Origin of the sequence: Gordonia alkanivorans NBRC 16433 (assembly GCF_000225505.1) — a bacterium.
GTDB classification, from domain to species: Bacteria; Actinomycetota; Actinomycetes; order Mycobacteriales; family Mycobacteriaceae; genus Gordonia; species Gordonia alkanivorans.
Genome location: NZ_BACI01000067.1, coordinates 1 through 56,801, shown reverse-complemented (window position 1 = coordinate 56,801; position 56,801 = coordinate 1). Strand labels below are relative to the sequence as shown.

The window sequence follows — 56,801 nt, the reverse complement described above, 5'->3', positions numbered from 1 at the left end:
CCCGCACTGCCGCCGAGGGCCGCGGCAGCCTCGTAGGCCGCCTCCCGCAGGGCCGTTCGCGGAGCCTCGGCCGTCGTCGACACCGACATGGCGGCGAGGACACAGTCGAGAGCCCGGGCCCGCCGGAAGCTGTCCAGCTGGGCGTCGACGTCGCCGCGCCGCTGGTGCGCGAACGAGTCGAAATCCTGTTGCGCGGCGACCACTCTCAACGCGCCCACACCCGCCGGGTCGGCACTTCCCTGCTGCCGCCATTGCCGGATCACGTCGCGGATCTCGGGCGTCGACGCGCCCGTGACGTCCATCACCGTGGCGACGAGGAGGTGCAGGCACCGGACGATGTCCTCGTCGGGTACGGCGGAGGCCAGCCGGGCGACACCCCCGGGCAGCCGGTCGACCCGGCTCAGCATGTCCGGCCCCGCGTGTTCGGCGACGATTCGTCGCCGTCGGTGCGCGTGTCGGAGGTGCCCGGCGAACGATCCGACGGGGTGAGCACCTCCCCCGGCGTCGGCCGGAAAGCCGGGGTCTCGGACAGGGGCGAGGCCGGGCGGGGAATCCAGTCGCCGATGACCGGCGGCCCGACGAGCGGCAGATCGCCGACGATCTCCGCGCCGTGCTCACGATTGTGCAGATAGGGTGCGGCTTTGTGCTGGTCGTCGTTCTCGGCCCCGGGTCGGCGGCCTGTCGGCGGCGCGCCGGCGGGACCCACCGGTGGTGTGATCCCGGCACGCGGTGCGGCAGCGCTCGCGGCGGGCGGCGTCGACGCCGTGGGCGTCGCAACACCCGGCGCCGACGTCGACAGCGGGAGTGGTCCGACGACCGGGCTCGGCACTGGGCCTAATCCCGACCCGGAACCTGCTCCCCCGGAACGGGATTCGTTCCCGGTTCCCGATCGTCCGGAGTCGGCGAGACCGTGCGTGCCGCTTCCCGGGGTGCCCCGGCCGCCGCGGAGAAGACCGTCGGGGTCGTCGGCACCCCCGCGGCCGGACGATCCCGACGACGACGAGGACGAGGACACCGGAGTCACCGGGGTGGGTCCGCCGCCCGCCGGTCCCGGAGCCGCCCCGGTGGTCGCGACTGGGATCGCACCGCCACCGGAACGGCCGAAGTCCCCGGCGTCGACGGTGTTCGCGGCCTGCCCCCGGGGTGCCTCGGAACCCGAACCCGAGCCGACTCCGGCTGCCGACATGCCACCCACTCCGCGAACCATGTCGTCCGGCCCGGTGGGCTCGGGAAGCGAATGCTGGACCCGTTGCATCGGGGACGAGTACGTGCCCGACATGGTCCGGTCGACCTCGAACCGCACCGTCGGCGCGTCCTCGGGATTCTCGCGGAGATGCTGCTGCAGCTCACGCAGCCGACCTTCTTGATCCCGTGTCGCACCGACGATCCCGACTGCGCTGCGCAGGGCCTCACCGACGACGGTCGCCGTCTCCACACTCCGCTGCATGGCGTCGGACAACGATTTCCCCGCCTCGAGGGCGGTGTCGGAGGCGAGGCCGCGCAGGTCGTCGCCGAACATCGCCGCCATCCGCTCCGACGCACGGCGCACCGCGTCGATCGCCTTGAGGATCGTCTCGACGTCACCGGCCGCCTGGCCGGGCTTCATGGTGCGGAGGGTGTCGATGATCTCGTCGATGCCCATGCCGGCCCAGTCGGTGCGTCCGCCGCCGAAGGACGGGGCGTTCGACACGCCCCGGTTGTTCTGGGCGAACGGTCCTGTCACGACATCTCCCCCCACGTCGCGGTGTGCCCGGTCCCGGGCGGATTCTCGACGACCCTACCGTGATCGAGGGGGCCCGCCGGTTGTCAGTCCAGATCGTCGTGACGGACGAGCTGACGCGCCGCCTCGGTGATCGACCCGGACAGCGACGGGTACACCGAGAAGGTCTGTGCGAGATCGCCGACCGTCAGTTTGTTCTGCACCGCGAGGGCGAGCGGGAGGATGAGCTCGGAGGCGTTGGGGGCAACCGCGACACCACCGATGACCACGCCGGTGGCGGGGCGGCAGAAGATCTTCACGAAACCGCGTCGCAGACCGCTCATCTTGGCGCGCGGGTTGGTCGCCAGCGGCAGCATCACGGTGCGGGCGGGGTACTCGCCGGCGTCGATGGCCTTCTGCGACACCCCGACGGTGGCGATCTCGGGACGCGTGAAGATCGCCGACGCAACGGTTTTCAGCTTGATGGGGCTGACGCCCTCACCCAGTGCGTGGTACACCGCGATGCGGCCCTGCATGGCGGCCACCGAGGCCAGCGGCAGCAGGCCGGTGCAGTCGCCGGCGGCGTAGATGCCCGGCACCGAGGTCCGCGACACCCGGTCCACCTGGATGTAGCCGCCCTTGTCGACCTCGACACCGGCCCGCTCGAGTTCGAGGTTCGCGGTGTTGGGGATCGAACCGACGGTCATCAGCACGTGGCTACCGGTGACCGCGGACCCGTCGGCGAGATGGGCGGTGACGGTGTCGCCGTCGCGGACGACCTTGTCGGCGCGGGCGTGCTTGACGAGTTCGACGCCGCGTTCGGCGAGCGCGTCCTCGAGCACCAGGGCCGCGTCCTCGTCCTCGTGCGGGAGGACGCGGTCGCGGCTCGACACCAGAGTCACCTTCACACCGAGTTCGGTGTAGGCGTGGACGAACTCGGCGCCGGTGACACCCGAACCGATGACCACGAGATGCTCGGGCAGTTCCTCGAGGTCGTAGAGCTGGCGCCAGGTGAGGATGCGTTCGCCGTCGGGCTGGGCGTCGGGCAGGATGCGCGGCGACGCGCCGGTCGCGATGAGCACGACGTCGCCGTCGAAGCGCTGGGTGCTGCCGTCGGCCAGGGTCGCGAGAACACTGTGGGTCGAGAGGCCGACCTGGGTCTCGTCGAGGACGGCGGTACCGGAGACCAGCTTGACGCCCTCGCTCACGAGTCGCGACTTGATGTCGGCGGACTGGGCGAAGGCGAGGTCGCGCACGCGCTGGTGGATCTGCGGGAGGGTGACCAGGGTGTCGTCGGTCTTGAGGTTGATGCCGAGGTCCACGGCACGACGAACCTCGGTACGGATGCCGGTGGAGGCGATGAACGTCTTCGACGGGACACAGTCCCACAGCACGCAGGCCCCACCGATGCCGTCCGAATCGATCACCGTGATGTCGGCGCCGTAGGCGGCCGCGGCGAGTGCCGCCTCATAGCCCGCTGGTCCACCGCCGATGATGACGATCCTGGTCACTGTGCACTCCTGTCCTTCACCGGTTTCGTCGCGGCTGCCTTCGTGGGGCACCGCGCGCCCGGGTGGTGTTGTCGAATGGGCGAACTGGCTGGCGCCGGACCGGCGGGCGTCCGACCGAATGGTGTCCGGCGGCAGATCCGACTGGGTCGAGCCCCGCGGGGTGGTGCGTCGCTCTGGTGTGGCGGACCGTCGCATGGTGTCGCGCCATGTACCAACCTAGTCCGGATCGTTCCGCAACACTCAGGTGGTGGCCCCGCATGCGTCGTACGCCACTCCTTCACCCCTGCCTGTCGCCTTCCGGAGTCGCCCCCGACCCACTAGGCTCCATCCGTGCCGATTTACGCAGCCTACGGAAGCAACATGCATCCCGAGCAGATGGCGGAACGTGCGCCACACTCGCCGATGTCGGGTACCGGATGGCTTCGCGGGTGGCGTCTGACCTTCGGTGGCGGCGACATCGGCTGGGAGGGATCCCTGGCGACGGTCACCGAGGATCGTGACGACCCCGACGCCCGTGTCTTCGTCGTCCTGTACGACGTGACCACCGAGGACGAGGAGCTGCTCGACCGCTGGGAGGGCTCCGAACTCGGCATCCACCGCAAGATCCGCGCCCGCGTCGACACCGCCGACGGCCCCGTGCTGGCCTGGCTCTACGTGCTCGACGCCTACGAGGGCGGTCTCCCCTCGGCCCGCTACCTCGGTGTCATGGCCGAGGCGGCGGAGATCGCCGGTGCCCCCGCCGACTACGTGCAGGACCTGCGGTTGCGCGAGTCGCGCAACGTCGGCCCCGGGCCAGGGCCCGTCGAATCCTGAGGCCAGGGCCCGTCGAATCCTGAGGCCGGGGCCCGTCGAACCCTGAGGCCTAGGGCGCGAACGGCGGCGTGAGCTCCGGCGGTTCGCCGGCGGCGCTGCGCGCGTTGAGGACGACGCCCGCGAGGGTGCGGACACCGATCGCCAGGGCACGTTCGTCGAGGTCGAAGTTCGGTGCGTGCAGATCGACCTGCGGGCCGAAACCGTCCCACACGCCGAGCCGGGCCATCGCGCCCGGCACCTGCTCGAGGTACCAGGAGAAGTCCTCGCCGCCGGGTGACTGCGGGGTGGCGGCGACGGCGTCGGGGCCGATCGCGGCGACCGCGCGTTCCAGCATGCCCACGGCGATCTCGTCGTTGACCACGGGCGGCACACCCCGGAAGTAGGAGAGGTCGTAGCGCACGCCGAGCGGCGCCAGGAGTTCGCCGACGACGCTGCGGACCAGCGGTTCGAGCGCGGCCCAGGTGTCGTGGTCGCCGGTGCGTACCGTGCCGCGCATCCTGCCTTCCTGCGGGATGGCGTTGGCGGCGCTGCCGGCGTTGGCCGCACCCCACACCATCACGGTTCCCGAGCGCGGGTCGACGCGCCGCGACAGAACCCCGGGCAGCCCGGTGATCACGGTGCCCATCGCGTAGATCAGGTCGCCGGTCAGGTGCGGGCGGGACGTGTGGCCGCCCGCGGAGTGGAGTTGCAGGTCGATGTGGTCGGCCGCCGAGGTCAGCGGACCCGACCGCAGGCCGACGGTGCCGACGGGCAGACGCGGATCGCAGTGCAGCGCGAAGATGCGTCCGAGCCCGCTGGTCACTCCGGCCTCGATGGCGTCGAGCGCACCGCCCGGCATGACCTCCTCGGCCGCCTGGAAGATCAGCCGGACCCCCACCGGGAGCGGTCCGGCCGAGGCCAGGAGCTTGGCCACGCCGATCAGGATCGCGGTATGGGCGTCGTGTCCGCAGGAGTGGGACGCGCCCTCGACCGTCGAGGTGAACGGGAGGCCGGTGTGTTCGGTGACCGGCAGCGCGTCCATGTCGGCGCGCAGGCCGATCCGCGGTTCACCGGCCGGGCCGAGGTCGCAGACGACGCCGGTGCCCAGTGGGAGCCGACGCGGGGCGAGTCCCACCGCCAACAGCTCGGCCATCACCAGTTCGGTGGTGCGCACCTCTTGCCGGGACAGTTCGGGGTGGGCGTGGAGGTCGCGCCGCCAGGCGATCAACCGAGGACCGTGCGCGGCCAGCCATGCGTCGATGATCTTCGACGCGTCGGGCAGGCTGCCCGCCTGCGCACCGGTCACGACAGGACCCCGGCGGGAGTCGGGACGGCGAGGTCGGCGAGCAGCGGTCCGCGGAGTCCCCGCTTGATCAGCGCGAGATTGGGACCCACCGTCGCGGCACGGGCGGTGGCGATCTCGGCGGCGCGGGCGGTCAGTCGATCCGCCTCCACCGCCTCGTCGACGATGCCGGCGGCGACCGCATCGGCGGCACCGTAGCGGCGGCTGGTGTACATCGCCTCGGTCGCGGTCCGGTCGGTGAGTCGCGTGCGCAGAAGCGTCGACATGCCGCGGGTGAACGGCATGTTCAGGGCCGCCTCGGGCAGCGACCAGAATCCGCGCTCGGTACGCATCACCAGGTGGTCGGCGCAGAGGGCGAGCATGGCGCCGGCGCCGAAGGCGTGCCCGTTGACGGCCGCGACCGTCGGCACCGGGAGGGTGAGGATCGTGGCGTACAGCGCGTGCACCCGGTCGAGGTATGCGGGCAGCTGATCCGGCGCGGCGAAGATGTGGTCGGTGTCGAGCCCGTTGGTGAAGAACTTGCCGGTCGCGGTCAGCACCATTGGACGCTTCGGGTCGGCGCTCACCTCAGCGAGCAACCGTTCCACCTCGTCGAGCCATTCCAGACGGAAGCGGTTCTCGGGGTTCGACTCGTCGAGCTCGGCGCCCTTGGCCCCGAGATGGAGTTCGACGACCTCCCCGACCTCGTTGAGATATGGCATGAACTGACCTTATCGCTCCGCGGAGTCCACTCCGCGCACGGCGCTCGCACGACGCCGCGGTGCCGCACCGGCGTCGGGATCACCGTTTAGGGTTGGCGCATGGATCCCACTGCCGACGCCGACGCCGCGGCCATCGTCGCGGCCGCCACCATCGCCGCCGAGACCGACGCCGCCGCACACGATGTGGCCGTGATCCTCGGTTCCGGGTGGGCCCCGGCGGCCGACGCGTTCGGTGCACCGATCCGTTCGCTGCCGATGTCCTCGATCCCCGGCTTCACCCCGCCCAAGGCTGCCGGCCACGGTGGCGTGATCCATTCCGTGCGGGTCGGTGACCGCCGAGTCCTGTTGATGCTCGGCCGGATTCACGCCTACGAGGGTCACGACCTCGCGCGGGTCGTGCATCCGGTGCGTACCGCGGCGGCCGCCGGCGTCCACACGGTCGTGCTCACCAACGCCGCCGGTGGTCTGCGCGAGGACATGTCGGTGGGTCAGCCGGTGCTCCTCTCCGACCATCTCAACCTGACCGCGCGTTCCCCGCTGGTCGGCGCGCAGTTCGTCGACCTCGTGGACGCCTACTCCCCGCGGCTGCGCGGGATCGCCCGCCGCGTGGACCCGGCGCTCGCCGAGGGTGTTTACGCCGGCCTGCCCGGACCGCATTACGAGACCCCCGCCGAGATCCGCATGCTGCGCACGCTGGGCGCCGACCTGGTCGGCATGTCCACGGTGCACGAGACCATCGCCGCCCGGGCCGCGGGACTCGAGGTCCTCGGGGTCTCGCTGGTGACCAACCTGGCCGCCGGGATGACCGGTGAACACCTCAGTCACGCCGAGGTACTCGAGGTCGGGCGTACATCGGCGACGCGTATGGGCGAACTGCTCGCCCAGATCATCGGCGAGCTGTAGAACCGATCCCGGCGGCGATTCCTCCCCCGACGAGTCCCGACAGAACTCGAGGAGCACCATGACCTACCCACCCGACGGTTCCGGCGGTTACCCGCCCGGCGGGTACCCGCCCGGCGGGTACCCGGGCGCCTACGGGCCGGGTGGCCATCCGCAGGGTCCGCCGCCCCCACCGCCGCGTTCGCCGTGGACATCACCCGCGGTCCTCGTGGCCATCGGCGCCGGCATCCTGCTGGTGGTCGCGGGCGTGCTGGCCGCATTCCTGCTGATACCTGCCGACGAGGAATCGTCCGACGAGGTCGCCGCGAGTTCCACGACCTCGGAGCTCCCGACGGTCACGAGCACGGTCACCCAGTCCCCGCCGACGACCCAGACCACCATCACAACCACGCCGTCGCCGCCGACGAACCGTCCCGCCCCGCCCGTGGCGGGCGCCGATTGGCAGGGATTCGTGACCGGCCCGCGCTGCAACGCCGCCGACGACCCGGCGGTCGCGATCGGTCAGACTTCCCGGTCGCGCGTGGTCATCTGCCAGGTCGGCAACCAGACGGGTCGCTGGTACTACAAGGGGCAGGCACCCGAGGGTGGCATCGAGCTGCAGTTCCCGACCCGTGTCGGCAACACCTTCGAGGCACGCAACGGAGCCGTCCGCTACCTGGTGTCCCCGTCGAGTCTCACCATCGTGGAGGGCGGTTCGGTTCTGGCGAACGAACCGATGCTCGCCTACTGGTCGTCACCCGGCTGACCGATCACGACCGGCCGGCCCGGATCTCCGTCAGCGCGGGCCGAACTGACGGTCGCCGGCGTCGCCGAGTCCCGGCACGATGTAGTTGACGTCGTCGAGGCCCTCGTCGATCGCGGCCACGACGAGACGGCACGGATGGCCCGACTTCTCGAGCAACTCCACACCCTGGGGTGCCGCGACGACGCAGACCGCGGTGATGTCGGTGGCGTTGCGCGCGACGAGCAGTTCGATCGTGTGCAGCATCGACCCGCCGGTCGCGAGCATCGGGTCGAGGACGAAGACGGGCAGCCCGGAGAGGTCCTCGGGCAGGGACTCGAGATACGGCACCGGCTGGGCGGTCTCCTCGTCGCGGGCGATGCCCACGAAACCGACCCGGGACTCGGGCACCATCGCATGCGCCTGCTCGACCATCCCGAGGCCCGCACGCAGGACCGGGACCAGCAGCGGCGGCTTCGCCAGCCGTGATCCGGTGTGCGGGACCAGTGGCGTCTTGATCTCGAGGTCGGCACGGGGCGCGGCCGCCAGAGCCTCGTAGATCAGCATCTGGGTGAGATCCGAGAGTGCCGCACGGAATCCGGCGTTGTCGGTGGTCTCGTCTCGCATCGTCGTCAGACGAGCGGCGGCGAGAGGATGGTCGACGATCAGGCGTTCCATGCCGACCAGACTATTTCCTGTGCCTCACCCACGTGCGCATTGAGGTATCGCGCAACGCCGCCGACGAGGTTCGATCGCACCCGATGGAACCGAACCGACGCCCGCCGCGTCAGAAACCCATGAGCCCGCGATCCACGGCCCCATCCGCCATCCTCCCCCCTCCCGGGAATGCCCGGGAAACCGTCCTGATGACGAAATCACCGGCGCTGCAGGAATTCTCGTCGACGCACCGCGCCGGGAGCGTGCTGGTCGGCGATCAGGCCCGCACCGACGAGGCGGCTCTGGTCGACCTCGCGATCACGTTCGGGATCATCGGCGCGGAGTTCCTCGCCGCGGTGGTCGAGTTCCTTCGGGTCCACCGGAGCAACCTCGAGACGACGGCGGCGCGGCAGGAACAGGTCGCGTCGGCCACCCGCCGCGCCGACGAGACCTACCTCGCCTGCGACTGCGCGGCCGCCGACCGGGGGTTCACCCTCTGATGCTCGACGCCGCGATGTTCGCCGAACCCCTACGACAGCTCGTCGCCGCGCTGGGCACCGGCGTCCTCGCGCCGGGCAATCCGGCGGAGACGATCCGTGCCGCAGCGGATGCTGTCGACGCCGCACGCCGTGGATCGACAGCCGCGACCGAAGCGGTGCGCACGCACTGGGAGGGCTCCGGCGCCGCGGCGGCCGTCGACGCCACGGGACGAGTTCAGCAGAGCATGGGCATGCTGACCGACGACGCCGACGACTTCGCCCGCCTCGTCGAGAGCGCCGGCGGAAAAGTGCAGTCGGCGTCGACCCGACTCCTCGGCCTGGTGGACTCCCTCGAACGTCGGGCTCGCGCCTTCGGGAGCGAGCTGTTCACCCCGGCCGGGCTGCTGACGATGCTGCCGGTGGCGGCCGGGCATCTCGGCCGTGGTCTCGAGATCGTCGCTCGCACACGTGCCGACCTCCGCTCCGACACCGATGCGATGGCGGCCCTCGGCCGGCGGATCGCACCCGCATCGGTCACGACCACCAGCGACCCGGCCACCGCTGAGCGACTGTCGGTGTCGCCGGTGTCCGGAGGCGTGCCGATCACGCTCCCCGACGGTTCGGTGGCGTACGCGCCGAACGAGCGGGCGGCGAAGGCAGTGCGCGCGGCACTGAGCCAGCGGGGTGTTCCTTATCTCTGGGGCGGGACGACGCCCGCCGGTTTCGACTGCAGCGGTTTCACCAGATGGGCATATCGGCAGGCCGGTCTCGATCTCCCCCGCCTGGCCCAGGATCAGGACACCGCCGGAATCCGCGTGTCACAGGCCCAACTACAGCCCGGCGATCTCGCCGTGTGGTCCGGGCACGTGGCCATGTACATCGGCAACGATCAGATGATCGAGGCCGGCGATCCGGTCGGCGTCTCACCGGTTCGGACCACGAATCTCGACCAGACCTTCGAAGGATTCTTCCGGCCCCGATGACGACTCGGCACGAAAACCGTTCGGCCTCTGTGGGGGCACTACTGGATCCACGGCGATCAATCGCTAGGCTGTGTCCCCATGGCCGGAGACATCGTCCCGATTGAGCTCGGACTCACCGACGGAAACAGCTTCACCCTGTGGGCACCCCGCTGGCGAGAGGGTGACGACGAGTGGGAGGCGTTCCTCGGTCTCGACGAGGATCTCTACGTCCTGCCCGGCGTCGCCGAGCTCGCGGCCTTCGTCCGCACCAATGACGACAACGACCTCGTCGAGCATCCGGCGTGGCCGACCATCGTCGGCGTGCAGGCCGAGGAGTTGATCCCGGACGAGCGCCACACCTACGACCTGGTGGGCGTGCCCGAGCTGGCCGCCGAGGATCCGACCCCCGAGGTCATCGCCGAACTCGAGGACGCGCTCGAGATCGTGCGCATCCTGGGTGAGGTCTGCGAACTGACCGCGATCACGAAGTTCTTCAACGGCAACCCGATCCTGGGTGCGGTCACCACCGGTACCCGCAACTTCGAGGGCCGCGAGGGCACCGACCTCTGGGTCCGCATCGGCCGTCTCATCGCCAAGCACTGGGACGACGTCCTCGACGCCATCGACGAGGTCATCACCACGCCGAAGGTCGACGCCAAGGCAGTCGAGACCGCCGAGGCCGAACTCGAGGCCGCCGCCTCCGCCGAAGACGAAGACGAACCGGACGACGACGACATCGAGATCGTCGAGACCGCGGACGACACCGTCGACGAAGACGAAGACGAGGACGACGACGAAGATGACGGTGACGAGTACGACGACGACGATTTCTGGGCGTCGGTCGGCATCGACCCGATCAAGATTGTCACGAGCGGCAACGAGTACCTGACGCTGCGCTGCTACCTCGGCGACGACCCGGTGTTCCTGGGCGCCAAGGGCAAGATCTTCGTGTTCACCTCGGCGCGGTCGCTCTCACGTTTCCTCGCCGACGACAACGCCCACGATCTGGCCGAGCTGATGACGTTCGAGGACATCCGGACCGAGGCCACCAACGGCTCACTCGAATTCGACGTCATCGACGACAACGTCTACGTGCTGCCCGGCCTCGCCGAGGACATCGCCGACGGACCCCGCCGCATGGACCGCGATCAGCTCGACCTCGCCGTCGAACTGTTCACCGACGCAGCCGACTACGCCGGCGACGACACCGTCAACGAGGCACTGGGCACGTCGACTCCCCTCGGCTGGTTCGTCGACTACACCGTCAACCCCGACCCGAAGCGGATGGCCCCGAGCGGACCGTTCGACAACGAGGCCGAGGCCTGGCGCGCGCTCGAACACGACTTCGAGACCCGGCTCGTCAAGAAAGGCTAGCCCGAGCCGAGCAGTACCGCGTAACCCGGCTTGATCACGTCGTCGATCACATCGAGCCGTTCGTCGAAGTGGATGAACGCCGACTTCATGGCGTTGACCGTGAAGCGTTCGAAATCGGCCCAGCCGTAACCGAACTGGTCGGCGAGCAGGCCGAACTCCTTGCTCATCGTGGTGTCGCCCATGAGCCGGTTGTCGGTGTTGACGGTGACCCGGAACCGGAGTCGGGCCAGCACGTTGAACGGGTGCTCGGCGAGCGAGCTGACCGCCCCGGTCTGCACATTCGAACTCGGGCACAGCTCGAGCGGAATCCGCTTGTCGCGCACGATGTTCGCGATCAGACCGAGCTTCGCCCCGGTGAAGGAGTGCGCTGCGAGGTCGACGCCGTCGGGGAGTTCGACGTCGTCGAAGACGCGCACTCCGTGGCCGAGACGGTCCGTGCCGCAGAAGCCGATGGCCTCGTGGATCGACGGCAGGCCGAATGCCTCGCCCGCGTGGATGGTGAACGGCGCGGAGTTGGCGCGCATGTACTCGAAGGCGTCGAGATGACGGGTTGGCGGGTGACCGGCCTCGGCGCCGGCGATGTCGAAGCCGACGACGCCGCGATCGCGGTAGCGCACCGCGAGTTCGGCGATCTCCCGCGAGCGGGCCGCGTGCCGCATCGCGGTGACCAGACAGCGGACGATGATCGTCTTCCCGCGGTCGGCGGCGATCCGCTCACCGTCGGCGAATCCGCGCAGCACCGCCTCGACCACCTCGTCGAGGGTGAGCCCGGCCTCGAGATGCTGTTCGGGTGCGTAGCGGACCTCGGCGTAGACGACGTTGTCGTCGGCGAGGTCCTCCACGCACTCACGCGCCACCCGCTCGAGAGCGTCGACGGTCTGCATGACGGCGACGGTGTGGGTGAAGGTCTCCAGATATCGCTCGAGGGACCCGCTGTCGGCGGCCTCGCGGAACCAGCGGCCCAGCCCGACCGCGTCGTCGACCGGCAGTCCGTCGTAGCCGACGTCGTGCGCGAGTTCCAGGACGGTCGCCGGCCGCAGCCCGCCGTCGAGGTGGTCGTGCAGGAGCACCTTGGGCGCGAGGGTGAGATGCGCCGGATCCAGCGTCGTCATCTTGTGAACCTAACCGAATCGATGATCAGTGGCCGGTCGCCGACGCCGCTCGTGTCGCCATCGGTGTCCTCGATCCGCACCGCACCACCGAGACTCGAGCGCGCGCCCGCGATCCGGTCCTCATCCTGCGTGTGCAAGGTGAACAGCGGTTGGCCGGCGCGGACACGGTCGCCCGGTTTGGCGTGGATCATGACACCCGCCTCCGCCGAGACCGATTCACCGGGCTTGGACCGTCCACCGCCCAGTCGCCAGGCCGCGTCCCCCACCGCACGCGCGTCCATGCCGGTCACGACGCCGTCGCGGGCGGCGGTGAACACATCCTGATGCCGGGCAACCGGGAGCGGGGCATCCGGGTCGCCACCCTGCGCGGAGATCATCGACCGCCAGGCGTCCATCGCCCGGCCGTTGGCCAGATGCTCGGCGGGATCGGCGTCGGGAAGGCCTGCGGCGTCGAGCATCTCGCGAGCGAGTGCCAGGGTCAGCTCGACGACGTCGGCGGGTCCGCCGCCGGCGAGCACCTCGATCGATTCGGCGACCTCGACGGCGTTGCCGACGGTCAGGCCCAGCGGAACGCTCATGTCAGTGATCAGCGCCCGGGTGTCGACCCCGGCGTCGTGTCCGAGTTCGACCATCGTCGACGCCAGTTCGCGGGCATCGGACTCGTCGGGCAGGAAAGCGCCCGATCCGGTCTTAACATCGAGGACCAGCGCGCCGGTGCCCTCGGCGATCTTCTTGCTCATGATCGAGGTGGCGAGCAGCGGGATGGACTCGACCGTCCCGGTGACGTCACGCAGCGCGTAGAGCTTGCGGTCGGCGGGAGCGAGGTCGGCGCCGGCGGCGCAGATGACCGCGCCGACGCGTTCGAGCTGGGTGAACATCTCCTCGGTGCTCAACTCGGCCCGCCAGCCCGGGATCGATTCCAGCTTGTCGAGGGTGCCGCCGGTGTGGCCCAGACCCCGACCGGACAGCTGCGGCACCGCGACGCCGAACGACGCGACGAGCGGCGTCAGGGGCAACGTGATCTTGTCGCCGACGCCGCCCGTGGAGTGTTTGTCGACCGTGATCAGCCGACGGCCGTCTCGACGCAGGCCCGTCAGGTCCATTCGACGTCCGCTGTCGATCATGGCGCGGGTCCAGGTCGCGATCTCCCGGCGGTTCATCCCGCGTAGATAGACGGCCATCAACAACGACGACATCTGCTCCGGAGCGACCTCGCCGCGGGTGTAGCCGTCGACCATCCACGCAATCTGCGCGTCGCTGAGTTCGCCGCCCCCACGCTTGGTCGCGATGACCGAGACGGCGTGGATCACCTCGTCGGCGGTCTCGATCTCCGACGTCACGACACGACCTGGGCGATGTCGTCGGGCCCGAAGGCGTCAGGCAGCAGGTCGGAGAGGAGACGCGGACCGGCGGGGTGATCGACGAGGAGGTCACGGCCGCCGTGTTCGAGGAGCACCTGCCGGCACCGCCCGCACGGCATCAGGACCTTGCCGGAGGCGTCGGTGACGGTCACCGCACGCAGGGACCTGTCACCTTGTGAGATCAACTGTGCGACCAGCGAGACCTCGGCGCAGATCCCCAGACCGTATGAGACATTTTCCACATTGCAACCTGCGACGACACGCCCGTCGGAGGTGACTCCCGCGGCCCCCACGGGGTAGTGCGAGTACGGGGCGTAGGCATGGGACAGCATCTCAGTTGCTCTGTGTCGCAGGACATTCCACTGGATTTCGGTACTCACGCCCACCTCCTGGCAAATGGTGTAACCAACCGGACATGCGCAGTTCATCGGCGCAAAGGCTTGGGTAAGGCAAACCTAAGTCGTAATGTCTTGTGCCTCAAATCGGTTCGGGCAATTTATCACCGGAATGGGCATGGGTTTAGAGTCTCTTGTCATGGGTCCATGGTCGAGTCGGAGCATGCCGATTCGACGCGTCCATCGACGATGTTGGAGGCCACTTTTCCGATGAGCACCTCGACCGAAGTCGCACCTGACCCGGTGCGTCGACGTTCCCTGTATCGCGGCGACCCGGGCATGTGGTCCTGGGTTCTGCACCGCATCACGGGCGTCACCATCTTCTTCTTCTTGTTCGTACACGTGTTGGACACCGCGGTCATCCGCGTCGATCCCAACCAGTACGACCAGATCATCGAAACCTACAAGACCCCGATCATCGGTCTCATGGAGATCGCGCTGGTCGCGTGTGTCCTGTTCCACGCCTTCAACGGCGTGCGCCTGATCCTGGTGGACTTCTGGTCCAAGGGTCCCAAGTACCAGCGGCAGATGCTGTGGGTCGCCCTGACCCTGTTCGTCGTCGTGTTCGGTGCCGGCGCGATCCGCCTGCTGCAGATCCTGTTCAGCCACCTGTAGGAGACACCAGAGATGACCACCTCGGAAGCCACCGGTGTCGCCAAGACCCTCGGCAAGGAACACGACCGTCCGGCGAGCCTGGACAATCCCCGTTCGCCCCGCAAGCCCAAGGGCGGCAACTTCGAGAAGAACGCATGGATGTTCATGCGCTTCTCCGGCCTGATCCTCGTCTTCCTGACCATCGGCCACATGTTCATCATGCTGGCCTGGGACGGCGGCGTGCACCGCATCGACGCCTCGTTCGTCGCCGCTCGCTGGAGTTCACCCGGCTGGCAGATCTGGGATCTGACCATGCTGTGGCTGGCCCAGCTGCACGGCGGCAACGGTGTCCGCACCGTCATCGCCGACTACTCGCGCAAGGACTCGACCCGATTCTGGCTCAACGTGCTGCTGGCCGTGTCGATGATCCTGACCCTGGTGCTGGGCACCTACGCGATCCTCACCTTCGACGTCAACAGCGTCGGCTAAAGGAGACCAAGAACATGCAGGAACACCGCTACGACGTCGTCATCGTGGGCGCCGGCGGCGCCGGGATGCGCGCGGCGATCGAAGCCGCACCGCGTGCCCGCACCGCGGTTCTGACCAAGCTCTACCCCACCCGTAGCCACACCGGCGCGGCTCAGGGCGGCATGTGCGCCGCGCTGGCCAACGTCGAGGAGGACAACTGGGAGTGGCACACCTTCGACACCGTCAAGGGTGGTGACTACCTCGCCGATCAGGACGCCGTCGAGATCATGGCCAAGGAGGCCATCGACGCGGTGCTCGATCTGGAGAAGATGGGTCTCCCGTTCAACCGGACGCCCGAGGGCAAGATCGACCAGCGTCGCTTCGGCGGGCACACCCGCGACCACGGCAAGTCGCCCGTGCGTCGTGCCTGCTACGCCGCCGACCGCACCGGTCACATGATCCTGCAGACGCTGTACCAGAACTGCGTCAAGCACGACGTCGAGTTCTTCAACGAGTTCTATGCGCTCGACATCTGCCTCACCGAGAACGAGGACGGCGAGCAGGTCGCGACCGGTGTCGTCGCCTATGAGCTGGCCACCGGCGAGATCCACGTCTTCCACGCCAAGTCGATCGTCTTCGCGACCGGCGGCTCGGGCCGCATGTACAAGACGACGTCGAACGCGCACACGCTGACCGGCGACGGCATGGGCATCATCTTCCGCAAGGGCCTGCCGCTCGAGGACATGGAGTTCCACCAGTTCCATCCGACCGGCCTGGCCGGCCTCGGCATCCTCATCTCGGAGGCCGTCCGCGGTGAGGGCGGCATCCTGCGCAACGCCGACGGCGAGCGTTTCATGGAGCGCTACGCCCCCACCATCAAGGACCTCGCGCCCCGCGACATCGTCGCCCGCTCGATGGTTCTCGAGGTGCTCGAGGGCCGTGGCGCCGGACCGAACAAGGACTACGTCTACATCGACGTGACGCACCTCGGCGAGGACGTCCTCAACGAGAAGCTCCCGGACATCACCGAGTTCGCCCGCACCTACCTCGGCGTCGACCCGGTCACCGAGTACGTGCCGGTGTTCCCGACCTGCCACTACGTCATGGGCGGCATCCCGACCAACATCAACGGTCAGGTGTTGCGCAACAACGACGAGGTCGTCCACGGCCTGTACGCCGCCGGTGAGTGTGCCTGCGTGTCGGTGCACGGCGCCAACCGCCTCGGCACCAACTCGCTGCTCGACATCAACGTCTTCGGACGCCGCGCCGGCATCGCCGCCGCCGAGTACGCCAACAACGCCGAGTTCGCCGAGCTGCCCGAGCAGCCGACCGAGATGGTCGACAGCTGGCTCGACCTGCTCCTGTCGGATCACGGCCACGAGCGTGTCGCCGACATCCGCACCGAGCTGCAGGCGTCGATGGACAACAACGCGTCGGTGTTCCGCACCGAGGAGACCCTCAAGCAGGCACTGACCGACATCCACCGCTTCAAGGAGCGTTACGCGCACATCCGCGTCCACGACAAGGGCAAGCGTTTCAACAGCGACCTCCTCGAGGCGATCGAGCTGGGCTTCCTGCTCGAGATGGCCGAGGTCACCGTGGTGGGCGCCCTCAACCGCAAGGAGTCGCGCGGCGGACACGCCCGCGAGGACTACCCGGATCGCGACGACGTGAACTACAAGCGTCACACCATGGCGTACAAGAAGGGCACCGACCTTCTCGCGGACATCGAGTTGGACTACAAGCCAGTGGTCGAAACCCGTTACGAGCCGATGGAGCGTAAGTACTGATGACATCTGTTCTGGACAAGCCCGCACCGTCCTCCGACGAGCCGCCGCTGCCCCCGGTGCCCGAAGAGGCCACCATGGTGACGCTCAAGATCGCCCGGTTCAACCCGGAGAATCCGGATGCCCAGGGCTGGGAGAGCTTCCGCGTCCCGGCGCTCCCGACGGACCGCCTGCTCAACCTGCTGCTGTACGTGAAGGGCTACCTCGACGGCACCCTGACCTTCCGCCGCAGCTGCGCGCACGGCGTGTGCGGCTCGGACGCCATGCGCATCAACGGCGTCAACCGTCTCGCCTGCAAGCTCCTCATGAAGGACATGCTCCCCAAGGACAAGTCCAAGGAGATCACCATCACCATCGAGCCGATCCGCGGCTTGCCGGTGGAGAAGGATCTCGTGGTCGACATGGAGCCGTTCTTCGACGCCTACCGCGCCATCAAGCCGTTCCTGATGACCACGGGCAACGAGCCGACCCGCGAGCGCATCCAGAGCCAGAGCGACCGCGCCCGCTTCGACGACACCACCAAGTGCATCCTCTGTGCCTGCTGCACCACGAGCTGCCCGGTGTTCTGGACCGAGGGTTCCTACTTCGGCCCGGCCGCGATCGTCAACGCGCACCGCTTCATCTTCGACAGCCGTGACGAGGGCGCCGTCGAGCGTCTCGACATCCTCAACGACGTCGACGGCGTGTGGCGCTGCCGCACGACCTTCAACTGCACCGACGCATGCCCCCGCGGCATCCAGGTCACGCAGGCGATCTCGGAGGTCAAGCGCGCACTCATGTTCTCGCGCTAATCGATTCAGCTTTCTCTGCAGCCCGGCAACGGCCCGCACCGATCTCGGTGCGGGCCGTTGTTCGTCGACGCCTCGCCCTGGAAGATCCCCGCGATGATCGAGTCCACCAGCGCCGCTTCTTCCTCGGGAGCCGCCGGCCAGAGCAACATCGTCAGGACCGACCGGATCGCGAACCGCGCGGCGACGGCGTCGTCGGGGTCGATGCCGATGAGTTCCGCGGCGACGGCCAGCACGGTCGGTGAGGCGAGCACGGTCGGCGTCGTCGCGATCAGGCTTCCCGGCCGGAGGAACTGGCGGATCACCCGGTCTGCACGCAGGGCGCCGACCGCCGCGGTGATCGCGATCCGTGCGCGCTCATCCCCTGTCGTGCCGGCGGCCTCCTCGCGGATCGATTCCAGGACCGGGGCGGCGGTCATCGACAGCACCGCCTCGATCAGCTGGGCACGGCCGCCCGCATGGCGGTAGATCGTCGCTCGTGAGCAGTGCGCTCGGACGGCCAGTTCGTCGACGCTGAACGCGTCGAGTCCACGAGAGGCGATCAGCGCCGTGGCCTGGGAGACGAGCCTCCTCCGTGCCGCGTCGCCACGATCGCCACCCACGAGCCAGTCAGCCATCCACACCCCTTCGTCGTCGCTTCTCATCATGAGACAACAAGCAACCCCTTGCGTGTGTTTCAGCCCAGGTCAGGGTCCATCGATGAGACATCGATGCCGGACGCCACGAACCGTTCGTATCGACTTCGAAGGGAACCGTTGTCCCGGCCGCGCCCGTCGGCGACGCTGGGGACATGCTCGCACTCGACGACCCCGCCTTCCTGTCGCGCTTCCACACCGGGTTCCCGGTACAGCAGATCGGCGACTCCCCGTTCTTCGCCGTCGGCTCCTGGGATCTCATCGCCGATGTGGTGCGACGACCCGAGGACTTCTCGTCGAACCTGACCGCCACGATGGTCTGCCACGACGACGGATCGGTGTCGGAGTTCCCGGTCGCCGGACTCGGCGATGCGATTCACGTCCTGGCCACCGCCGACGGCCCGCGCCACCGACTCCATCGGTCGCTGGTCATGCCGTCGCTGACACCCGCGCGCATCCGGGCACTGGAACCCTACGTCGCCGAGGTCGTGGACACCGCCTGGTCCGAGGGCCTCGACGAGGACACGATCGATTGGACGACCGCTGTGGCACAACGCGTCCCGATAACCGTGGTCACCGAGCTCCTCGGTCTCCCCCACGAGGACATCGACGATCTCGCCCACTGGGCGGGTGCTACCAACGTGCTGATCGACGGTGTGATCACCCCCGGCCAACTCACCACCGCGACCACCGCGGTCGCCGAACTCACCGCCTATCTCGGCGACGCGCTGGACTCGGCGCTACGGAACGAACGGGAGGGCACGCCGGGACGAGGGGTCCTCGCCGACATCGCGTCGGCCGTGGCCCGGGCCGACCTCGACCGTCCGGCGGCGGTGATGATTCTCCTGCAACTCGTCGCGGCGGGGTCCGACTCCACTGTCAGCCTCCTGACCAACGCGGTCCGGATCCTGGCGCGACACCCCGAGGTCGCCGCACGGTTGCGCCACGCGCCCGACCTCATCCCGGCCTTCGTCGAGGAGGCCCTGCGCCTGGAATCCCCGTTCCGGGGCCACTTCCGGCACGTCGTCGCCGACACCACGCTGGGTGACGCCCGCCTCCCGGCCGGCTCGCACATCTATCTCATGTGGCGCGTGGGCAACCGAGATCCCGAGCACTTCGACGCCGCGCCGGCCATCGACCTCGACCGTGCGACCGCGCGGTCCGGACACGGCTCGCACCTGGCGTTCGGCAAGGGACTGCACCTGTGCGTGGGAGCCGGCCTGGCCCGCCTGCAGGGCCGCCTGGCGATCGCCCGGTTACTCGGCGCCGCAACGGATTTCCGGCAGACCGCGACCCGCGAACTGACACTCGTCCGATGACCCGGGGAACCGATCGGCACCCAGCTGCGTCCAAGAAGGACCCAGTCACCCCGCCGAACGGAGCGCCGTCGTGGTCCGAATCCTGTACCTCCGCCTACTCCTCACCCTCCTGACCGGCACCGCCCTGTGTCTGGCGGTGTTCTCACCCGCCACGGCGGCACCGGCCCCCGCCCCCGAGCCCCAACGGATCACGATCACCCTGACCTCGGACCGGCAGCACAACGGCGCCGCCGTATGGTTCGACGCAGCCGCCCGTCTCCGCACCCAGACCCACGTCCCGCTCACGCACCAGGACGGACACACGAGGTTGTGGTCGGCATCCCTGGTGTACACGAGACATTCGCCGGGCGAACCACTCGACGCGCTATTCCAGTCCGGCGGAAGATTTTCCAGATGTCAGATCTGGGTTGAGTCCGAACTCGTCGCCGAGGACTCCGCCCGCGGACACGAACCGACGAGCAGGTGCCGAGCGCGCAATTGAGCCGGGTTTCGTACTTGCAGGGAGGAATCGGGAGCAGAATCGTACTCTGTCTCTCGTCGTGAACATGTGAGCGGAGAACCAGCATGGCGGAGCGCATCGAGACCGAGGCGGTCGGAGGCGGCGGCGAGGCCGGCCTCGTGGGCGATCCCGGCAACAAGGGCCTGCGACTCGGTTCGATCGGGCTGATGGGCAACGTCATCATCGGCTTGTCCGCCGTCGCACCGGCTTACAGCCTCGCCGCCACCCTCGGCTACGTGGTCGACAGCGTCCACGACAAGGCCCCGGCGATGTTCGTCCTCGCCTTCATCCCGATGTTGCTCGTCGCCTTCGCCTATCGCGAACTGTCCCGCGACACCCCGGACTGCGGCACGACGTTCACTTGGGGCACAAAGGCTTTCGGTCCGTGGATCGGCTGGATCGGCGGGTGGGGCCTCGCCGTGTCGGCGATCATCGTGCTCGCCAACGTCTCCGAGATCGCCGCGCTGTACCTGTTCAAGTTCCTCGGCCTCCACGGCCTCGTCGACAGCCTGCTCGCGAAGATCCTGCTCGGCAGCTTCTTCATCATCGCCATGACGTGGATCAGCATCCGCGGCATCGTCATCAGCGAACGCATACAGGCCATCCTGATGTTCGTCCAGTTCGCCGTGCTCATCATCGCGAGCGTGATCGCGCTGGTGAAGGTCGGCACCGGCCGGGCCGGCGACCAGGCGATCACACCGGAGTGGTCCTGGTTGTGGCCCAGTGGTCTCGACCAGTCGCAGATCGCTGCGGCGGTCATCCTGTGCATCTTCATCTACTGGGGCTGGGATGCGTGCCTGGCGATCAGCGAGGAGACCAAGGACCCCGACAAGACCCCCGGCCGAGCCGCCCTCCTCACGTGCGTCATCCTGGTCGCCACCTACGTGCTGGTCGCCTACGCGGTCCAGTCGTTCGCCGGGTTCGGCGACACCGGGATCGGACTCGGGAACGACGCGAACGACGAGGACGTCCTGACGATCCTGGGAGACCCGGTAGCGGGCGCGGTCTTGTCGTCGGCACTTCTGTTGACGGTCTGCGTCTCCGCGCTGTCCTCGACCCAGTCCACGATCCTGCCCACCGCACGCGGCAGCCTCTCGATGGCCGTCTACAAGGCACTGCCCGAGAAGTTCGCCTCGATCCACCCGCGCTACATGACACCCGCCTTCGGTACCGGCGTCATGGGTGCCGCGGCCCTCACCTTCTACCTGGTCCTCTCACTGCTCAGCCAGGACACCCTCGCCGACTCCATCGCGTCTCTCGGGCTCGCGGTCGCCTTCTACTACGGGATCACCGCCTTCGCCTGCGTCTGGTACTTCCGCTCGAGCCTGTTCGCCTCCGCACGGAACTTCCTCCTGCGCTGCCTCTTCCCGCTCCTCGGCGGCCTCGCCATGGCCGCGGCCTTCATCCGCTCGGCGATCGACATGATCTCGCCGGACTACGGCGCCACCTCGGTCGGCGGGATCGGTGGCGTCTTCGTCCTCGGCGTGGGCATGCTGGTTCTCGGAATCCCGCTGATGCTCGCCTGTTTCGCCCACAACAGCGACTTCTTCCGGGGCAAGACACTGACCGCGACCACCGAGGTGAAGGTTCCCGATGTCTACTGAGACCGCCGCGACCCGACCCGACGAAGAGACGCCCGACGACCCGACCGCTCCCCGGCTCACGGTCGGATATCTCGCGACCCCCTCGGGCGCCGACGGTGTCGTGCTGGCCGTGGCGCTCGCGCGCGTGACCGGCGCGGCCATCGATCTCGTGTGTGTGGTCCGCCCGACGCCCTACGACGGCCAGCCCGGACTCGCCCAGTACCAGCAGCGCATCGAGGCACAGGCCGCCGACTGGCTCCGCGAGGGTGCCGCGCTGATCCCGCCGGGCTTCTCCTATCGCACCGTCGTCACGGTCAACGAGTCCTTCGCCGACGGTCTCGCCTCCCACGCGGTCGCCACCGGGGCCAGGATGATCGTCGTCGGCGGCACCGGCGACGGGCTGCTGAGTCGGCACACGCTCGGCACCATCAGCAACGAACTCGTCCACTCCTCGCCGGTTCCGGTCGCGTTGGCGCCGCGCGGATATGCGGATCGGGTCGACGCGGTCCTCGACATGGTGACCGTTGCCGTCCCGGTCAAACCCGGCACCGACAATCCCCTCCCGTTCGCCGAGAAACTCGCCGAACGCGCGAAGCTCGACCTCCGGCTGCTGTCGCTGGTCTCCCTCGAATCCCCCTTCGACGACGACTCGTCGAGAGATGTGCGAACCGCGCAGATCGCCGTCGCGCGTGAACTCCTCGAGAAGACTCGCGCCGAGGTGAACTCCGAGCTCGAGGTCGACGTCGTCGTCGCCGACGGTGCGACGCTCGACGAGGCGCTGGCCAATCTCCCCTGGGACGCCAACGACATCGTCGCCATCGGCTCCGGCCACCTCGGATCGCCGAACCGGGTCTTCCTCGGCAGCACCGCTTCTCGCATCCTCCGGTGGACGACGGCACCGGTTATCGTGGTCCCCAAGAGCGGCTGACCGGTCGCGCCCACGGGCGACGGCGTCAGCTGTCGAAACCCAGCCCGATCTTGTCCAGCAACGCGAGCCATGCTCCGCGGCGTCCGTTGCGGCGCTCGCTGCGCGCCATCTGCTGGCGGGTCAACGTGATACCCGCCCAGCGGACCGGTTCCGGCGGGAACGGTAAGGGCTTGCGGCGCACCATTTCCAGGGCGGTGCGTTCCGTCCGCAGACCGTCGACGAGGTCGAGGGCGGCCGCGGCCGCGAAATGCGAGGCGCCGACGCCGAGTCCGGTGAAGCCCACCGCCGTCACCACGCGCCCGCCGTGGGAGGTGTCCCAGAAGGCGCAGAACCGCGAGCAGGTGTCGATCACCCCGCCCCACGTGTGCGTCGCGGTGATCCCCTCGAGCTGCGGAAACACCTGCAGCAGATGCTCACCGAGCAGCGCCCATTCGCCGGGCCGCCGGGCGCGGCGGGGGTCGTCGTCGGACCCGAAGTGATATGGCGCATCCCAGCCGCCGAACAGCATCCGGTTGTCGGCGGTGAGCCGGAAGTAGTGAAACCGTGGACCGCTGTCGGCGAGTCCCTCTCGCCCGGGCCAGCCGAGGGAGGCGAGCTGTTCGTCGGACAACGGTTCGGTCATCAGCGCGTAGTCCCACACCGGGACCGTGTAGAGCCGCAGCCTACGGACCAGGGATCGGCTCGCCGACGTCGCGACCACGACCCGGTCGGCGCGTACCTGCCCGAAATCCATTCGGGCGCAAATCTCGTCACCCGCCGGCCCCGCGGCCAGAGTCAACACCTCAGTGTTCTCGAAGATCCGCACGCCGAGTCGTTCGGCTGCATCGGCGAGGCCGAACGCGAGTTTGGCGGGGTCGATGATCAGAACATTCGGGTCGTAGAGAGCGCCGCGGACCATCGGTGAGTTGACGCGTTCCCGGGCCGCGGATGTGTCGAGCAGGACGAGATCCTCGCCGAGTGCCTGCCCGGCGGTCGCGGTCTCGGTGAGGTCGTCGAACTGCCAGTCGGTGGTCGCGAGGTCGAGTTCCCCGGTGCGCTCGACGTCGGCGTCGATGCCCAGACGTGTCAACGTGTCCTGGATGGCGTCGAGTGTCTCCCTACCCATACGCAGCAGCGTGGGCATCTCGTCGGGGAACCGCTGCAACCCGTTGCCGAGTCCGTGTGTGAGGCTGGCGGCACAGAAGCCGCCGTTGCGTCCGGAAGCATGTTCGGCGATCCGGTCACGTTCGACGAGCACGATCGATCGGGACGGATTCCGTTCCGCGGCCTGCACCGCCGCCCACAGGCCGGTGAAGCCGCCGCCGATCACCAGCAGATCGGCACCGGTCTCGCCGACGAGTCGGGGCCGGTGTTCGGGACGCAGGTCGCGGTCGAGCCAGTAGGGGCGGGCCGCGGCGTGCGCGACCATCTCGACGCCCCGGTCGGTCGGCCGCGAGGCCCACGTCCGGCCGGTCACGCCGTCGGGCCGTCCAGGCTGAAGATCGTTCGGTGCCATTCCTTTTCGGCGACGCCGTGAATGTCACTCATGACGTGCTTGACGAGCAGGTACTCGTCGAGGGAGTAGGTCGACATGTCCTTGCCGAAGCCGGAGGCGCCGTATCCGCCGTGCGGCATCTCGCTGATGATCGGGATGTGGTCGTTGATCCAGACACAGCCGGCGTGGATCTCGCGCGAAGCCCGTTGTGCGCGATACACATCGCGCGTCCACGCCGACGCCGCGAGGCCGTACGGGGTGTCGTTGGCGCGACGGATCGCATCGTCGTCGTCGGTGAAGCGGCTGACCGCGAGCACCGGCCCGAACACCTCGTCGCGGTAGATCTCCGAGTCCTCGGCCACGTCGGCGACGAGGGTCGGCGGGTAGAAGGCGCCCGGCCCGTCGGGGACGGTACCGCCGATGACCACGCGCGCTCCCGCTGCCCGTGCACGGTCCACCATCCCGGCCACCTTCTCGCGGTGGCGTCGGGAGATGAGGGAGCCGAGATCGGTTGCCGGATCGGTGGGATCACCGATGACGACCCGCGACATCAGGTCGGCGACGCCGTCGACGAAGTCGTTGTAGAGCGCGGGCGCGACGATCGCGCGGGTGGCCGCGGTGCAGTCCTGACCACCGTTGATGATCGAGCCCGCGACCGCACCATGGATCGCGGCCTGCAGGTCGGCGTCGTCGAAGACGACGAACGGCGCCTTGCCGCCGAGTTCGAGCTGGATGCGGGCGCCGGTGGTGGCGGCCTGTGCCATCACCTGCCGGCCGACCGCGGTCGAACCGGTGAAGGTCACCATGTCGACGCCGGGATGCCCGGCGAGATGGGCGCCGGCTTCCGGACCGGTGCCGACGACGATGTTGAGGACACCGTCGGGAAGCCCGGCCTCGGTGGCGGTGCGGGCCATCGTGAGTGTGGTCAGCGGCGTGATCTCGGCGGGCTTCAGCACCACCGCGCAGCCGGCGGCCAGTGCCGGAATGACCTTCCAGACCGCCATCTGCAGCGGATAGTTCCAGGGCGTGATGGTGCCGACGACTCCGACCGGTTCCCGGCGGATCGACGAGGTGTGGTCCCCCGAGTACTCCGCGCTCGCCTTGCCGTCGAGATTGCGTGCGACGCCGGCGAAGAACTCGACGTTGTCGATCGATCCGGGGATGTCGAAATCGGTCGCGAGCCGGACCGGCTTACCGGTGTGGGCGACCTCTTCGGCGATCAACACGTCGGACTCCGCGTCGAGCGCCCTGGCCAACGCGAGCAGAACTCCCGCCCGTTCGGCCGGGGTCGCACGACCCCAGGACGGCTGTGCGGCGCGGGCACTGGCGACCGCGGCGTCTACATCGCCGCGACCTGCGAGTTTCACGGTCCCGACCGGCTCATCCGTGGCAGGATTGACCACGATGTGATCGGTACCGGTCGAGTGATGGGGCTTTCCGTCGATCCAGCCGGACGGAATGCTGGTTGGTGAGGACATACCCCAGATCCTACCGCCGCCGTTGCGGATTCACGTGTCGAAATCCGGTTTGATTGCGGTTTCAGTCGTGCGTGTTGCGGTTCGCTACGGAATCCGTCACGATCATGGGGTGGCCGACCCTGCATCCACACAGTTGGACGCAACCGCGAAGAAGATCATCGAACTCCTGCAGGCCGATGGTCGGAGCAGCTATGCCTCCATCGGTAAGGCGGTCGGCCTGTCCGAGGCCGCCGTCCGCAACCGGGTCCAGAAGCTCAGCGAGAGCGGACTCCTGCAGATCGTCGCGGTCACCGATCCCCTCAAGCTCGGGTTCGCCCGGCAGGCGATGATCGGAATCCGCTGTGTCGGCGACACGCAGGCCCTCGCGCAGCACCTCGCCGAACACTCCGAGATCGACTACGTCCTGCTGACCGCGGGATCGTTCGACATCCTGATCGAGGTCGTCTGCGAGAACGACGACCATCTCCTGGAGATCCTGAACAAGAAGGTGCGCGTGCACCCGGAGGTCGTCGGCACCGAGACCCTCGTCTACCTCAAACTCGTCAAACAGCAATACAACTGGGGAACCCGATGACATTGACCGCACCCTCGACACCGCCCAACTCCGCCCGGTCGCTCGGCGAGCGCAGCGCGGCGCACCTCTGGGGACACTTCGCCCGGCACGGCGACGCCATCACGCCGCCGGTGATCACCCGCGGCGAGGGTATGCGCATCTTCGACGATCAGGGACGCAGCTACCTCGATGCGCTCGCCGGACTATTCGTCGTGCAAGTGGGTCACGGTCGGGAGGAACTGGCCGAGGCCGCCGCCAGGCAGGCCAAGGATCTCGCGTTCTTCCCGTTGTGGTCGTACGCGACTCCCCCGGCGATCGAACTCGCCGAACGCCTCGCCGCCTATGCACCCGGCGACCTCAACCGAGTCTTCTTCACCACCGGTGGCGGCGAAGCCGTCGAGAGCGCTTGGAAGCTGGCCAAGCAGTACTTCAAGCTCGTCGGGAAACCCGGTAAGCACAAGGTGATCTCGCGTGCGGTCGCCTACCACGGCACACCGCAGGGCGCGCTCGCCATCACCGGTGTGCCGGCCCTCAAGGAGGCCTTCGAGCCGTTGACGCCCGGGGCCTTCCGCGTGCCGAACACCAACATCTACCGGGCGGCCGACGACATGTCCGCCGACCCGAAGAAGTTCGGCCGCTGGGCCGCCGACCGCATCGCCGAGGCGATCGAGTTCGAGGGCCCGGACACGGTGGCGGCGGTCTTCCTCGAGCCCGTCCAGAACGCCGGCGGGTGCTTCCCGCCGCCGCCCGGCTATTTCGAGCGGGTCCGCGAGATCTGCGACGAGTACGACGTTCTCTTGGTCTCCGACGAGGTGATCTGCGCGTTCGGCCGCATCGGGTCGATGTTCGCCTGCGACGACTTCGGTTATGTCCCCGACATCATCACCTGCGCCAAGGGCATGACGTCGGGCTACTCCCCGATCGGTGCGATGATCGCCAGCGACCGTCTCTTCGAACCGTTCCGCGACGGCACCACGACGTTTGCCCACGGTTACACCTTCGGCGGGCACCCGGTATCGGCTGCGGTCGCGCTGGCCAACCTCGACATCTTCGAGCGTGAAGGGCTCAACGACCACGTCAAGACCCAGGCACCCGCGTTCCGGGCGACCCTCGAGAAGCTGCACGACCTTCCCATCGTCGGCGACGTGCGCGGCGAGGGCTTCTTCTACGGGATCGAACTCGTGAAGGACAAGGCCACGAAGGAAACGTTCACGGCGTCCGAGTCCGAGCGCATCCTGCGCGGATTCCTCTCCACGGCACTGTTCGACGCCGGGCTCTACTGCCGCGCCGACGACCGCGGCGACCCCGTCGTCCAGCTCGCTCCGCCGCTGATCGCGGGTCAGGCCGAGTTCGACGAGATCGAACAGATCCTGCGGTCGGTGCTGGACCGGGCGTACTCGCTGCTGTAGATCGCGCGGCCGAACGTCGGACACGGCCGCATCGCACGTCGGCGAGCCTGCGCGGTTCCGCTGGTAACGTGCGATCGGTGACCTCGGGGTGGACTCGCCGGACCTCATCGGCGCTAGTCGCCGCCCTGCTCGGGCTGCTTCTGTGCGTGATCGCCGCAGGTCCGGCCGGTGTCGGACGGGCCGGCGCCGTTCCCGTCCCGACCGGTGCACCGCCGGCCTTCACGACGCCCGTCACCGATCACTGTCCGCACAGGATCGGCACCCCACCGGCCGTCGACGAGTCCGAGGTCGTCGCACCCGGTTCGACACCCCCGTCCTCACTGCCGGTCCCCACACCGGCGATCGGGGGCGAGGACCTCTCATATTGCGGCGTCGTCGCCGACCCCGCAGCCGGCCCGCTTCCCGCTCGGCTGACGTCGGCCGGGTGGCTGATCGCCGACCTCGACTCCGGCAACGTCATCGCGGCCAAGGATCCCCACGGGCGGTACCGGCCCGCATCGACGATCAAGGTGCTGCTCGCGCTCATCGTTCTCGACGAACTCGATCTCGACGCGACTGTCCTCCCGACCGCGGAGGACTGGAGCACCGAGGGCGACTCGTGCGGAATGGGGCCCGGCGGCCGGTACACCGTCCGCGACCTGCTGACCGGACTGCTCATGGTGTCGGGCAACGACTGCGCCAACGCGCTCGCCCGGGAGCTCGGCGGTGTGGAGACCACGCTGGAGAAGATGAACGCACGCGCCCGCGAGCTGGGCGCCTCCGACACCCGCGCGGCCAGCCCGTCGGGTCTCGACGCCGCCGGAATGTCCTCCTCGCCGTATGATCTCGCCCTGATCTACCGGGAAGCGATGGCACAGGGGACCTTCCGTGAGTTGATCGCCAAGCCCACGTTCCGGTTCCCCGGTTATCCCCGCCGACCCGACGTTCCCGGCGACAAGGACCATCCGCCGTACGACATGTACAGCAGCAACCGCCTTCTGGTGGACGGCTACCCGGGCATGCTCGGTGGCAAGACCGGGTACACCGACGATGCACGGAAGACCTTCGTCGGCGCGGCGGAGCGCGACGGAAGACGCATCCTCGTCGTCCAGATGTACGGACTGTCGGTCGAGGGCGACATGTACTGGGATCAGGCGCGGGAGATGTTCGAGTACGGATTCCGGGCCGGGCCGGAGATCACCGTCGGACGTCTCGTCGAATCGTCCGGTGAGGCGGCCGAATCCACCGCACCGCGCGCCGCATCGTCGGCGGACTCCCACCTCGCGAGCACCGGTTCCGACGCCGCCTCCCCCATCTCGGTGCGCATCCTCGTCGGGCTCGTCGCAGCACTCGCCGCCGTGGTCCTGCTGTTGTTGGGGCTCAGGCTCTTCGGACGCAGGTGACGGCCCTTCTCCGTCGACCCGGCCGCCGTGCACCTCGGGGAGCGACCCGACGACCCGAGGTTCGGTTGAGCACCGTCGACGTCACGACATGACGCCGTCGGACGCAGGTGCCAATCGGTGAAAACCACTGCGGTGGAACACCAGTGGAGAGCTGGCCGGATCCGCGTCGAGGGTGTGTACCCGCAGCAGCACGACCAGGTGATCACCCGCATCCACGTCGGCATACACCGACGTCGTCAGCCACCCGCTCGCATCCCGCAGGACGATGCTCCCCTCGTCGAGGGAGTCCCAATCGACGCCGGCGAAGCGGTCGCCGTGTTTCGTCGAGAGCTTCCGGCAGACCTCACCGTGTTGCTCGGCGAGGATCGTGACGCCCAGTCGCGCAGCCGCACGCAGGTCCGGCCACGTCTGCGACGATCGTTGAACGCACACCGACACCAACGGCGGGTCGAGCGACACTGCGGTGAACGTGCTCGCCGCCATCCCCACCGGGCGCCCGTCGCGCATCGCGCACAACGCCACGACGCCGGACGGGAAGGCACCGAACACTTCCCGGAGGCGGCTCGGGACGAGCCCCGTCGGTTCTGTCATCGTCTTCTCTCTTTCGGGCTTCTCACAGATCGAGGACCAGTCGAGCCGTGCACGCCCGGGACACACAGGTCATGATCACGTCGCCGGCGTCGCGTTCGTCGTCGGTGAGCACCGAATCGCGATGGTCGGGCACGCCGTCGAGCACGGTGGCCTCGCACGTCCCGCAGGTTCCCTCGCGGCACGAGGAGGAGACGATCACCCCGCCGGTCCGCTCGACGGCTTCGAGGATCGTCTCGTCCTCTGCGACAGTCACCGTCACCCCGGACATCTGGCACTCGACCTCGAACGGCGTATCGCCGATGCGGGGCCCCACCGGCTCGGCCGGGCTGAAGCGTTCCGTGTGCAGGGCTCCGTGCGGCCACGATCCCGTTTCCGATTCGACGGCCGTCAGGAGCCCCTCGGGTCCGCAGCAGTACACGCCGACACCCTCGCGCGGTCCACCGAGAATCCGCGTCAGGTCCAGCACGCCGACCTCGTCTTGCGGATAGAGGTGCACCTTGTCGTCGTAGCCGGCGAGCTCGGCGGCGAATGCCATCGAGTCCCGCGTTCGCCCGCCGTAGTGCAGAGACCATGGAATCCCCCGCTCCTCGGCGTCGCGGAGCATGGGCAGGATCGGCGTCACCCCGATTCCCCCGGCGATGAACAGGTACTCGTCAGCGTCCTCGAGCGGGAAGTGGTTGCGCGGTCCGCGAACCCGGACGCGGTCGCCGCAGGAGAGGCGATGAGCGCGTTCGGAGCCGCCACGGCTCTCGCGTTCCCGCAGGACTGCGATGCGCCATGTCGGCTCGTGGCGTGGTCCGCACAGCGAGTACTGCCGAACGAGATCGTTGCCGAGGTCGAGGTCGACGTGGGCGCCCGGCGAGAAGTCCGGCAGCGCGGTTCCGTCTCCTGCCTCCAACGACAAACTCACCACGCCGATGCCCTCGGAGCGGACGCCACTGACCACCGCTTCGATCCATTGCGCATCATCCGACGCGCCGGCGGCCGGGCCCTTGACTGCTGAAGGCTGTGTCATTCGACGCCACCTGGCCGAATCTGAACGCCTCCCAGGGCCTTCGGGGCGTGGCGGGCCGGGATACCGTCCACGGTCACCAGCGCACGCCGCGAGCGTCGATGACGCGGCGTGCCTTGAAGGTGGTCGGTTCCAGAGTGCCCGGGGTGAGCACCTCGAACGGAATGCGAATGCCCAACCGTTGTTTCAGTACGGACTCGGCGCGCGCGACGAGTGCAGCCTGGGCTTCGGCACGTCGGTCGTCGTCCACCGCTTGCCAGGCCTCATGGGTGCCGGCCGAGACCTCGGCGTGAACCGCGATCTCGTCCAGTGCGCCTTCGGTGTGGACGTGGATCCGGAATTCGGGTCCGAGTTCAGGGATGTCACGCAACGCGGTCTCGATGGCACTCGGGTAGATGTTGGCACCCCGGATGACGAGCATGTCGTCGAGTCGCCCGAGCACACCCTCGGGCATGCGCGGGTAAGTTCGTCCGCAGACGCACGGGGTGTCGTCGAGATACGTCTCGTCTCCGGGCGCGAATCGGATCATCGGTTGGGACTCCCGCCACAGGTGCGTGTAGATCACGGCCCCACGTTCGCCGACCGGGATCGCCACGTTGTGGTCGTTCCGATCGACGACCTCGGTGTAGACCTCATCGGTGATCAGGTGGGTGCCGGTACCTGCCTCGCACCCGACGCTGGTCTGGAACGGATACATCTCCGACGTCGATCCGGCATCGGCCACCGTTGCGCCCCAGCCCTCTTCGATGATTCGTCGCGTTCCGGGCAGGCTGCCGCCGGGCTCTCCACCGACCAGCACGTGCTGTACCGAACTGGCGCGCAGATCGACACCCATCCGCTCTGCCACGGACAGCAGGTGGATGCAGTACGACGGGGTCGCGCTGAACACCGTTGAGCCGAGCGTGCCGATCATCTCGATGTGCTTCTCGGAATCGGTGACCCCCAGCGGAAAGACCGTGGCGCCGATGCGTTCCACGCCCTGCAGGACGCCCCAGCCACCGAAGAACAGTCCGAACGGGAATCCGATCTGCACGATGTCATCGGGGCGCACACCGGCACACCACTGTGCCATGGCGTGTACGTCGGCGGCCCGGTCCCAGTCACCGCGGGACACCGCATACATCGTCGGGGTTCCCGATGTGCCCGATGACCCATGGATGCGTGCGATGCCACCGGCTCCGAAATCCCTTGTGTACGAGCCGAACGGCGGATTCTCCTGTTGGTCGGCGACGAGCATCTTCTTGGTGATGATCGGAACCTTCGCCGTGAAATCCGCCAGCGACGTCACGTGTTCGGGCCGGAACCCGTGCTTGTCGTAGTGGCGCCGGTAGAACGGCAATTCGTCGTAGACATAGCGCAGCTGCAGCTGTATCCGCTCGAGAATCCGACGATCCCGTTCCTCGGGGTCGCGGGTTTCGCGGGCTTCGTCCCAATATCGGCGAGTCGCCGACAAGGAAGCGGCGTCACCGTCGGCGGCAGTGGCGGCAAGCGCGTGTGAAGGGGTCATCGATGTCTGTCCTTGGCTCGCGGAGGTGGATTCAGGTGGGTCGGCTGCCTAATCAGACCCCCAAGGCGACGCGTGCGAGCTTGTTGCGGCGAGCCATGTTCTCGCGCGGGGTGAATTGCGGTGTGACGTAGCGCGCGAAGAGCTCGAGAGAGCGATTCCACTTGTCGGTGGTCACCCAGTCACGGCTGTTGATCAGGAACGTCCCGAATCCGCCGGTGGCTTCTTCCAATTCGCGGATCTGACGGGTGCAGTCCTCGGGGCTGCCGATGATCCACGGGATCTCCTCGACCATCCACTCGAAGGTGAGCTCGGCGTCGTCCATGCCCTCTCCCTTCTTCATCAGCGCACCCAGACCGAGGCCCAGGAGGTACTCGTAGGACCGGTGCACGCCGGCCCGGATCTCCTTCATCGCCTGGTCCTTGCTGTCGGACACGTAGACCTCACGGGTGATCCGCCAGTTCTGACGCGCGACGTCGGGGTCGAGACCGTTCTCCTCGGCCGCCGAGGTCAGTGCCGCAGCGTGCGCCGCGAGGTCGGGGGCATGCGGGTAGCCTTCGTTGTCGGTCGGAGAGAAGTACACACTGAGAGCCTTCCACCCCTTGGCGCCACACCGTGCGTAGTTGTGCGTTCCGGTCAGGCCGGCGATCGCGAACGGCGGAACCTCCTGGTACGGACCGACCTGCAGCTGACGATTCTCGTACTTCCAGTACACGCCTTCATAATTGACCGGCTCGTCGGAGGTGAGGAGTTCCCAGATGATCTCGAGCGCCTCGGACGTACGGGGCGCGGCTTCGGAACGTTCGAGCTGGAACAGCGCCTGGTCCGTGGGCAGCCCGCCGCCACCGAAACCGTATTCCAGCCGACCATGAGTGAGGTGGTCGAGGAATGCCAGACGCTCGGCGACCTGGAACGGATCCTGGTACGGGAGGTTCACCACGCCGGTGCCGAGCCGGATCCTGCTCGTGAGGGCTGACGCCTTCGCCAGCAACAGTTCCGGCATCGGCACGTTCTCGTAGCCACCGGTGTGGTGTTCGCCGATCCAGAACTCGCTGAAACCCAGCTTCTCCGCCAGAACGATCTCTTCGATGTCCCGGTCGTACGACAGCGACCAGTTCTCGATCGGCGGGTGTTCCGGCATCGCGAACAGACCAAACCTCATGTGTGACCTCCCTGTATGGCTGAGCCCGATCGTTGACCAGACACATATTGGTTTATTGCCGACCCAATAGTGATGTGACTCACTGCGGCATGTCAAGAGTGACCGAGAAAACTGGCATCTAACAGTCTGTTTCGACGCCACCCCGGCGGTACGCCTAGTTGATAACCTACCTCGACTCTGTTTATCTTGTGACCGTGAACACAACCGATCAAACCCGTGTGGGCGTCGACCCGCGCCCGGTCGTGAGGCCCGGCGACGACGGCATCTGGACCGTTTCCGGTTCACGGTGCGCACGCTGTGCGCGAGCTGTCGCCTACCAGTGGCCGCGTTGCCCCGGGTGCGCGGGAGAAGTGCACTCGGAGGACTTCGCCGGCACCGGGGTGGTGTGGAGTCGGACCACCATCAACATCGCCGTGGGCGATCACGTTCCGCCGTACACGGTCGCCTACATCGACCTCGACAACGGGCCACGAATGCTGGCCCATGTGGCCGGGGAGAACGTCGACGTCGGCGCACGGGTGCGGCTCGTCGGCCTCACACCCGGCGGAGATCCGTGCGTCGAGGAGGTACACCGATGAACCGGGTCGCAGTACACGGCGTCGGCATGTCCCGCTTCGGACGGCAACCGGGACGTGATCTGTCGGCCCTCGCCGGCGAGGCGGTCGCCGGGGCGTTCGACGAAGCCGGCTCCGTTTCCGTCGACGCGGTGTGGGTCGGAACCGTGTTCGGCGCGCCCGGTGTCGCGCAGCGGGTCCTGCGAAGCCTGGGTATCACCGAGGTTCCCATCATCACCGTCGAGAATGCCTGCGCGAGTGGGACAACGGCCTTCATCGAGGCGCACGAAGCAATCCGCACCGGCCGATTCGGGCGAGTCCTCGCCCTCGGTGTCGAGCAGATGAGTACCGCATTCTCCGGTCCCATCGTGCCCGAGACGACCGATCCCGAAGGCCTCACCGGGCTGGCCCTGCCCGCGCTCTACGGGATGAGTGCCGCCCGATACCTTCACGACGGAGCTGTGACGCTGGAGCAACTTGCTGCGGTCTCGGTCAAGAATCGCAATCACGCGCAGGGCAATCCGCGAGCGCCGTTCCGCGAGCGCCTCACCGTCGAAGAGGTTCTCGCGTCCCGCATGATCGCCGATCCGCTCACACTCCTACAGTGTTGCCCGACCAGCGACGGTGCTGCCGCCGCGATCCTGGCGCCGGCCACCGGCGCTGCCGACGAGGTGACCGTGCGCGCGACGACGATGCGAAGCGGACGCGTATGGGACCAGACCTCGCCCCACGTGTGGGGTCACGACATCGTTCGCGACGCCACCGTCGACGTGCTCGGTGCCGCCGCGATCGAGTCCATCGACGACATCGATGTCTTCGAGGTCCACGACGCATTCACCATCGGCGAGATCGTGACGACCGAGGCCCTCGGAATCGCCGCCCCGGGTGAAGGCGGTGCCGCGGCTGCGGCCGGGAGGACAGCGCTCGGCGGCGACACGCCGGTCAATCCCTCGGGCGGACTGCTGTCACGCGGACATCCGCTGGGCGCAACCGGTTTGGCGCAGGTCGCGGAGATCACGTGGCAACTCCGCGGCCAGGCCGGCAGCAGACAGGTCGAGTCGGCGCGACTCGGCCTGGTCGAGACGATGGGTGGAGGTGTCTCCGTTCTGGACGGAAACGCCTGTGCCATGACGATTCTGGAGGCTTCATGAGCACGTCGGACACCGAGGTCGCGAACCTCGACCTGCTGGACCCGACCGCACTGGCCGACCCGTACCCGGTCTTCGCATCGCTGCGTGCGCACGACCCTGTCCACTGGAACGCTCGCTACAAGTCGTGGTTCATCACCTCGTTCGACGACGTCACCGCTGCGCTCAAGGATCCGCGTTTCACCTCGAACCGCATCACCCCCTACCGCGAGAACGTGCTGAGCCGGCCCGGAACCGACCCGTTGCTGCGCGAGGCTTTCGGAGTCCTCGACGACTGGATGGTGTTCAAGGATCCGCCCGACCACACGCGACTACGCCGACTCCTCAGCCGTGCGTTCACACCGCGCTCGGTGTCGAGGATGCGGCCGGCGATCGAAGCCATCGCCGCCGAACTGCTCGATCGGGCGGTCGAGCACGGTGACAACCGGATCGATCTCATCAGCGACTACGCCTATCCACTCACGTCCTCGGTGATCGCCGAGATGCTGGGCGTTCCCCGCGAAGATCGTGACCGGTTCAAGGACTGGTCCGACCAGATCAGTGGGCTCGTCTTCGGCAGCCTCGGCGACGACGAACGCCACCGGCGCGGTGCACGCGGAATGAAAGAACTGACCACCTATCTCGGGGAACTGGTCGCCGACCACGAGAAGTCGCCGTCCGATGATCTGATCTCGATGCTGATCTCGGCCAGGGAGAACGACGACTCGCTGAGCCACGACGAGGTGATCGCCACCGGTGTCCTGCTGCTGTTCGCCGGCCACGAGACCACCACGAACCTCATCGGCAACGGAATTCTGGCCCTGTTGGACCATCCGGAGGAGCTTCGTACCGTCGATCCCTCCGACCCGGCACGGGTCAACGGGCTGGTCGACGAACTCCTCCGATATGACGGACCGGCCAAGAGTGTCGTGCGACTCGTCACCGAGGACATGGTGTGGCGCGACAAGCAGATGCGTGCCGGCGAGCGGGTCTTCCTGTTCCTGTCCAGCGCCAACCGCGACCCGTCGGCCTTCGAGAACCCGGACACCTTCGACGCCTCGCGGCGACCCGGCCGCCAACTCGGCTTCAGCGCGGGGCTGCACTACTGCCTGGGCGCGCCGCTGGCCAGGCTGGAAACCTCCATCGCGGTACCGACCGCCATCAACCGGCTCAGTGGGTTGGCACCCGATCCCGACGACTCTGTCTCGTGGGCGCCGACTCTCCTGACACGCGGGATGACCCGGTGTCCCGTCCGTTACGGCCTAACATCGGGTTCGACCCACTAACCTCGGTTGCCACCCGGTCGCCGAACAGCGAAGCGGCACCGGCCGATTCGGAACAGGAGGAACGATGGCTCGTCCGAGTCGGTGGACAGACGTCGTCGAAGCGGCCGCCGAAGAGTTCCGGAGCCGCGGATACGACAGCGCAACCCTCGAGGACATCGCCACGCGTGTGGGAATCCTCAAGGGCAGCATCTACAACTACGTCCAGAACAAGGAAGAGCTGCTGCTCGCGGTCGTGGAACGCCCGGCCGAGGTACTGCTCGCCGACCTCGAGCAGCTACGCAACGATGACCAGCAGTCGGCAACCATCCGGTTGCAGACGCTCTTCCGGATTCAGGTACGCGTGTTCAGCGACCACTACCCCGCGGCGTTCGTGTACCTGCGCAACATCGGACGCACCGACCTCTCCGACAAGTTCGGGAAGTTCACCGAGATGGATGCGAGATATATGGGCATCCTGGAAGATCTGATCGCCGACGGAGTCCGGCGCGGCGAGTTCAATCCCCCGGTGAGTCCGCGGATCGCCGCCCTCTCATTGGTCGGCATCCTCAACTGGATGCAGCACTGGTTCACACCCCAGAGCGACGAGGCGAACCGTCGCCTCGCCGACGATCTGTTCGCGATGGCGCTCGGGGGTCTCACGTCCGGCGGCAGTCTCGCCCGAATCCTGGCCGGCACTCACGATGCCGCGTCGTCGGTCAGCGAGCCCGACCGGACAACCACCCGATCAGTACGCTGAGCCCGGCACCCACACCCGCCGCAGCTGCGAGTGCCGCCGGGCGCGGCGTCGGGTTCACCTCGACCGTCGGCGAGATCACCACGGGCCGACGCAGTTCCGCGTCCGGGTCCTCCTCGACCTGGAACCCGGCGTTCGCCGGGTCGGTCGCACACCAGGCGGCGGCGTAGAGCACGATGCGTGACGCGAGGTAGGCGAACACCATGACACCGAGGATCGGGCCGAAGGCCACACCGGCGGGGCTGCTCAACACCGACTGGAGGTAGAGCCCGCCGACCGTCTTGACGATCTCGAAAGCGACCGCGGTGATCAGACCAGCTTTCAGGGTGTTGCGGAATGGCAACTGCACCAAGGGAAGCCGCGCCATGATGAATGTGAACAACGCCCAGGTGGCAAGGATCGAAACCGCGATGGACACCAGTCGGACGAGGACCGGCGCCCACGACGCATCGTCGAGGCCGACCCATCCGAGCACGGTCCGCGTGAGACCCGAATTTCCCAGGGCGGTAAGGGCCATCGTCACTGCGAACGCGACACCGAGTCCGGCGAAGGTCACCAGGTCCCAGACCTTCGACATCACCGCGTTGCGTTGCACCCGGCCGCCCCACATCTCGGTCATGCCGGTGCGTACACCGGAGATCCAGCCGATGCCGGTGAACGCGGCACCGAGCAGACCGACCACACCCACCGTGGTGCGGGAGTCGATGGCCGAGGTGATGATGTCGGATACCTGGTCGCCGAGCTGGCCCGGCATCTTCTCCACGACGGCGTCCTGGATGTTCTGCAACAACTCGGGCTGCCGGGCCAGCACGAAGCCGGCCACCGCGAACGCGACCATGATGATCGGGACGAGCGCGAGGATGCCGTTGAAGCTGATACTCGCGGCATACAGGTTGCCGCGACGGTCGTTGTAGCGATCGACCGTCCGGAGAAGATGGTCGAGCCACGTCCAGCGTTCGCGCCGGTCCTCGTAGATCGACTTCGCCCGGGTGACGAGCGACTTCCCCGAATCGACCACCGAACTCACCGCACGCCTCCTCGTCGGGTCGCCGAGGGCGCCGGACTCTCGCAGACCGTGTCAGCGCCTCGGTGACAGGAAACCCACCTTGTCATAGACCGACTCCAGGGTCGCCGAGGCCACCGCCCGGGCGCGCTCCGCGCCACGCGCGAGGATGACGTCGAGCTGGGCGGGGTCGTTCATGTACTCGGTGACGCGGCCGCGTAGCGGCGTGACGAACTCGGCGAGGACGTCGGCGGTCTCGACCTTCAGATCGCCGTATCCCTTGCCCTGGTACTTGTCGACGAGGACGTCCACCGGGGTGCCGCTCAACGCCGACTGGATGGTCAGCAGGTTGCTGACACCGGGCTTGTTCTCCGGGTCGAAGCGGATCTCGGTCTCGGTGTCGGTCACCGCGGAACGAATCTTCTTGGCGGACTTCTTCGGCTCGTCGAGCAGATTGATGAGGCCCTTGTCGGTCTCGGCCGACTTGCTCATCTTCGCGGTCGGGTTCTGGAGGTCGTAGATCTTGGCGAACTCCTTGACGATGTACGCCTGCGGGACCTTGAGGACCTTGCCGAACCGAGAGTTGAAGCGCTGCGCGAGATCGCGGGTGAGTTCGAGGTGCTGACGCTGGTCCTCACCCACCGGAACCTGATCAACCTGGAACGCGAGGATGTCCGCGGCCATCAGGATCGGATAGGTGAACAGCCCGACGCCCGCGGCGTCGACGCCCTGCTTGGCCGACTTGTCCTTGAACTGCGTCATCCGGCTCGCCTCACCGAAACCGGTGATGCACGACAGCACCCACGTCAGCTCGGCGATCTCCGGGATGTGCGACTGGACGTAGATCGTGGAGCGCTCGGGGTCGACGCCGACGGCCAGCAGCTGAGCTACCGACAGTCGCGTGCGCTCGGCAAGGGTCTTCGGATCGAACGACGCCGTGATCGCATGCATGTCGGGGATGAAGTAGAAGGCCTCGAAGTCGTCCTGCAGGGCCACCCACTGGCGAACCGCACCCAGGTAATTGCCGAGGTGGAAGGAATCGCTGGTGGGCTGGATTCCCGACAGTACGCGGGGGCGGGCGGCGCCGGATGCGGAGACGTCAGAACTCATCGGTCCATTTTCGCAGACCCGCAAAGCCCTTTTCCGCCGGTGCCCGCATCACTCGTAGACGACGGTGACCGGCGCGTGATCCGACCAGCGCAGGTCGTAGGCGGCTGCCCGATCCACTGTCGCCTTCACCGCACGCTCGGCGAGCGAACGGTTGGTGAGTTGGTAGTCGATCCGCCATCCGGAGTCGTTGTCGAACGCCTTGCCGCGCCACGACCACCATGAATATGGACCGCTCTCGCCGGGATAGAGCTCGCGGGTGACGTCGTGCCACCCGGCTTCGAGGAGGCCACCCACCCACGCGCGCTCATGCGGCAGGAAGCCCGGGCTCTTGAGGTTGCCCTTCCAGTTCTTGATGTCCGCCTCGGCGTGGGCGATGTTCCAGTCGCCGCCGACGACGACGTGGCGGCGACGGCGGACGAGCCGGCCGAGGTGCGCGCCGAACTCGTCGAGGAACCTCATCTTCTCCTCGTACTTGACGACGACCTTCTCGGCATCGGTGAGCGCCGCACCCTTCGGCAGGTACAGACTGGCCGCGGTCACCGGCCCGAGGTCGGAGTCGAGGTCGACCTCGAGGTAGCGGCCGAGGTCGTCGAATTCCGCACTGCCGAAGCCGAAGCGGACGGCGGCCGGCTCGGTACGGGTCAGCACGCCGACACCGGCATGTCCCTTCACCGAGGACTCGCTCATCGTGAGATGCCAGCCGGCGTCGAGCGCAGGAGCCAGGGCGTCCCGGGCGAGGTCCTCGCTCGCCCGCACCTCCTGCAGCAGCACGACGTCGAGCGACGAGTCCTCCAACCAGGGCAGGAAGCCGCGGTTGGTCTCGGAGCGATGTTTGACCGCCGCGCGGATTCCGTTGACGTTGACCGTGGAGATGGAGAGTGGCACGGGGCCACATCCTACGGATGCGGTCCGACAGACCAACGCCCGCAAGCCTTCTTCGCGGACGGTTCCCGACGTCTCGGATTGAGACGAAAAAGAGGTAAGGCAACCCTTGTGCATCCCGGGAGAGATATGTAAGCATTACCTAATCCAGGCACTACGTTAGGTCCGAAGATGTTCGTTTGTATTTGCCGCGCTGTCACCGTCGACGAGGTCCACGAGCACTGCGATGCCGGTGCCTACACCATCGACGACATCAGCGACCGCTGCGGCGCGGGCGAGGGCTGCGGAACCTGCCTGGAGAAACTCGACAGCATCCTGAGCGAAAGGCTGGCCACCTCGACGAGCGCTGCATGACCTGACATCAGACAACTCCAGCAACAACCTCGCCCGAGTACGCGCGCGGGGCGTTTTGCCGTGTTAGCTTCATCACTACGATTGTCCGGCTAACGGGAGGCTGTCATATGCGTGGCGACGACGAGGTCATTGCACTGCTCAACGAGCAGCTCACGAGCGAGCTCACCGCGATCAACCAGTACTTCCTCCACGCGAAGATGCAGGAGAGCTGGGGTCTCACGGAGATCGCGGCCAAGACGCGCGCCGAGTCCATCGAGGAGATGACGCACGCCGAGATCCTCACCGACCGCATCCTCTTCCTCGACGCGCTGCCCAACTACCAGCGTCTGCTGCCGCTGCGCATCGGTCAGTCCATCCGCGAACAGTTCGAGTCGGACATGGCGATCGAGGTCGAGGTCGTCGAACGACTGCGCCCGGGCGTCGCGATGTGCCGCGAGAACGGCGACATCACCAGCGCGAACCTCCTCGAGAAGATCCTCGCCGAGGAGGAAGAGCACATCGACTACCTCGAAACCCAGCTCGAGCTGATCAACAAGATCGGCGAACCGCTCTACCTGTCGAAGACGATGGCGACGCCGCCGACCAACGGCTGACGTTCCGCGCTCAGGCGGGGACCGGGCGGCGGCGCGCCGTCATGAACGCGACGACAGCGACCGCGATGCCGCCGACAGCGAGGACCGCGCCGATCACCGCCGGTGACAGGAATCCCCATCCGGCACCGACGACCACGCCTCCGAGGAACGCGCCCGCGGCATTGGCGATGTTGAGCGCCGAGTGATTGAGGGCGGCGGCCAACGTCTGGGCGTCGGCTGCGACGTCCATCAGACGTGTCTGTAGCGCGGGGATCATCGTCGTTCCGGTCAGCGCGACGAGGTACGTGAGTATCAGTGCCGCCCACGCATTCTCGGCGAGTACGGCGAAGGCGGCGAGCGCCACCGCACTGGTGGACAATCCGGCGAGGATCGCGGTCGAGACGTTGCGGTCGGCCGCCCAGCCGCCGACGAAGTTGCCGGTCACCATGCCCAGGCCGTACAGCATCAGGGCGATCGGCACGATCGAGACCGGCAGCCCCGTCACCGAGGTGAGAGCCGAGTTCAGGTACGTGTAGAAGGCGAACATCCCGCCGAAGCCGACGACACCGATCACCAGCGTGAACCACACCTGAGATCGCCGAAGCGCGCCGAGTTCGGTCAGCGGGTCGGTGATCGTCATGCCGGACAGGCTCGGGAGCACACGGACCAGTGACACGACGGTCGCGATGCCGATGGCGACGACGATCGCGAACGCGGTGCGCCACCCGAACGTCTCCCCCAGCCAGGCCGCCGCCGGTACGCCGACGACGTTCGCGACCGAGAGACCGAGCATCACCTGCCCGACCGCCTTGGCGCGATGACGCGGACCGGCGAGGTGCGCGGCGACCAGTGCCGCGACGCCGAAGTACGCACCGTGCGGAAGACCGGCGACGAACCGCGCCACGAGAAGGAGTCCGTACGACGGCGCCAGGACCGTGGCGAGGTTGCCGATCGTGAACGCCACCATCAGGGCGATCAGGAGAACCCGCCGCGACATCCGCGCGGTGAGCGCCGCGATCAGCGGAGCGCCCACCACCACGCCGAGTGCGTAGGCGGAGATGACATGACCGGCGGTGGGCTCGGAGACGCCGAGGGAACCGGCGATGTTCGGTAGCAGACCCATCGCGACGAACTCGGTGGTTCCGATACCGAAACCGCCCAGGGCGAGCGCGAGGATCGTCAGCCGGCGGCCACGACCCGAGATCCCCGACGAACGATGTTCGACGTTCGACGCCGCGTCGTCGAGCGCGTTGAGAGCGAGGTCGTCCGGGGCACCGGCGGTCGTCGTGGGGGCTTCAGGCACGCCTCATGCCAACCGGCCCTCCGACACCACCATTCCCCCTACGGCCGGTGAGTTCGTTCACACGACGAGCGACGACCCGTCGTCCAGCGCTCACTCCGAGCCGGAACCACCGCTCGAGCTGTCCGAGCCGCCACCGCTGCCACCGGAACTGCTGCTGCTCGAATTCGAGCCGCTGCCGGAGTCCGAGTTCGAGCCACCGCTGCTGCTGTCGCTGTCACCCGAACTACTCGAGTCCGTTCCACCGGAACCGCCAGAGCCCGAGCCGCCGCTGCCGGAACCGCCCGCGTCCGAGCCACCCGAGTCCGAGGTCCCGGAATCGGTGCTGCCGGAATCGCCGGTGTCGCCGTCGGGACCACCCGAACCCGGGCTGCCGCCATCCGACGACGGTCCGTCCGACGAGTCGATCTCCGACCGCGTGACGCCCGGATCGCTGCCGCCGGTCGACGGGTCGGTGCCGTCTCCACCGCCGGCCGGGGTGTTGTCGTCGCCGACCGCCGGCGCGGGCGACGAGGTGTCCGGACCCGCCGAGGAGTCGCCGCTCGACGGACCGCCGGCCACCTCGGTGACCTCAGGCGTATCGGTACCGCGGACCGGTGCCTCGACCTCCGGTGCAGTGGTCTCGGGATCGTCGGCGGCGGCGGCGACGAACCGGGCGAGAGCCACCGATGCAGAGGAGTCATCGTCGGCGACCACCGAAAGGGTGTTCGGTTGCGAGGTGACCGACGGTCCGACGATCGCGCCCGCCCAGTACCGCACGAAGTTCACCGGCAGCAGCACGATGCTGCGCACACTCGCGGCGAGAGCATTCACACCACGCATGAGTCGTGCCGGGGACAGACTGACGATGCCCTGCAGGATGTCCTCGAACACGAAGAGGTCGGGCAGGTAGGCGCCGTAACCGAGTTGCGGCAGCGGGGGCAGGAATCCCTGGACCAGACGGACGACGGGCTGCAGGTTGGCCAAGGTGATGCCCAGCGGGAGGCCGATCGTCGGACGACCGGACAGGAAGTCGCCGATCTCGCCGGTGTACCCGAGGTCGTTCGCCCAGCCCTGGACCAACTCGGCGAAAGCGGACTTCGCCCCCACCATGCAGACCGTCCCGGTCGCGGTCCCCGCGCCGCTGCACGAGACCGGCCGCGTCGCCCACTGCGACGCGGGGTCGCGATACATCGCGTACGGGTAGAGGAAGTGCTTCGTCTGGTATCCGAGGATGCCGTCGATGGCACCGATGGGGTCGTACAGCGGATCCGGCAGGTCACAGATGGGGTCGCCGTCGATGCACACCGACACCACCCGATCGGACACCGTTCCGAACCCCGCATCCGCACCGTTCGCGCCGCGCGGCCCAGACATCGTCAGACCTGGGATCACACCGATCATCGACAGCTCGATACCCCGCCCGGTCTTGTCCCCGGCACGTCGCGGATCGGAGTACAGCTCGCCGCTGATGACATCCGGGTCGATGGTCACCATCACCGGGTTGCCGTCGTCGTCGAGCAACGGTTCACCGTTCTCGTCGATCGCGACGACCTCACCGGCCGTGCCGTTCCCGATCTCGGACAGCACGTCACCGGCCACACGGGCGCCCTGCGAGTACCCGGCCACGACGACGGGCTTGCCCTGGCACTGCGACTGGTAGCCGGCGATCGTCGACTTGGTCGCTGCGGTCCCCTGCGCGACGCTCGAGTCGTATCCCGTCGCACCCAGTGGCCACAGGGTCGTCGGATAGTCCGCATAGATGACCTGGTAGGCGTTGTCGCTGGCGTACGGCGAGTTCGGATCGGGCTGATTGTCGGGCCCGAGCCCTGTGTAGCGCTGTTTCACGCCGACGAGGTACTGCCCCTCCGGGTCGTTGGTGCCGCCCACGATGACGACCGCGCCCGCGCCGCACGAGTCCGCCTTCGCCTCGGGGACCCCGCCGACCAGGCCGAAAGACGCGGCCACCGCCACGCCGGTCGCGGTTGCGATCAGAAACGACGTCCGACGCGACCTGAGATGCTTCATTGCCTTCATGAGGCCCACTCCTCACCACACCCGGACACGCTTCAGGGATGAAGAGGCGTCCTCCGCCGGGATTGACCCGAACGTTAGGGCATCGAAGCGAACCTGACAGGACGCTGAGAACTGCTAATGATCTTGTACTGGCGATTCACGCTGAACATCTACCGATTTCAACCGCTCGGAGGACACGCTCAGTACACGTTTCGGAACGCTGATGAAGAGTTCGATTCGGCGTGACCGGGAGGGTTCTCTGGCACTCACATCCGTGTTATATCCTTGTCGCCAGGTCATGAGTATCAGCGACAAGCCCCGGCTTGCTGATCGGCAACCCTCCAACCGCGGTGGGGTGCTCCGGGTGATGACCGGGTTGTGGGATCGCGGAAGCGAAGCCCCGGCAAGCGCGGGTCCGAAGGTCGGACCCCAACAGGGTCGAGTTTGGCCCTGCCGACCGTAGAAAGTGATCAACAGTCATGTCTGATGCCAACGAAGGCACCAATCCAGCCGACACGTGGAGCTTCGAGACCAAGCAGATCCACGTAGGCCAGGCCGCCGACGCAACCACGAACGCCCGGGCGCTGCCGATCTACCAGACCACCTCCTACGTCTTCAACGACACGCAGCACGCGGCGAACCTCTTCGGTCTCGCGGAGCCGGGCAACATCTACACCCGCATCATGAACCCGACCCAGGACGCGGTCGAGCAGCGGATCGCGGCCCTGGAGGGTGGCGTCGCGGCCCTGCTCGTGTCGTCGGGTCAGGCTGCCGAGACCTACTCGATCCTGAACATCGTCGAAACCGGCGGTCACGTGGTGTCGAGCCCGCGTCTGTACGGCGGCACCTACAACCTCTTCCACTACACCCTGCCGAAGCTGGGCATCGAGGTGAGCTTCGTCGAGGATCCCGAGGATCCCGCGTCGTGGCAGGCGGCCATCAAGGACAACACCCGAGCGCTGTACGGCGAGTCGATCTCCAACCCCAACAACGAGATCCTCGACATCAAGGGCATCTCCGAGGTCGCACACCGCAACGGCCTGCCGCTGATCATCGACAACACCGTCGCCACCCCGTACCTGATCAACCCGCTGGCCCACGGCGCCGACGTCGTCGTCCACTCGGCCACCAAGTACATCGGCGGACACGGCACCGCGATCGGCGGCGTGATCGTCGACGGCGGCACCTTCGACTGGCGCGTCCAGCGTGACGGTGAAGACCTGTTCCCCGGCTTCACCACCCCGGACCCGAGCTACCACGGTGCGGTGTTCGCCGACCTCGGCGCCCCGGCCTTCGCGCTCAAGGCCCGCGTCCAGTGGCTGCGCGACACCGGTGCCGCCATCGCACCGTTCAACGCCTTCCTGCTCGCCCAGGGCCTCGAGACCCTGAGCTTGCGCATCGAGCGCCACGTCGCCAACGCGCAGAAGGTCGCGAAGTTCCTCGAGGGTCACGCGCAGGTCGAGTCCGTCGCCTACGCCGGCCTCGAGTCCTCGCCGTGGTACCAGCGCGGCCAGGAACTCGCCCCCAAGGGCCAGGGTGCGATCATCGCCTTCGAGATCAACGGCGGTGTGGACGCGGGCAAGAAGTTCGTCGACGCCCTGAGCCTGCACAGCCATGTGGCGAACATCGGCGACGTCCGTTCGCTGGTCATCCATCCGGCCTCGACCACCCACAGCCAGCTGACCCCCGAGGAGCAGCTCGCCGCGGGTGTCACCCCGGGCCTGGTGCGCCTGGCCGTGGGCATCGAGGGAATCGACGACATCCTGGCGGATCTCGAACAGGGCTTCGCAGCCGCCAAATAGGACAGGTGAGGCAGTTTTGTCGGTGAGTATCGACCTGAACGCGCAAGCGTCTGATCAGCCCGACTGGGAATCGGTCCCGGACGGGAAGCTCGTCGGCATGAGCATCGGCTCGCTGCCTCTCGACAGCGGTGAACGGATCGACAACGTCACCCTGGCGTTCCAGCGCTGGGGGACGTTGTCGCCGTCCCGCGACAACGTCATCCTCACCCTGCACGCACTCACCGGCGACTCCCATGTCACCGGTCCCGCCGACGCCGAGCACGAGACACCCGGCTGGTGGGACGGCCTCATCGGCCCGGGCCAGGCCATCGACACCGACGAGTGGTGCGTCATCTCGGCCAACGTGCTCGGTGGGTGCAAGGGATCGACCGGTCCCGGGTCTCTCGCCTCCGACGGTCGGCCCTGGGGATCACGCTTCCCGCAGATCACCGTGCTCGACCAGGTCCGCGCCGAGGTCGCGCTCCTCGACCGCCTCGGAATCCGCAGCGTCGGAGCCGTTCTCGGCGGATCGATGGGCGGGGCCCGCGCACTCGAATGGGCCATCGAATACCCGGAGCGCGTTCGCAGCGCACTGGTGCTGGCCGTCGGTGCCCGCGCCACCGCCGACCAGATCGGCATCCAGACCACTCAGATCGCCGCCATCAAGTCCGACCCGGCCTGGCACGGCGGCAACTACCACGGAACCGGCCAGACGCCGCTGACCGGGATGGGCATCGCCCGTCAGATCGCGCATCTGTCGTACCGCAGCGAGCCCGAACTCGACGAGCGCTTCGCCAACGAACCGCAGGGCGACGAGCAGCCGCTGCTCGGCGGCCGGTACGCCGTCCAGAGCTACCTCGAGCACCAGGCGTCGAAGCTGATGCAGCGCTTCGATCCAGGCAGCTACGTGGTGCTCACCGAGGTCCTCAACCATCACGACGTCGGCCGCAACCGCGGCGGCGTGCAGAAGGCGCTCAACGAGTGCAAGGTCCCGGTCATCGTCGGCGGAATTGACTCGGATCGCCTGTATCCGTTGCGGTTACAGGCCGAGCTCGCCGAAGAACTGGGCAACTGTGTCGGCGGTTTGCAGGTCGTGCGCTCCGACACCGGACACGACGGCTTCCTCACCGAATTCGACGCCATCAGCGACCTGCTCAAGCGCACGGTCGAGCTCGCTCGCCGCGACGCCTGACTTTTCGGGATCCTCCCCGGTCTGAAACCGGCCGTCTGCGCTCAGCGCGGGACTGGTACCGGGGTGCTCGACGACGCCGGTGGTGCCGTCCGCACGGCTCCGGATTCCGGCGTCTCTTCGCGAGGCGATGACCCCGACGACCGATTGGGTACCGATCTGTTCGGTGTCGGCGTCAGCGGCGGCGGAGCCGGCGTGGTGTTCCGCGGCCGGATCTCCTTGGGCAACAGCGTCGGCGGGATCGGGGGTGTCGAGCCCGGCGCGAACGGCAGCGTCGGCCACGGGAACGGCGACAACGTGCGTGTGCTCGTCCCGGTCGACGGCGCGGTCGGCGGCAATTCGGTGGTGGCCCAGCCCGGCTGCTGGTTCCACGCCGGCGGCTCAACCGGTTGCAGCGGTTGGGTGGGCTGCTCGTAGGTCTGCTCGACCGGCTGGTCCGGGATCTGCGTCACCGGGGCCGAGGTGGTCGTCGGCGCCGGCTCGGAGCTCTGCTCGCTCGTCGTGGCGGCGGCGGGGACGCTACTCACCGTCGACGACGGCTCGGTGATCTGACGTTCGGCGAACGACGAGCTGACCGCATAGACGGTGATCAGGGCCGCGGCGATGATCGCGCCCGCAACCGCGAGCGGTGTGGCCGACAGCCACTCGCGCTGCCGTTGTCCGCCGATGAAGGCGAGCCGGGTAGTGCCCGAATAGGTTTCGCCGGCCAGGAGAGCCGCACCAGTCGCCGCGACCAGTTCCGGGGTCGACGGGCAGACCGTGTCGAAGTCGTGGCCGCGGGCCAGGTCGCGGACCGCAGGGAGATTGGCGAGACCGCCGACGAAGACCACCGCATCGGGGTCGACTCCGCGGGCGGACGCTTCGGCGACGTATCGGTCGAACACCTCGCGCGCCTCGCGGACCATCGGCGCCACCGCGTCCGCCACATGGGATTCGGTCAGCGCGACCCGCCCGGCACCGCCCGGGAGTGCCACCGAGGGACCGCCGGACCCCGAATGTCCGTAGGAGATCTCTTCTTTCGCCGTCCGGCAGGCGCTGAGCAACTCGCTGCGGCCGGCGCGGCTGCGCGCGGCGTCCCCGAGCGACGGATTGTCGGCGGTGAGGTTCGCGGCGATGGCACGGTCGAGACGACGTCCGCTGAGGACCGTCGAGCGTTCGACCCCCGTGATCCGGCGACTGCGCGGATCGACGGTGTAGATCGACATGCCGGTGTCGCCGCAGTCGACGACGACGGCGGTGGAGAATCGATCGATCTCGCCGGTGTCGGCGAGGTAGGCGACCACGGCCTCGTCCTCGCCGACCAACCGGATCTGGCGACGGGGGCCGCTCCCCCGCGATCGCAGGTGGCGTCGTTGAGCGGCGGTCCGGGCAGCCACTCCGATCGGACCCACCCGGGCGCCCGCCTCGCGGGCGGCGCCGAGCATGACGTCGATGCCGGCGTTGACGCGGCCCGCACCGTCGAGACCGTCGGTCGGGTCGACGTCGATGACGCGGGAATCCACCACGCTGCGGCCGAGATCGTCACGCGTCAGCAGGACGTAGTGGATCATGCCGGCGCCTGCCGACACGCCCATCGACGTCGCTTCGTTCACATGGTCATCGGTCGGTGTTGCGGTGATACGTACTCCAGCGGTCGGTGCGTCTGCCCCAGCGTCGTACTCGGTGCTGCTCGGCAGAGAGTTGCCTGGTCAGGCGCGACCACTCGTTCTGAAGGTCACGCTCAGGTCTCTATTGTAATCAATCCGTGCCCAGAGAGTCGATCGATGTGGCGAGCCAGAGCATCACACCGCCGACCGTCGCCATCACCGATACGTCGAACAATTTCCCTCTGACCTGCAGCAATCCCGCCTGAGACGACGGGATGAACGCACGGAGCAGCGCTCCGACGAGAAGCGCCGCACCGAACACGAAGGATCCGCGTCGCCATCGGTCGAACATCACGAGCAGGGCAGCCGCCAGGACACCCAGCATGACCAGCAGGTACGGGATCTGGACGAGAACCGCACGCACCCCCCGCACCGGCTCGGACCCGGGCTCGGCATCGTGATGTCCGTCACCGGAGGCCGGCGGCCGCAACCGATTCGGATCCGACGAGGGCAGATCCGCTCCGGCGGGACCGACGCGCGGCTCGTCCGGGCTCACGCCGTGCCGCCGCCCTCAACCCCGGCGACGGCGCCGGCAGCGGCCTGCTGGGCGGCGAGCTGCTGCTCGGCCCGCTCGACGACGTTGACGAGCAGGAACGCGCGCGTCAGCGGTCCGACCCCGCCCGGGTTCGGCGAGACGTGTCCGGCGACCTCCCACACGTCGGGATGGACGTCGCCGACCAGGCCGTCGTCGGTCCGGCTGACGCCCACGTCGATGACCGCGGCACCCGGCTTCACCATGTCCTTGGTGATCAGATGCGGCACGCCGGCGGCCGCGACGACGATGTCGGCGCGCTCGACCTCCGACCGGAGATCTGCGGTGCCGGTGTGGCAGAGGGTGACCGTGGCGTTCTCGCTGCGGCGCGTCAGCAGCAGACCGATAGGCCGGCCGATGGTGACACCGCGACCCACGACGGTGACGCGGGCACCGGCGATCGGGACGTCATAACGACGAAGGAGGTGGATGACGCCGCGCGGTGTACACGGCAGCGTCGACTCCTTGCCGAGTACGAGTCGCCCGAGGTTGATGGGGTGGAGTCCGTCTGCGTCCTTGAGCGGGTCGATCCGCTCGAGCGCCGCGTTCTCGTCGAGGTGCTTGGGCAGCGGCAGCTGCACGATGTATCCGGTGCAGGCCGGGTCGGCGTTGAGTTCGTCGATCGCGGCGTTGAGCTGCTCGGTGGTCGTGTCGGCCGGGAGGTCCTTGCGGATGGAGGCCACCCCGATGCGGGCGCAGTCCGAGTGCTTGCCTTTCACATAGGACTGCGAGCCCGGGTCGTCGCCCACGAGCACGGTGCCCAGACCGGGGGTGATGCCCGCCTCGCGCAGTGTGTTCACCCGTTCGGTGAGATCTGCGAAGATCTCGTCGCGCGTGGTCTTGCCGTCCAGTCGTATCGCGGTCACGCCCGACATTCTTCCATCCACGGCGACTCTGCTGTGAGCCACTACTGTCTGTGCCGTGAGAGCAACACGGGCCGACGTCGACCTCGCTGCGGCAACCATCTCCCCGCTCGTGCGGCGGACACCGACGCTGCGCACCGCCATCGAGTCCGTCGACGGCCCCCGGGACGTCGTCTTCAAACTCGAATACCTCCAGCTCGGCGGCTGTTTCAAGGTGCGGGGCAGCCTGTGGGCGACGCTGCACGCACGCGCGGAGGGAACACTGACCGACGCCGGGGTTCTCGTCGCGTCGGGAGGCAACGCCGCGATCGGCGCCGCCTGGGCCGCACGGATCGCCGGCGTGCCGTGCACCGTCGTGATCCCGGAAACCGCGCCCGAGGTCAAGGTCCAGACGTTGCGAACCCTGGGTGCGCAGGTGCACCTCGTCGGGCTGCGCTATCAGGACGCCGCCGACGCCGCCGTCGAACTCGCCGCCACCACCGGCGCGCTCCCGCTGCATGCCTACGACCTGCCCGACATCGTCGCGGGTGCGGGCACGATCGGCCTCGAGGTGACCGAGGACATCCCCGGTCCGCTCACCACCGTGGTCTGTGTCGGTGGCGGTGGCCTCATCGCGGGCCTCGCGGCGACCCTGCGTCCGGGCGACCGTCTCGTGGGTGCCGAACCCCTCGGGGCGTCATGTCTTCACCAGGCGCGGGCAGCGGGGTCGCCGGTCCCGGTCGAACTCGAGAGCGTCGCCGCCGACTCCCTCGGCGCCACCCGCGTCGGTGACATCTGCTGGGAGACCGCCGCGCAGCACCCCGGCGTCGACAGCGTGCTGGTGACCGACGACCAGCTCATCGCCGCGCGGCGGATGCTGTGGGACTCGCACCGCATCCTCGTCGAACACGGCACCGCTGCCGCCGTCGCCGCGGTGACCACCGGAGCGGTTCGGCCGGAACCGGATTCGACGCTGTGCATCGTGCTGTGCGGGGCAAACACGGGCTCCGACCTGTAGCGGCGCCGTCATCGACGCCGAGCCGTGCGACTACGCTGGGCACATCATGTTCCGGATCATGTTCTATCAACCCTGCATCCCGCCGAACACCGGAAACGCGATCCGGCTGGCCGCCAACACCGGGTGCGAACTGCACCTCATCGAACCGTTGGGGTTCTCGATGTCCGACGCCCAGGTCAAGCGGGCGGGGCTGGACTATCACGAAATGGCCAATGTAACCGTGCATCCCAACCTGGTGACGGCGTGGACCACGCTGAAGCCCGAGCGGGTGTTCGCGTTCACCGCACACGCAGAGCGCTATCACACCGATGTCGACTACCGGCCCGGCGATGTGCTGTTGTTCGGTCCGGAACCCACGGGTCTGCCCGACGAGGTTCTCGCCGAACCCGAGGTCACCGACCGGGTGCGCATCCCGATGCTCGCCGGCCGTCGATCACACAACCTCGCCAACGCGGCGAGCATCGTCGTCTACGAGGCATGGCGGCAGAACGGTTTCGCCGGCGCCGTTTAGTCGACGCGGTACCGCTTGGTGCGGGCGGTGGCCCCGCCGATGAGCGCGACCTTGCTCTTGGGTACGCCGAGATGTGAGGCGAGCAGTTCGGCGACCGCCTTGTTGGCACGACCCTCGGTGGCGGGTTCGCGAACGTAGATGGTGAGGGTTCCGTCGGGGCCGGCTTCCACCAGCGGCCCCTTGCTGCTCTTCGGCTTGACGGTCACCACGACCTGCTGCGACATCGATGTCCCCGATTCGTAGTTTGTCACTCCGGCAGGCCCTCACGGGCTACTGCCAGTCTCTGGATCTGGTTCCCACCCGAAGATCCATGCGCTGCAAACGATCTGCGACGACGGTCACGGCGCCTTCGGCATTCTGTACCCGACCGCGCACCAGCAATGCCGGTGCGGTCTGTGCCAATACACGGTACCGCGCCCAGAGGCCGACGGAACACACCACGTTGACCATTCCGGTTTCGTCCTCGAGGTTGATGAAGGTCACGCCGGAGGCCGTCGCAGGTCGTTGGCGGTGGGTCACCGCGCCGCCGATCAGTACGCGCGCGCCGTCGGGCACCGACAGCAACCGGTCCGCGGCCACCACCCCCATCGCGTCGAGCCGAGGGCGCAGGAACTGCGTCGGATACGACTTCGGGGTGATACCGGTGGCCCAGGCGTCGGTGGCCGCCAGCTCGATGTCGGACAGGCCGGGCAGCGTCGGCGTGGCACCCGCCGATCGCAGTTCCAGCTGGTCGTCACGAACGGTCGCGGCCGCCCCGGCCTCCCAGAGCGCCTGTCGCCTGCTGAGACCGAAACCGTCGAAGGCCCCGGCCCCGGCGAGACCCTCGAGTTCCTTGGCGCTCAACGCGGCCCGGCGGGAGACGTCGGTGATGTCGGTGTACGGGCCGTCGGCGCGCCGGTCGACGATCCGCTGGGCCACCTCCTCCCCGACCCCGCGCACCTCGTCGAGCCCCAGCCGCACGTCGAGGCCCTCGTTCTCCAGCGTCGCGTGAGCAAGAGAAGCGTTGATGTCGGGGCGATGGACCGCCACCCCGTGCCGGCGGGCGTCGGCGACCAGGGTCTGCGGCGAGTAGAAACCCATCGGTTGCGCCCGCAGCAGCGCCGCGCAGAACGCGGCCGGGTGATGCAGCTTGAACCACGACGAGTAGAAGACCAGCGACGCGAAACTCTGCGAATGACTCTCCGGGAAGCCGAAGTTGGCGAAGGCGGCCATCTTCTCGAAGATGCGGTCGGCGGTGTCCCCGGTGATGCCGTGGAGCTTCTCCATGCCGGCATAGAAGCGTTTGCGCAGGCGTTCCATCTTCTCCGGCGACCGTTTGGAACCCATCGCCCGACGCAGCTGGTCTGCCTCGGAGGCGTCGAAACCCGCGACGTCGACGGCCAGCTGCATCAGCTGCTCCTGGAACAGCGGCACACCCAGCGTCCGCTCGAGGGCCTTGTGCATCGACGGGTGTTCGACGGTGACCGGCTCGTCTCCGTTGCGCCGTTTGATGAAGGGATGCACCGAACCGCCCTGGATGGGTCCGGGGCGGATCAACGCCACCTCGACGACCAGGTCGTAGAAGCAGCGCGGTTTCAGCCGCGGCAGGGTCGCCATCTGGGCGCGGGACTCCACCTGGAACACACCGACCGAGTCGGCGCGGCACAGCATTTCGTAGACCGCCGGTTCGGCGAGGTCGAGCGTGGCGAGATCGACCTCGATGCCCTTGTGCTCGGCGACCAGATCGATCGCGTAGTGCAGCGCCGAGAGCATCCCGAGACCGAGCATGTCGAACTTGACCAGCCCGATGGCCGCGCAGTCGTCCTTGTCCCACTGCAGCACGCTGCGGTTCTCCATCCGCGCCCACTCCGTGGGGCAGACGTCGGCGATGGGCCGGTCACAGATCACCATGCCACCGGAGTGGATACCCAGATGCCTTGGCATACCGAGGATCTCACCGGCCAGATCGGTCACGTCGGATGGCGCGGCGTCCGGGGACTTGGCCCAGGCATCCTGCTGCCCGGGCGCATATCCCAGCGCCCTCGCCATGTCCCGGATCGCCGACTTGCCTCGGTAGGTGATGACGTTGGCCACCTGCGCGCTGCGATCCCGGCCGTACCGGCGGTAGACGTACTGGATGGCCTCCTCACGACGGTCGGACTCGATGTCGACGTCGATGTCGGGCGGCCCGTCGCGTTCGGGGGCGAGGAACCGCTCGAACAGCAGCTTGTTGGCGACCGGGTCGACGTTGGTGATCCCCAGGGCGTAACAGACCGCCGAGTTGGCGGCGCTCCCCCGGCCCTGGCACAGGATGTCGTTGGCCTTGCAGAAGTCGACGATGTCGGCGACGACGAGGAAATAGCCGGGGAACGTGAGGGTTTCGATGATGGCGAGTTCGTGTTCGATCTGCCGGTAGGCCTGCGGATGTTCGACGGGTGTGCCGTATCGGCGCCGGGCGCGGGTCATGGTGAGTTCGCGCAACCAGCTGGCCTCGGTGTACCCCTCCGGCACGTCGAACGGCGGCAACTCCGGCGCGATCAGACCGAGCCGAAAGGCGCAGTCTGCGGCGATGCCGACCGCGTTGTCGATCGCGTCGAGGTGAGCGGGCATCAGCCGGGCCATCTCGTCGCCGCTGCGCAGGTGTGCGCCGGCGACCCCCGGCATCCAGCCGGCGATGGTCTCGATGTCGGTGCGTGCCCGAACCGCCGCCATCGCCATCGCCAGCCGGCGGCGTCGGGGTGCGGCGAAGTGCGCACCCGTGGTGGCGACCGTCGGCACCCCGGCGCGTGCGGCGAGACCGGCGAGCACCGCATTGCGTTCGTCGTCGTCGGGCATGCCCTGGGCGGTGAGTTCCAGGACGACGTTGCCGTGACCGTAGGTCTCGATCATCTCCCGCAGCGCGATCTCCGCGGCCGGGACACCGCCGCGGTCCAGCGCCCGCCGGACCGCGCCCTTCCGGCAGCCGGTGAGGATCAGCCAGTGTCCGTCGCCGGCGCCGGACAGGGCGTCGCGGTCGTAACGCAGCAAGCCCTTCTCGCCCGCCACCATGTGTGCCTCGGCGATGGTCCGCGACAGCCGCCGGTAGCCCTCGCCGTCGCGGGCGAGGACCAGCAGGTGTTCTCCCGGTGGATCGTTGAGGCCGCTCCGGGCGATGTCGGGTTCCAGCGACAGCTCGGCACCGAAGACCGTCGGCATGCCGAACTCGCGGGCGGCCTCGGCGAACCGGACGATGCCGTAGAAGCCGTCGTGATCGGTGACGGCCAGCGCTTGCAGTCCGAGCCGTTCCGCCTCCTCGACCAGCTCCTCCGGCATCGACGCGCCGTCGAGGAAGCTGTACGAGCTGTGGGCGTGGAGTTCGGCATAGGCCACCGACGACGAGCCGCGCGCGATGTCCTCCGCCTGGTAGGCGCCGCGTTTGCGCGACCAGGCCGGGCTGTCGCCGCCGTCGCCCGGGAACATGGCGTGGTCGCTGTCATCGGGGCCGAAAGCGGTACCCGGACGCCCGCCGTCGGGTGCCCGACCGGAGAGCACCCGCTCCATCTCCGACCACGTCGGTGGTCCCTGATCCCAGCCCACCCGAGCAGTCTATCGAACATGCATTCGAATGAACATCTCGATTCCCGCCCCGCGGTCGTTGCGCTCGGCACAAGTAAGTGCAACTCTGAGTATCAGACAGATTCCATCTCCCATCGGGGGGACGAGGACATCCAGCGGGCGACATGCCCGCTCACATGATGGGATCCCAACATGACCAGCTACTTCATCACCGGAGGCAGCGGATTCATCGGCCGACGCGTCATCGATCGACTTCTGACCGTCGACCCCGGCGCGACCATCCACGCCCTGGTTCGCGAATCCTCACGATCGGCGTTCGACGCCCTGCTCGACGAGCTCGGTGCCACCGGTCGGGTGACCCCGGTCGTCGGGGACCTGACCAGCCCGGGCCTCGGCCTCGACACGCATGACCTGCCGGAGTTCGACCACGTGGTCCATCTCGCCGCGATCTACGACATGGCCGCCGACGCCGAGTCGCAGCGCGCGGCCAACGTCATCGGCACCTCTCGCGTCGCCGACTTCGCCATCACCCACGACGCCCTGTTCCACCACGTGTCCTCGGTCGCCGTCGCCGGCGATCATCGCGGCCGGTTCACCGAAGCCGATTTCGAAGTCGGCCAAGGTTTTCCGACGGCATATCACCGGACAAAGTTCGAGGCGGAGCGGGTCGTCCGCGAGCGCGAGGGCCTGCGGTGGCGCGTGTATCGGCCGTCGATCGTGGTCGGCGACTCGCGAACCGGCGAGATGGACAAGATCGACGGTCCCTACTACTTCTTCGGGCATCTCGCCGCGCTCGGCCACCTGCCGTCGAGACTGCGGTTGCCGATGCCCGACCTCGGCACGCTCAACATGGTGCCCGTCGACTTCGTCGCCGCCGCGATGGTCGCGCTCATCGCCGTGGACCCCGAACGCAGCGGATTGGTGTTCCATCTCGGCGACCGGCGTTCGCTCACCACCACCGAGATGTACAACGCCCTCGCCCCGGCATTCGGAGCGCCCCGCGGTTTCGATGCCATCCCGCACTCGGTGGTCGAGCCCGCGCTCGCTCTGTCAGCCATGGGACCCGCCCGCGTCGGACGCAATCTCCTTGCCGCCCAACAAGGTATCCCGTCAGCGGTGCTCGACGCGGTGTCGTTGCCGGTGGACTTCTCCTCCGACGCCACCCACGCCGTCCTCCACGAGCACGGGATCAGCGTTCCCGACTTCACCGAGTACGCACCCGGCCTGTGGCAGTACTGGTCTGCCCACCTCGACCGCTCCCGCAACCGGCGCCGTGACCCCCGGGGTCCGCTGGTGGGCAAGAACATCCTCATCACCGGCGGGTCGAGCGGTATCGGCAAGGCCACCGCCCGGATGTGTGTCGCCCACGGCGCCAACGTGATGATCGTGGCCCGGTCTGCCGAGGAACTCGATTCCGCCGCAGACGAATTGAATTCGACGACCAGCAAGAAGGGCATCCCGCCGGGCCGGGCGGTGGCCTACCAGTGCGACATCACCGACGAGGAGTCGGTCAACGCACTGATCAAGTCGGTGCTCGCCGAGCACGGTCACGTCGACGTGCTGGTCAACAACGCCGGCCGGTCCATCCGGCGCGCCACCGTGAACTCTGTACAGCGCTCGCACGACTACCACCGGGTCATGGCGGTCAACTACTTCGGCGCGGTCAACCTCATCCTCGGACTCCTGCCGCACATGGTGG

General features: G+C 68.0%; 54 protein-coding genes and 1 riboswitch (1 of these 55 running past the window's edge). Of the genes, 28 read left to right on the top strand and 26 right to left on the bottom strand.

All coding sequences use genetic code 11. From position 1 onward, the window contains the following. The 3 genes from GOALK_RS12650 to GOALK_RS12640 all read right to left on the bottom strand — a co-directional run. Positions 1-407 carry the 5' portion of a hypothetical protein gene (locus GOALK_RS12650; protein ID WP_006359215.1) on the bottom strand. Its footprint begins 34 nt before the window's first position, so 407 of the gene's 441 nt are visible here — the first part of the coding sequence; it begins with the start codon at positions 405-407; its stop codon lies off the left edge, out of view. Further along, a complete protein-coding gene (locus tag GOALK_RS12645) occupies positions 401-1,723 on the bottom strand; it encodes a hypothetical protein (protein WP_006359214.1) in 1,323 nt (440 codons plus the stop codon). The genes GOALK_RS12650 and GOALK_RS12645 overlap by 7 nt, the downstream gene beginning before the upstream one ends. 83 nt (positions 1,724-1,806) lie before the next feature. Next, the gene (locus GOALK_RS12640; RefSeq protein WP_006359213.1) at positions 1,807-3,210 is read right to left on the bottom strand and encodes an NAD(P)H-quinone dehydrogenase; all 1,404 of its coding nucleotides are present in this window, start codon (positions 3,208-3,210) and stop codon (positions 1,807-1,809) included. A 330-nt stretch (positions 3,211-3,540) separates the two neighbouring features. Here GOALK_RS12640 and GOALK_RS12635 point away from each other — a divergent pair, with 330 nt between their 5' ends. Beyond that, positions 3,541-4,023 carry a gamma-glutamylcyclotransferase family protein gene (locus GOALK_RS12635; RefSeq protein WP_006359212.1) on the top strand — a complete coding sequence of 161 codons (483 nt, stop codon included), beginning with the start codon at positions 3,541-3,543 and terminating at the stop codon, positions 4,021-4,023. A 49-nt stretch (positions 4,024-4,072) separates the two neighbouring features. Here the strand turns inward: GOALK_RS12635 and GOALK_RS12630 are convergent, their stop codons facing one another. Continuing rightward, positions 4,073-5,308 carry an amidohydrolase gene (locus tag GOALK_RS12630; RefSeq protein WP_006359211.1) on the bottom strand — a complete coding sequence of 412 codons (1,236 nt, stop codon included), beginning with the start codon at positions 5,306-5,308 and terminating at the stop codon, positions 4,073-4,075. Continuing rightward, positions 5,305-6,006, bottom strand: coding sequence for an enoyl-CoA hydratase/isomerase family protein (locus GOALK_RS12625; RefSeq protein WP_006359210.1), 702 nt, complete (start codon positions 6,004-6,006; stop codon positions 5,305-5,307). The genes GOALK_RS12630 and GOALK_RS12625 overlap by 4 nt, the downstream gene beginning before the upstream one ends. Before the next feature lie 99 nt (positions 6,007-6,105). Between GOALK_RS12625 and GOALK_RS12620 the strand changes: the two genes are divergently transcribed. Both GOALK_RS12620 and GOALK_RS12615 read left to right on the top strand, forming a co-directional pair. After that, positions 6,106-6,909: a purine-nucleoside phosphorylase gene (locus tag GOALK_RS12620; protein ID WP_006359209.1), complete on the top strand. Its 804-nt coding sequence runs from the start codon at positions 6,106-6,108 to the stop codon at positions 6,907-6,909. Positions 6,910-6,967: 58 nt separating this feature from the next. Then, complete coding sequence (locus tag GOALK_RS12615) at positions 6,968-7,651, top strand: hypothetical protein (RefSeq protein WP_006359208.1); 684 nt, start codon at positions 6,968-6,970, stop codon at positions 7,649-7,651. 30 nt (positions 7,652-7,681) lie between these two features. Here GOALK_RS12615 and upp read toward each other — a convergent pair whose 3' ends face one another. Beyond that, positions 7,682-8,305, bottom strand: a complete 624-nt coding sequence (gene upp, locus GOALK_RS12610; RefSeq protein WP_006359207.1) for a uracil phosphoribosyltransferase — start codon at positions 8,303-8,305, stop codon at positions 7,682-7,684. Positions 8,306-8,493: 188 nt separating this feature from the next. Between upp and GOALK_RS12605 the strand changes: the two genes are divergently transcribed. The 3 genes from GOALK_RS12605 (at position 8,494) to GOALK_RS12595 (ending at position 11,099) form a co-directional block, all read left to right on the top strand. Further along, positions 8,494-8,784: a type VII secretion target gene (locus tag GOALK_RS12605; RefSeq protein ID WP_006359206.1), complete on the top strand. Its 291-nt coding sequence runs from the start codon at positions 8,494-8,496 to the stop codon at positions 8,782-8,784. Continuing rightward, positions 8,784-9,746: a C40 family peptidase gene (locus GOALK_RS12600; protein ID WP_006359205.1), complete on the top strand. Its 963-nt coding sequence runs from the start codon at positions 8,784-8,786 to the stop codon at positions 9,744-9,746. The genes GOALK_RS12605 and GOALK_RS12600 overlap by 1 nt, the downstream gene beginning before the upstream one ends. Before the next feature lie 78 nt (positions 9,747-9,824). Further along, on the top strand, positions 9,825-11,099 hold the full coding sequence (locus tag GOALK_RS12595; protein ID WP_006359204.1) for a SatS C-terminal domain-containing protein: 1,275 nt from the start codon (positions 9,825-9,827) through the stop codon (positions 11,097-11,099). On the opposite strand, the gene GOALK_RS12590 is transcribed toward GOALK_RS12595, so the two are convergent. The 3 genes from GOALK_RS12590 to GOALK_RS12580 are packed head-to-tail and all read right to left on the bottom strand — an operon-like array spanning position 11,096 to position 13,952. Next, positions 11,096-12,211, bottom strand: a complete 1,116-nt coding sequence (locus GOALK_RS12590; RefSeq protein ID WP_006359203.1) for an adenosine deaminase — start codon at positions 12,209-12,211, stop codon at positions 11,096-11,098. The two genes, GOALK_RS12595 and GOALK_RS12590, sit on opposite strands and share 4 nt — an antisense overlap. Next, the gene (locus tag GOALK_RS12585) at positions 12,208-13,551 is read right to left on the bottom strand and encodes a thymidine phosphorylase (protein ID WP_006359202.1); all 1,344 of its coding nucleotides are present in this window, start codon (positions 13,549-13,551) and stop codon (positions 12,208-12,210) included. The genes GOALK_RS12590 and GOALK_RS12585 overlap by 4 nt, the downstream gene beginning before the upstream one ends. Further along, positions 13,548-13,952: a cytidine deaminase gene (locus tag GOALK_RS12580; RefSeq protein WP_006359201.1), complete on the bottom strand. Its 405-nt coding sequence runs from the start codon at positions 13,950-13,952 to the stop codon at positions 13,548-13,550. The genes GOALK_RS12585 and GOALK_RS12580 overlap by 4 nt, the downstream gene beginning before the upstream one ends. A gap of 225 nt (positions 13,953-14,177) precedes the next feature. On the opposite strand from GOALK_RS12580, the gene sdhC reads away from it, so the two are divergent. The 4 genes from sdhC to GOALK_RS12560 are packed head-to-tail and all read left to right on the top strand — an operon-like array spanning position 14,178 to position 17,607. Continuing rightward, the gene (gene sdhC / locus GOALK_RS12575; protein ID WP_006359200.1) at positions 14,178-14,582 is read left to right on the top strand and encodes a succinate dehydrogenase, cytochrome b556 subunit; all 405 of its coding nucleotides are present in this window, start codon (positions 14,178-14,180) and stop codon (positions 14,580-14,582) included. A 12-nt stretch (positions 14,583-14,594) separates the two neighbouring features. Further along, complete coding sequence (locus tag GOALK_RS12570) at positions 14,595-15,050, top strand: succinate dehydrogenase hydrophobic membrane anchor subunit (RefSeq protein ID WP_005195959.1); 456 nt, start codon at positions 14,595-14,597, stop codon at positions 15,048-15,050. 14 nt (positions 15,051-15,064) lie between these two features. Further along, entirely contained in the window at positions 15,065-16,819 is a 1,755-nt protein-coding gene (gene sdhA / locus GOALK_RS12565; protein ID WP_006359199.1) for a succinate dehydrogenase flavoprotein subunit, read from the top strand. Then, entirely contained in the window at positions 16,819-17,607 is a 789-nt protein-coding gene (locus GOALK_RS12560; protein WP_006359198.1) for a succinate dehydrogenase iron-sulfur subunit, read from the top strand. The genes sdhA and GOALK_RS12560 overlap by 1 nt, the downstream gene beginning before the upstream one ends. A 5-nt stretch (positions 17,608-17,612) precedes the next feature. Here the strand turns inward: GOALK_RS12560 and GOALK_RS12555 are convergent, their stop codons facing one another. Then, positions 17,613-18,221 carry a TetR/AcrR family transcriptional regulator gene (locus tag GOALK_RS12555; RefSeq protein WP_040004192.1) on the bottom strand — a complete coding sequence of 203 codons (609 nt, stop codon included), beginning with the start codon at positions 18,219-18,221 and terminating at the stop codon, positions 17,613-17,615. Positions 18,222-18,394: 173 nt separating this feature from the next. Between GOALK_RS12555 and GOALK_RS12550 the strand changes: the two genes are divergently transcribed. The 4 genes from GOALK_RS12550 to GOALK_RS12535 all read left to right on the top strand — a co-directional run bounded on the left by GOALK_RS12550 (position 18,395) and on the right by GOALK_RS12535 (position 22,568). Further along, positions 18,395-19,558 (top strand): cytochrome P450, encoded by a 1,164-nt coding sequence (locus GOALK_RS12550; RefSeq protein ID WP_006359196.1) that lies wholly within the window; start codon positions 18,395-18,397, stop codon positions 19,556-19,558. A 70-nt stretch (positions 19,559-19,628) separates the two neighbouring features. After that, a complete protein-coding gene (locus GOALK_RS12545) occupies positions 19,629-20,039 on the top strand; it encodes a hypothetical protein (RefSeq protein ID WP_006359195.1) in 411 nt (136 codons plus the stop codon). Positions 20,040-20,122: 83 nt separating this feature from the next. After that, positions 20,123-21,661, top strand: a complete 1,539-nt coding sequence (locus tag GOALK_RS12540; RefSeq protein WP_006359194.1) for an APC family permease — start codon at positions 20,123-20,125, stop codon at positions 21,659-21,661. After that, the gene (locus tag GOALK_RS12535; protein WP_006359193.1) at positions 21,651-22,568 is read left to right on the top strand and encodes a universal stress protein; all 918 of its coding nucleotides are present in this window, start codon (positions 21,651-21,653) and stop codon (positions 22,566-22,568) included. Before GOALK_RS12540 ends, GOALK_RS12535 begins: the two co-directional genes overlap by 11 nt. 25 nt (positions 22,569-22,593) lie before the next feature. On the opposite strand, the gene GOALK_RS12530 is transcribed toward GOALK_RS12535, so the two are convergent. Further along, positions 22,594-24,024: an NAD(P)/FAD-dependent oxidoreductase gene (locus GOALK_RS12530; RefSeq protein ID WP_006359192.1), complete on the bottom strand. Its 1,431-nt coding sequence runs from the start codon at positions 24,022-24,024 to the stop codon at positions 22,594-22,596. Then, positions 24,021-25,520, bottom strand: a complete 1,500-nt coding sequence (locus tag GOALK_RS12525) for a gamma-aminobutyraldehyde dehydrogenase (protein ID WP_006359191.1) — start codon at positions 25,518-25,520, stop codon at positions 24,021-24,023. Before GOALK_RS12525 ends, GOALK_RS12530 begins: the two co-directional genes overlap by 4 nt. A gap of 109 nt (positions 25,521-25,629) precedes the next feature. On the opposite strand from GOALK_RS12525, the gene GOALK_RS12520 reads away from it, so the two are divergent. The 3 genes from GOALK_RS12520 to GOALK_RS12510 all read left to right on the top strand — a co-directional run bounded on the left by GOALK_RS12520 (position 25,630) and on the right by GOALK_RS12510 (position 28,864). Beyond that, positions 25,630-26,094 carry an Lrp/AsnC family transcriptional regulator gene (locus GOALK_RS12520; RefSeq protein WP_035750597.1) on the top strand — a complete coding sequence of 155 codons (465 nt, stop codon included), beginning with the start codon at positions 25,630-25,632 and terminating at the stop codon, positions 26,092-26,094. Further along, positions 26,091-27,482, top strand: coding sequence for an aspartate aminotransferase family protein (locus GOALK_RS12515; protein ID WP_006359189.1), 1,392 nt, complete (start codon positions 26,091-26,093; stop codon positions 27,480-27,482). Before GOALK_RS12520 ends, GOALK_RS12515 begins: the two co-directional genes overlap by 4 nt. 77 nt (positions 27,483-27,559) lie before the next feature. Next, entirely contained in the window at positions 27,560-28,864 is a 1,305-nt protein-coding gene (locus GOALK_RS12510; RefSeq protein ID WP_006359188.1) for a D-alanyl-D-alanine carboxypeptidase family protein, read from the top strand. A gap of 81 nt (positions 28,865-28,945) precedes the next feature. Here GOALK_RS12510 and GOALK_RS12505 read toward each other — a convergent pair whose 3' ends face one another. From GOALK_RS12505 to GOALK_RS12490, 4 genes are all read right to left on the bottom strand, one after another. Beyond that, a complete protein-coding gene (locus GOALK_RS12505; protein WP_006359187.1) occupies positions 28,946-29,455 on the bottom strand; it encodes a flavin reductase family protein in 510 nt (169 codons plus the stop codon). A 22-nt stretch (positions 29,456-29,477) separates the two neighbouring features. Then, a complete protein-coding gene (locus GOALK_RS12500) occupies positions 29,478-30,470 on the bottom strand; it encodes a PDR/VanB family oxidoreductase (RefSeq protein WP_006359186.1) in 993 nt (330 codons plus the stop codon). 73 nt (positions 30,471-30,543) lie between these two features. Beyond that, positions 30,544-31,974: a phenylacetate--CoA ligase family protein gene (locus tag GOALK_RS12495; protein ID WP_006359185.1), complete on the bottom strand. Its 1,431-nt coding sequence runs from the start codon at positions 31,972-31,974 to the stop codon at positions 30,544-30,546. 52 nt (positions 31,975-32,026) lie between these two features. Next, a complete protein-coding gene (locus GOALK_RS12490; protein WP_006359184.1) occupies positions 32,027-33,133 on the bottom strand; it encodes an LLM class flavin-dependent oxidoreductase in 1,107 nt (368 codons plus the stop codon). Positions 33,134-33,327: 194 nt separating this feature from the next. Here GOALK_RS12490 and GOALK_RS12485 point away from each other — a divergent pair, with 194 nt between their 5' ends. The 4 genes from GOALK_RS12485 (at position 33,328) to GOALK_RS12470 (ending at position 36,836) form a co-directional block, all read left to right on the top strand. Then, the gene (locus tag GOALK_RS12485) at positions 33,328-33,711 is read left to right on the top strand and encodes a Zn-ribbon domain-containing OB-fold protein (RefSeq protein ID WP_231380809.1); all 384 of its coding nucleotides are present in this window, start codon (positions 33,328-33,330) and stop codon (positions 33,709-33,711) included. Beyond that, a complete protein-coding gene (locus GOALK_RS12480) occupies positions 33,708-34,838 on the top strand; it encodes a thiolase family protein (RefSeq protein WP_006359182.1) in 1,131 nt (376 codons plus the stop codon). Before GOALK_RS12485 ends, GOALK_RS12480 begins: the two co-directional genes overlap by 4 nt. After that, positions 34,835-36,100, top strand: a complete 1,266-nt coding sequence (locus tag GOALK_RS12475) for a cytochrome P450 (protein ID WP_006359181.1) — start codon at positions 34,835-34,837, stop codon at positions 36,098-36,100. Before GOALK_RS12480 ends, GOALK_RS12475 begins: the two co-directional genes overlap by 4 nt. Before the next feature lie 64 nt (positions 36,101-36,164). Next, complete coding sequence (locus tag GOALK_RS12470) at positions 36,165-36,836, top strand: TetR/AcrR family transcriptional regulator (protein WP_006359180.1); 672 nt, start codon at positions 36,165-36,167, stop codon at positions 36,834-36,836. Here the strand turns inward: GOALK_RS12470 and GOALK_RS12465 are convergent. From GOALK_RS12465 to GOALK_RS12455, 3 genes are read right to left on the bottom strand one after another with little or no spacing between them, the layout of a single operon-like run. Beyond that, entirely contained in the window at positions 36,796-37,860 is a 1,065-nt protein-coding gene (locus GOALK_RS12465) for a YhjD/YihY/BrkB family envelope integrity protein (RefSeq protein ID WP_006359179.1), read from the bottom strand. The two genes, GOALK_RS12470 and GOALK_RS12465, sit on opposite strands and share 41 nt — an antisense overlap. A 51-nt stretch (positions 37,861-37,911) precedes the next feature. Further along, positions 37,912-38,946, bottom strand: coding sequence for a tryptophan--tRNA ligase (trpS, locus tag GOALK_RS12460; protein WP_006359178.1), 1,035 nt, complete (start codon positions 38,944-38,946; stop codon positions 37,912-37,914). Between the two features lie 48 nt (positions 38,947-38,994). Further along, on the bottom strand, positions 38,995-39,831 hold the full coding sequence (locus GOALK_RS12455) for an exodeoxyribonuclease III (protein WP_006359177.1): 837 nt from the start codon (positions 39,829-39,831) through the stop codon (positions 38,995-38,997). A 168-nt stretch (positions 39,832-39,999) separates the two neighbouring features. Between GOALK_RS12455 and GOALK_RS12450 the strand changes: the two genes are divergently transcribed. Next, positions 40,000-40,182 carry a (2Fe-2S)-binding protein gene (locus GOALK_RS12450; protein WP_006359176.1) on the top strand — a complete coding sequence of 61 codons (183 nt, stop codon included), beginning with the start codon at positions 40,000-40,002 and terminating at the stop codon, positions 40,180-40,182. 107 nt (positions 40,183-40,289) lie between these two features. Continuing rightward, a complete protein-coding gene (bfr, locus tag GOALK_RS12445; RefSeq protein WP_006359175.1) occupies positions 40,290-40,775 on the top strand; it encodes a bacterioferritin in 486 nt (161 codons plus the stop codon). 10 nt (positions 40,776-40,785) lie between these two features. On the opposite strand, the gene GOALK_RS12440 is transcribed toward bfr, so the two are convergent. Continuing rightward, positions 40,786-42,057 (bottom strand): MFS transporter, encoded by a 1,272-nt coding sequence (locus GOALK_RS12440; RefSeq protein WP_006359174.1) that lies wholly within the window; start codon positions 42,055-42,057, stop codon positions 40,786-40,788. Between the two features lie 90 nt (positions 42,058-42,147). Further along, the gene (locus tag GOALK_RS12435; RefSeq protein ID WP_006359173.1) at positions 42,148-44,070 is read right to left on the bottom strand and encodes a cutinase family protein; all 1,923 of its coding nucleotides are present in this window, start codon (positions 44,068-44,070) and stop codon (positions 42,148-42,150) included. A 273-nt stretch (positions 44,071-44,343) separates the two neighbouring features. Continuing rightward, positions 44,344-44,465: riboswitch (SAM riboswitch) on the top strand. A gap of 63 nt (positions 44,466-44,528) precedes the next feature. Here GOALK_RS12435 and GOALK_RS12430 point away from each other — a divergent pair. Together GOALK_RS12430 and metX are read left to right on the top strand one after the other, a co-directional pair. Then, positions 44,529-45,851 carry a bifunctional o-acetylhomoserine/o-acetylserine sulfhydrylase gene (locus tag GOALK_RS12430; RefSeq protein ID WP_006359172.1) on the top strand — a complete coding sequence of 441 codons (1,323 nt, stop codon included), beginning with the start codon at positions 44,529-44,531 and terminating at the stop codon, positions 45,849-45,851. Positions 45,852-45,867: 16 nt separating this feature from the next. Next, complete coding sequence (metX, locus tag GOALK_RS12425; protein ID WP_006359171.1) at positions 45,868-47,022, top strand: homoserine O-acetyltransferase MetX; 1,155 nt, start codon at positions 45,868-45,870, stop codon at positions 47,020-47,022. A gap of 41 nt (positions 47,023-47,063) precedes the next feature. On the opposite strand, the gene GOALK_RS12420 is transcribed toward metX, so the two are convergent. The 3 genes from GOALK_RS12420 to GOALK_RS12410 form a co-directional block, all read right to left on the bottom strand. Continuing rightward, positions 47,064-48,593, bottom strand: a complete 1,530-nt coding sequence (locus tag GOALK_RS12420) for an Hsp70 family protein (protein WP_035750896.1) — start codon at positions 48,591-48,593, stop codon at positions 47,064-47,066. Between the two features lie 163 nt (positions 48,594-48,756). Next, on the bottom strand, positions 48,757-48,990 hold the full coding sequence (locus GOALK_RS12415; RefSeq protein ID WP_210735478.1) for a DUF3017 domain-containing protein: 234 nt from the start codon (positions 48,988-48,990) through the stop codon (positions 48,757-48,759). A 167-nt stretch (positions 48,991-49,157) separates the two neighbouring features. Continuing rightward, a complete protein-coding gene (locus tag GOALK_RS12410) occupies positions 49,158-50,063 on the bottom strand; it encodes a bifunctional methylenetetrahydrofolate dehydrogenase/methenyltetrahydrofolate cyclohydrolase (RefSeq protein WP_196813013.1) in 906 nt (301 codons plus the stop codon). Positions 50,064-50,118: 55 nt separating this feature from the next. On the opposite strand from GOALK_RS12410, the gene GOALK_RS12405 reads away from it, so the two are divergent. Together GOALK_RS12405 and GOALK_RS12400 are read left to right on the top strand one after the other, a co-directional pair. Continuing rightward, on the top strand, positions 50,119-51,057 hold the full coding sequence (locus GOALK_RS12405; RefSeq protein ID WP_035750580.1) for a serine/threonine dehydratase: 939 nt from the start codon (positions 50,119-50,121) through the stop codon (positions 51,055-51,057). 46 nt (positions 51,058-51,103) lie between these two features. Further along, positions 51,104-51,568, top strand: a complete 465-nt coding sequence (locus GOALK_RS12400; RefSeq protein WP_006359166.1) for a tRNA (cytidine(34)-2'-O)-methyltransferase — start codon at positions 51,104-51,106, stop codon at positions 51,566-51,568. Here the strand turns inward: GOALK_RS12400 and GOALK_RS12395 are convergent. After that, positions 51,565-51,792 (bottom strand): DUF167 domain-containing protein, encoded by a 228-nt coding sequence (locus tag GOALK_RS12395; RefSeq protein ID WP_006359165.1) that lies wholly within the window; start codon positions 51,790-51,792, stop codon positions 51,565-51,567. The two genes, GOALK_RS12400 and GOALK_RS12395, sit on opposite strands and share 4 nt — an antisense overlap. A gap of 46 nt (positions 51,793-51,838) precedes the next feature. Further along, positions 51,839-55,123: an error-prone DNA polymerase gene (locus GOALK_RS12390; protein ID WP_006359164.1), complete on the bottom strand. Its 3,285-nt coding sequence runs from the start codon at positions 55,121-55,123 to the stop codon at positions 51,839-51,841. A 171-nt stretch (positions 55,124-55,294) separates the two neighbouring features. Between GOALK_RS12390 and GOALK_RS12385 the strand changes: the two genes are divergently transcribed. Beyond that, positions 55,295-56,801, top strand: a 1,507-nt coding sequence (locus tag GOALK_RS12385; protein ID WP_006359163.1) for an SDR family oxidoreductase, incomplete at its 3' end; no start/stop codon positions are given.

Excerpts from the sequence above, each read along its gene's own strand:
- GOALK_RS12625 (WP_006359210.1), bottom strand. The coding sequence starts at position 6,006 with ATGCCATATCTCAACGAGGTCGGGGAGGTCGTCGAACTCCATCTCGGG.
- GOALK_RS12620 (WP_006359209.1), top strand. The coding sequence starts at position 6,106 with ATGGATCCCACTGCCGACGCCGACGCCGCGGCCATCGTCGCGGCCGCC.
- GOALK_RS12615 (WP_006359208.1), top strand. The coding sequence starts at position 6,968 with ATGACCTACCCACCCGACGGTTCCGGCGGTTACCCGCCCGGCGGGTAC.
- upp (WP_006359207.1), bottom strand. The coding sequence starts at position 8,305 with ATGGAACGCCTGATCGTCGACCATCCTCTCGCCGCCGCTCGTCTGACG.
- GOALK_RS12605 (WP_006359206.1), top strand. The coding sequence starts at position 8,494 with ATGACGAAATCACCGGCGCTGCAGGAATTCTCGTCGACGCACCGCGCC.
- GOALK_RS12600 (WP_006359205.1), top strand. The coding sequence starts at position 8,784 with ATGCTCGACGCCGCGATGTTCGCCGAACCCCTACGACAGCTCGTCGCC.
- GOALK_RS12595 (WP_006359204.1), top strand. The coding sequence starts at position 9,825 with ATGGCCGGAGACATCGTCCCGATTGAGCTCGGACTCACCGACGGAAAC.
- GOALK_RS12590 (WP_006359203.1), bottom strand. The coding sequence starts at position 12,211 with ATGACGACGCTGGATCCGGCGCATCTCACCCTCGCGCCCAAGGTGCTC.
- sdhC (WP_006359200.1), top strand. The coding sequence starts at position 14,178 with ATGAGCACCTCGACCGAAGTCGCACCTGACCCGGTGCGTCGACGTTCC.
- GOALK_RS12570 (WP_005195959.1), top strand. The coding sequence starts at position 14,595 with ATGACCACCTCGGAAGCCACCGGTGTCGCCAAGACCCTCGGCAAGGAA.
- sdhA (WP_006359199.1), top strand. The coding sequence starts at position 15,065 with ATGCAGGAACACCGCTACGACGTCGTCATCGTGGGCGCCGGCGGCGCC.
- GOALK_RS12560 (WP_006359198.1), top strand. The coding sequence starts at position 16,819 with ATGACATCTGTTCTGGACAAGCCCGCACCGTCCTCCGACGAGCCGCCG.
- GOALK_RS12555 (WP_040004192.1), bottom strand. The coding sequence starts at position 18,221 with ATGGCTGACTGGCTCGTGGGTGGCGATCGTGGCGACGCGGCACGGAGG.
- GOALK_RS12550 (WP_006359196.1), top strand. The coding sequence starts at position 18,395 with ATGCTCGCACTCGACGACCCCGCCTTCCTGTCGCGCTTCCACACCGGG.
- GOALK_RS12540 (WP_006359194.1), top strand. The coding sequence starts at position 20,123 with ATGGCGGAGCGCATCGAGACCGAGGCGGTCGGAGGCGGCGGCGAGGCC.
- GOALK_RS12535 (WP_006359193.1), top strand. The coding sequence starts at position 21,651 with ATGTCTACTGAGACCGCCGCGACCCGACCCGACGAAGAGACGCCCGAC.
- GOALK_RS12525 (WP_006359191.1), bottom strand. The coding sequence starts at position 25,520 with ATGTCCTCACCAACCAGCATTCCGTCCGGCTGGATCGACGGAAAGCCC.
- GOALK_RS12515 (WP_006359189.1), top strand. The coding sequence starts at position 26,091 with ATGACATTGACCGCACCCTCGACACCGCCCAACTCCGCCCGGTCGCTC.
- GOALK_RS12505 (WP_006359187.1), bottom strand. The coding sequence starts at position 29,455 with ATGACAGAACCGACGGGGCTCGTCCCGAGCCGCCTCCGGGAAGTGTTC.
- GOALK_RS12500 (WP_006359186.1), bottom strand. The coding sequence starts at position 30,470 with ATGACACAGCCTTCAGCAGTCAAGGGCCCGGCCGCCGGCGCGTCGGAT.
- GOALK_RS12495 (WP_006359185.1), bottom strand. The coding sequence starts at position 31,974 with ATGACCCCTTCACACGCGCTTGCCGCCACTGCCGCCGACGGTGACGCC.
- GOALK_RS12490 (WP_006359184.1), bottom strand. The coding sequence starts at position 33,133 with ATGAGGTTTGGTCTGTTCGCGATGCCGGAACACCCGCCGATCGAGAAC.
- GOALK_RS12480 (WP_006359182.1), top strand. The coding sequence starts at position 33,708 with ATGAACCGGGTCGCAGTACACGGCGTCGGCATGTCCCGCTTCGGACGG.
- GOALK_RS12475 (WP_006359181.1), top strand. The coding sequence starts at position 34,835 with ATGAGCACGTCGGACACCGAGGTCGCGAACCTCGACCTGCTGGACCCG.
- GOALK_RS12470 (WP_006359180.1), top strand. The coding sequence starts at position 36,165 with ATGGCTCGTCCGAGTCGGTGGACAGACGTCGTCGAAGCGGCCGCCGAA.
- trpS (WP_006359178.1), bottom strand. The coding sequence starts at position 38,946 with ATGAGTTCTGACGTCTCCGCATCCGGCGCCGCCCGCCCCCGCGTACTG.
- GOALK_RS12450 (WP_006359176.1), top strand. The coding sequence starts at position 40,000 with ATGTTCGTTTGTATTTGCCGCGCTGTCACCGTCGACGAGGTCCACGAG.
- bfr (WP_006359175.1), top strand. The coding sequence starts at position 40,290 with ATGCGTGGCGACGACGAGGTCATTGCACTGCTCAACGAGCAGCTCACG.
- GOALK_RS12435 (WP_006359173.1), bottom strand. The coding sequence starts at position 44,070 with ATGAAGGCAATGAAGCATCTCAGGTCGCGTCGGACGTCGTTTCTGATC.
- GOALK_RS12430 (WP_006359172.1), top strand. The coding sequence starts at position 44,529 with ATGTCTGATGCCAACGAAGGCACCAATCCAGCCGACACGTGGAGCTTC.
- GOALK_RS12420 (WP_035750896.1), bottom strand. The coding sequence starts at position 48,593 with ATGGGCGTGTCGGCAGGCGCCGGCATGATCCACTACGTCCTGCTGACG.
- GOALK_RS12415 (WP_210735478.1), bottom strand. The coding sequence starts at position 48,990 with ATGCTGGGTGTCCTGGCGGCTGCCCTGCTCGTGATGTTCGACCGATGG.
- GOALK_RS12400 (WP_006359166.1), top strand. The coding sequence starts at position 51,104 with ATGTTCCGGATCATGTTCTATCAACCCTGCATCCCGCCGAACACCGGA.
- GOALK_RS12395 (WP_006359165.1), bottom strand. The coding sequence starts at position 51,792 with ATGTCGCAGCAGGTCGTGGTGACCGTCAAGCCGAAGAGCAGCAAGGGG.